This is a genomic window from Thalassospira tepidiphila MCCC 1A03514, from assembly GCF_001662875.1.
GTDB lineage: Bacteria > Pseudomonadota > Alphaproteobacteria > Rhodospirillales > Thalassospiraceae > Thalassospira > Thalassospira tepidiphila.
The window spans coordinates 173,015-229,625 of sequence record NZ_JPVZ01000005.1 but is presented as its reverse complement, the minus strand read 5'-3'; the positions used below and the strand labels follow the sequence as shown (position 1 = coordinate 229,625).

The 56,611-nt window shown below is 54.2% G+C and carries 59 protein-coding genes and 1 tRNA gene (2 of these 60 cut by a window edge); 44 read left to right on the top strand and 16 right to left on the bottom strand.

The genetic code is table 11. The features are described 5' to 3' along the window. From era to TH4_RS13165, 7 genes are all read left to right on the top strand, one after another. Positions 1-601, top strand: the 3' portion of a protein-coding gene (era, locus tag TH4_RS13190) for a GTPase Era (RefSeq protein WP_008891143.1). 338 nt of this gene lie to the left of the window's left edge; 601 of the gene's 939 nt are visible here — the last part of the coding sequence; the start codon falls outside the window, past its left edge; the stop codon is at positions 599-601. A 49-nt stretch (positions 602-650) separates the two neighbouring features. Continuing rightward, positions 651-881, top strand: coding sequence for a hypothetical protein (locus tag TH4_RS13185; protein ID WP_008891142.1), 231 nt, complete (start codon positions 651-653; stop codon positions 879-881). Next, positions 881-1,048: a hypothetical protein gene (locus TH4_RS20665; RefSeq protein ID WP_156518943.1), complete on the top strand. Its 168-nt coding sequence runs from the start codon at positions 881-883 to the stop codon at positions 1,046-1,048. The genes TH4_RS13185 and TH4_RS20665 overlap by 1 nt, the downstream gene beginning before the upstream one ends. Before the next feature lie 9 nt (positions 1,049-1,057). Continuing rightward, a complete protein-coding gene (recO, locus tag TH4_RS13180; RefSeq protein WP_064781456.1) occupies positions 1,058-1,813 on the top strand; it encodes a DNA repair protein RecO in 756 nt (251 codons plus the stop codon). A 130-nt stretch (positions 1,814-1,943) separates the two neighbouring features. Beyond that, entirely contained in the window at positions 1,944-4,187 is a 2,244-nt protein-coding gene (gene parC, locus TH4_RS13175; protein ID WP_008891140.1) for a DNA topoisomerase IV subunit A, read from the top strand. Between the two features lie 237 nt (positions 4,188-4,424). Continuing rightward, complete coding sequence (locus TH4_RS13170) at positions 4,425-4,970, top strand: TRAP transporter small permease subunit (protein WP_064781455.1); 546 nt, start codon at positions 4,425-4,427, stop codon at positions 4,968-4,970. Next, positions 4,970-6,343: a TRAP transporter large permease gene (locus TH4_RS13165; protein WP_008891138.1), complete on the top strand. Its 1,374-nt coding sequence runs from the start codon at positions 4,970-4,972 to the stop codon at positions 6,341-6,343. The genes TH4_RS13170 and TH4_RS13165 overlap by 1 nt, the downstream gene beginning before the upstream one ends. 150 nt (positions 6,344-6,493) lie before the next feature. Here the strand turns inward: TH4_RS13165 and TH4_RS13160 are convergent, their stop codons facing one another. The 4 genes from TH4_RS13160 to motA form a co-directional block, all read right to left on the bottom strand. Beyond that, the gene (locus TH4_RS13160) at positions 6,494-7,588 is read right to left on the bottom strand and encodes a TRAP transporter substrate-binding protein (RefSeq protein WP_008891137.1); all 1,095 of its coding nucleotides are present in this window, start codon (positions 7,586-7,588) and stop codon (positions 6,494-6,496) included. Between the two features lie 184 nt (positions 7,589-7,772). Then, positions 7,773-8,513 (bottom strand): arginyltransferase, encoded by a 741-nt coding sequence (locus tag TH4_RS13155; protein ID WP_064781454.1) that lies wholly within the window; start codon positions 8,511-8,513, stop codon positions 7,773-7,775. A 119-nt stretch (positions 8,514-8,632) separates the two neighbouring features. Further along, positions 8,633-9,607, bottom strand: a complete 975-nt coding sequence (locus tag TH4_RS13150) for a flagellar motor protein MotB (protein ID WP_064781453.1) — start codon at positions 9,605-9,607, stop codon at positions 8,633-8,635. Between the two features lie 40 nt (positions 9,608-9,647). Then, positions 9,648-10,502, bottom strand: a complete 855-nt coding sequence (gene motA / locus TH4_RS13145; RefSeq protein WP_063089439.1) for a flagellar motor stator protein MotA — start codon at positions 10,500-10,502, stop codon at positions 9,648-9,650. Positions 10,503-10,758: 256 nt separating this feature from the next. Between motA and TH4_RS13140 the strand changes: the two genes are divergently transcribed. Next, complete coding sequence (locus tag TH4_RS13140; protein WP_064781452.1) at positions 10,759-11,241, top strand: flavin reductase family protein; 483 nt, start codon at positions 10,759-10,761, stop codon at positions 11,239-11,241. A gap of 91 nt (positions 11,242-11,332) precedes the next feature. On the opposite strand, the gene TH4_RS13135 is transcribed toward TH4_RS13140, so the two are convergent. Together TH4_RS13135 and TH4_RS13125 are read right to left on the bottom strand one after the other, a co-directional pair. Next, a complete protein-coding gene (locus TH4_RS13135; RefSeq protein WP_064781451.1) occupies positions 11,333-12,553 on the bottom strand; it encodes a threonine ammonia-lyase in 1,221 nt (406 codons plus the stop codon). Positions 12,554-12,907: 354 nt separating this feature from the next. Continuing rightward, entirely contained in the window at positions 12,908-14,395 is a 1,488-nt protein-coding gene (locus TH4_RS13125) for an aldehyde dehydrogenase family protein (RefSeq protein ID WP_064781449.1), read from the bottom strand. 250 nt (positions 14,396-14,645) lie between these two features. Between TH4_RS13125 and TH4_RS13120 the strand changes: the two genes are divergently transcribed. Further along, the gene (locus TH4_RS13120; RefSeq protein WP_063090104.1) at positions 14,646-15,818 is read left to right on the top strand and encodes a type III PLP-dependent enzyme; all 1,173 of its coding nucleotides are present in this window, start codon (positions 14,646-14,648) and stop codon (positions 15,816-15,818) included. Positions 15,819-15,976: 158 nt separating this feature from the next. After that, positions 15,977-17,494, top strand: coding sequence for a malonate--CoA ligase (locus TH4_RS13115; RefSeq protein ID WP_064781527.1), 1,518 nt, complete (start codon positions 15,977-15,979; stop codon positions 17,492-17,494). Between the two features lie 109 nt (positions 17,495-17,603). On the opposite strand, the gene TH4_RS20485 is transcribed toward TH4_RS13115, so the two are convergent. Next, entirely contained in the window at positions 17,604-17,762 is a 159-nt protein-coding gene (locus tag TH4_RS20485) for a DUF1127 domain-containing protein (RefSeq protein WP_082923501.1), read from the bottom strand. Between the two features lie 479 nt (positions 17,763-18,241). Between TH4_RS20485 and TH4_RS13105 the strand changes: the two genes are divergently transcribed. Beyond that, positions 18,242-19,213 (top strand): HAD-IIA family hydrolase, encoded by a 972-nt coding sequence (locus TH4_RS13105; RefSeq protein ID WP_064781447.1) that lies wholly within the window; start codon positions 18,242-18,244, stop codon positions 19,211-19,213. 75 nt (positions 19,214-19,288) lie between these two features. On the opposite strand, the gene hemB is transcribed toward TH4_RS13105, so the two are convergent. The 4 genes from hemB to TH4_RS13085 form a co-directional block, all read right to left on the bottom strand. After that, positions 19,289-20,296, bottom strand: coding sequence for a porphobilinogen synthase (hemB, locus tag TH4_RS13100; protein WP_064781446.1), 1,008 nt, complete (start codon positions 20,294-20,296; stop codon positions 19,289-19,291). A 56-nt stretch (positions 20,297-20,352) separates the two neighbouring features. Continuing rightward, entirely contained in the window at positions 20,353-21,546 is a 1,194-nt protein-coding gene (locus TH4_RS13095; RefSeq protein ID WP_064781445.1) for an MFS transporter, read from the bottom strand. 34 nt (positions 21,547-21,580) lie between these two features. Continuing rightward, positions 21,581-22,342: a DeoR/GlpR family DNA-binding transcription regulator gene (locus tag TH4_RS13090; protein ID WP_064781444.1), complete on the bottom strand. Its 762-nt coding sequence runs from the start codon at positions 22,340-22,342 to the stop codon at positions 21,581-21,583. Positions 22,343-22,474: 132 nt separating this feature from the next. Further along, positions 22,475-23,761, bottom strand: a complete 1,287-nt coding sequence (locus TH4_RS13085) for an O-acetylhomoserine aminocarboxypropyltransferase/cysteine synthase family protein (protein ID WP_064781443.1) — start codon at positions 23,759-23,761, stop codon at positions 22,475-22,477. A gap of 227 nt (positions 23,762-23,988) precedes the next feature. Between TH4_RS13085 and TH4_RS13080 the strand changes: the two genes are divergently transcribed. From TH4_RS13080 to TH4_RS13035, 10 genes are all read left to right on the top strand, one after another. Continuing rightward, complete coding sequence (locus TH4_RS13080; protein ID WP_064781442.1) at positions 23,989-25,128, top strand: acyl-CoA dehydrogenase family protein; 1,140 nt, start codon at positions 23,989-23,991, stop codon at positions 25,126-25,128. Positions 25,129-25,131: 3 nt separating this feature from the next. Beyond that, entirely contained in the window at positions 25,132-26,223 is a 1,092-nt protein-coding gene (locus TH4_RS13075; RefSeq protein ID WP_064781441.1) for an enoyl-CoA hydratase/isomerase family protein, read from the top strand. 83 nt (positions 26,224-26,306) lie between these two features. Then, complete coding sequence (gene mmsB, locus TH4_RS13070) at positions 26,307-27,197, top strand: 3-hydroxyisobutyrate dehydrogenase (protein WP_064781440.1); 891 nt, start codon at positions 26,307-26,309, stop codon at positions 27,195-27,197. 123 nt (positions 27,198-27,320) lie between these two features. After that, on the top strand, positions 27,321-27,512 hold the full coding sequence (locus tag TH4_RS13065; protein ID WP_008891119.1) for a DUF6898 family protein: 192 nt from the start codon (positions 27,321-27,323) through the stop codon (positions 27,510-27,512). A 352-nt stretch (positions 27,513-27,864) separates the two neighbouring features. Continuing rightward, positions 27,865-28,788 carry an ABC transporter permease subunit gene (locus TH4_RS13060; RefSeq protein WP_008891118.1) on the top strand — a complete coding sequence of 308 codons (924 nt, stop codon included), beginning with the start codon at positions 27,865-27,867 and terminating at the stop codon, positions 28,786-28,788. Then, positions 28,788-30,308 (top strand): high-affinity branched-chain amino acid ABC transporter permease LivM, encoded by a 1,521-nt coding sequence (gene livM / locus TH4_RS13055; RefSeq protein ID WP_064781439.1) that lies wholly within the window; start codon positions 28,788-28,790, stop codon positions 30,306-30,308. Before TH4_RS13060 ends, livM begins: the two co-directional genes overlap by 1 nt. Next, positions 30,305-31,159, top strand: a complete 855-nt coding sequence (locus TH4_RS13050) for an ABC transporter ATP-binding protein (RefSeq protein ID WP_064781438.1) — start codon at positions 30,305-30,307, stop codon at positions 31,157-31,159. The genes livM and TH4_RS13050 overlap by 4 nt, the downstream gene beginning before the upstream one ends. A 20-nt stretch (positions 31,160-31,179) precedes the next feature. Beyond that, complete coding sequence (locus TH4_RS13045; protein ID WP_008891115.1) at positions 31,180-31,890, top strand: ABC transporter ATP-binding protein; 711 nt, start codon at positions 31,180-31,182, stop codon at positions 31,888-31,890. Between the two features lie 11 nt (positions 31,891-31,901). Continuing rightward, positions 31,902-32,258: a DUF6867 family protein gene (locus tag TH4_RS13040; RefSeq protein ID WP_008891114.1), complete on the top strand. Its 357-nt coding sequence runs from the start codon at positions 31,902-31,904 to the stop codon at positions 32,256-32,258. Between the two features lie 206 nt (positions 32,259-32,464). Beyond that, positions 32,465-33,580 carry a branched-chain amino acid ABC transporter substrate-binding protein gene (locus TH4_RS13035; protein WP_008891113.1) on the top strand — a complete coding sequence of 372 codons (1,116 nt, stop codon included), beginning with the start codon at positions 32,465-32,467 and terminating at the stop codon, positions 33,578-33,580. 122 nt (positions 33,581-33,702) lie between these two features. Here the strand turns inward: TH4_RS13035 and TH4_RS13030 are convergent, their stop codons facing one another. Next, complete coding sequence (locus TH4_RS13030; protein WP_064781437.1) at positions 33,703-34,122, bottom strand: Ros/MucR family transcriptional regulator; 420 nt, start codon at positions 34,120-34,122, stop codon at positions 33,703-33,705. 463 nt (positions 34,123-34,585) lie between these two features. Between TH4_RS13030 and rpiB the strand changes: the two genes are divergently transcribed. From rpiB to thiL, 9 genes are all read left to right on the top strand, one after another. Next, entirely contained in the window at positions 34,586-35,029 is a 444-nt protein-coding gene (gene rpiB, locus TH4_RS13025; protein ID WP_008891111.1) for a ribose 5-phosphate isomerase B, read from the top strand. Positions 35,030-35,115: 86 nt separating this feature from the next. Next, entirely contained in the window at positions 35,116-36,390 is a 1,275-nt protein-coding gene (gene glyA, locus TH4_RS13020) for a serine hydroxymethyltransferase (protein WP_064781436.1), read from the top strand. Between the two features lie 24 nt (positions 36,391-36,414). Next, on the top strand, positions 36,415-36,888 hold the full coding sequence (gene nrdR, locus TH4_RS13015; protein WP_008891109.1) for a transcriptional regulator NrdR: 474 nt from the start codon (positions 36,415-36,417) through the stop codon (positions 36,886-36,888). Then, a complete protein-coding gene (gene ribD / locus TH4_RS13010) occupies positions 36,888-38,009 on the top strand; it encodes a bifunctional diaminohydroxyphosphoribosylaminopyrimidine deaminase/5-amino-6-(5-phosphoribosylamino)uracil reductase RibD (protein ID WP_064781435.1) in 1,122 nt (373 codons plus the stop codon). The genes nrdR and ribD overlap by 1 nt, the downstream gene beginning before the upstream one ends. A 4-nt stretch (positions 38,010-38,013) precedes the next feature. After that, positions 38,014-38,601 (top strand): riboflavin synthase, encoded by a 588-nt coding sequence (locus tag TH4_RS13005; protein WP_064781434.1) that lies wholly within the window; start codon positions 38,014-38,016, stop codon positions 38,599-38,601. A gap of 6 nt (positions 38,602-38,607) precedes the next feature. Next, on the top strand, positions 38,608-39,762 hold the full coding sequence (gene ribB / locus TH4_RS13000; protein ID WP_064781433.1) for a 3,4-dihydroxy-2-butanone-4-phosphate synthase: 1,155 nt from the start codon (positions 38,608-38,610) through the stop codon (positions 39,760-39,762). A gap of 4 nt (positions 39,763-39,766) precedes the next feature. Next, positions 39,767-40,231 (top strand): 6,7-dimethyl-8-ribityllumazine synthase, encoded by a 465-nt coding sequence (gene ribH, locus TH4_RS12995; protein WP_008891105.1) that lies wholly within the window; start codon positions 39,767-39,769, stop codon positions 40,229-40,231. Further along, positions 40,231-40,728 (top strand): transcription antitermination factor NusB, encoded by a 498-nt coding sequence (gene nusB / locus TH4_RS12990; RefSeq protein WP_063089462.1) that lies wholly within the window; start codon positions 40,231-40,233, stop codon positions 40,726-40,728. The genes ribH and nusB overlap by 1 nt, the downstream gene beginning before the upstream one ends. A 1-nt stretch (position 40,729) precedes the next feature. Beyond that, positions 40,730-41,704, top strand: a complete 975-nt coding sequence (thiL, locus tag TH4_RS12985; RefSeq protein WP_064781432.1) for a thiamine-phosphate kinase — start codon at positions 40,730-40,732, stop codon at positions 41,702-41,704. Positions 41,705-41,733: 29 nt separating this feature from the next. Here thiL and TH4_RS12980 read toward each other — a convergent pair whose 3' ends face one another. After that, complete coding sequence (locus TH4_RS12980; RefSeq protein WP_008891102.1) at positions 41,734-42,183, bottom strand: outer membrane protein assembly factor BamE; 450 nt, start codon at positions 42,181-42,183, stop codon at positions 41,734-41,736. A 165-nt stretch (positions 42,184-42,348) separates the two neighbouring features. Between TH4_RS12980 and TH4_RS12975 the strand changes: the two genes are divergently transcribed. The 7 genes from TH4_RS12975 (at position 42,349) to TH4_RS12945 (ending at position 46,926) form a co-directional block, all read left to right on the top strand. Further along, on the top strand, positions 42,349-42,921 hold the full coding sequence (locus TH4_RS12975; RefSeq protein ID WP_008891101.1) for a ubiquinol-cytochrome C chaperone family protein: 573 nt from the start codon (positions 42,349-42,351) through the stop codon (positions 42,919-42,921). Further along, positions 42,914-43,492 carry a YceD family protein gene (locus tag TH4_RS12970; RefSeq protein WP_064781431.1) on the top strand — a complete coding sequence of 193 codons (579 nt, stop codon included), beginning with the start codon at positions 42,914-42,916 and terminating at the stop codon, positions 43,490-43,492. Before TH4_RS12975 ends, TH4_RS12970 begins: the two co-directional genes overlap by 8 nt. Before the next feature lie 255 nt (positions 43,493-43,747). Further along, positions 43,748-44,827, top strand: coding sequence for a phosphate acyltransferase PlsX (plsX, locus tag TH4_RS12965; protein ID WP_063089467.1), 1,080 nt, complete (start codon positions 43,748-43,750; stop codon positions 44,825-44,827). Between the two features lie 41 nt (positions 44,828-44,868). Beyond that, positions 44,869-45,840, top strand: a complete 972-nt coding sequence (locus TH4_RS12960; RefSeq protein WP_064781429.1) for a beta-ketoacyl-ACP synthase III — start codon at positions 44,869-44,871, stop codon at positions 45,838-45,840. Positions 45,841-45,995: 155 nt separating this feature from the next. Next, the gene (locus TH4_RS12955; RefSeq protein ID WP_008891097.1) at positions 45,996-46,286 is read left to right on the top strand and encodes an integration host factor subunit alpha; all 291 of its coding nucleotides are present in this window, start codon (positions 45,996-45,998) and stop codon (positions 46,284-46,286) included. A gap of 24 nt (positions 46,287-46,310) precedes the next feature. Continuing rightward, the gene (locus TH4_RS12950; protein ID WP_425329900.1) at positions 46,311-46,781 is read left to right on the top strand and encodes a MerR family transcriptional regulator; all 471 of its coding nucleotides are present in this window, start codon (positions 46,311-46,313) and stop codon (positions 46,779-46,781) included. A gap of 68 nt (positions 46,782-46,849) precedes the next feature. Continuing rightward, positions 46,850-46,926: transfer RNA gene (locus TH4_RS12945), tRNA-Pro, on the top strand. Positions 46,927-46,972: 46 nt separating this feature from the next. Here TH4_RS12945 and TH4_RS12940 read toward each other — a convergent pair. Both TH4_RS12940 and TH4_RS12935 read right to left on the bottom strand, forming a co-directional pair. Further along, positions 46,973-47,551 carry a histidine phosphatase family protein gene (locus tag TH4_RS12940; protein WP_209272183.1) on the bottom strand — a complete coding sequence of 193 codons (579 nt, stop codon included), beginning with the start codon at positions 47,549-47,551 and terminating at the stop codon, positions 46,973-46,975. A gap of 119 nt (positions 47,552-47,670) precedes the next feature. After that, positions 47,671-47,916, bottom strand: coding sequence for a hypothetical protein (locus tag TH4_RS12935; RefSeq protein ID WP_064781426.1), 246 nt, complete (start codon positions 47,914-47,916; stop codon positions 47,671-47,673). A 103-nt stretch (positions 47,917-48,019) separates the two neighbouring features. Here TH4_RS12935 and cutA point away from each other — a divergent pair, with 103 nt between their 5' ends. Both cutA and TH4_RS12925 read left to right on the top strand, forming a co-directional pair. Beyond that, positions 48,020-48,376 (top strand): divalent-cation tolerance protein CutA, encoded by a 357-nt coding sequence (gene cutA, locus TH4_RS12930; protein ID WP_008891093.1) that lies wholly within the window; start codon positions 48,020-48,022, stop codon positions 48,374-48,376. Positions 48,377-48,439: 63 nt separating this feature from the next. Further along, complete coding sequence (locus TH4_RS12925; protein WP_064781425.1) at positions 48,440-49,003, top strand: septation protein A; 564 nt, start codon at positions 48,440-48,442, stop codon at positions 49,001-49,003. A gap of 83 nt (positions 49,004-49,086) precedes the next feature. Here TH4_RS12925 and TH4_RS12920 read toward each other — a convergent pair whose 3' ends face one another. After that, positions 49,087-50,292, bottom strand: a complete 1,206-nt coding sequence (locus tag TH4_RS12920; protein WP_083997101.1) for a bifunctional 2-C-methyl-D-erythritol 4-phosphate cytidylyltransferase/2-C-methyl-D-erythritol 2,4-cyclodiphosphate synthase — start codon at positions 50,290-50,292, stop codon at positions 49,087-49,089. 116 nt (positions 50,293-50,408) lie between these two features. On the opposite strand from TH4_RS12920, the gene ccsA reads away from it, so the two are divergent. From ccsA to TH4_RS12895, 5 genes are all read left to right on the top strand, one after another. Then, positions 50,409-51,215, top strand: coding sequence for a cytochrome c biogenesis protein CcsA (gene ccsA, locus TH4_RS12915; RefSeq protein WP_063089477.1), 807 nt, complete (start codon positions 50,409-50,411; stop codon positions 51,213-51,215). 275 nt (positions 51,216-51,490) lie between these two features. After that, positions 51,491-52,501: a tRNA dihydrouridine synthase DusB gene (gene dusB / locus TH4_RS12910; protein WP_064781423.1), complete on the top strand. Its 1,011-nt coding sequence runs from the start codon at positions 51,491-51,493 to the stop codon at positions 52,499-52,501. Positions 52,502-52,557: 56 nt separating this feature from the next. After that, the gene (locus TH4_RS12905; RefSeq protein WP_008891088.1) at positions 52,558-53,703 is read left to right on the top strand and encodes a two-component system sensor histidine kinase NtrB; all 1,146 of its coding nucleotides are present in this window, start codon (positions 52,558-52,560) and stop codon (positions 53,701-53,703) included. Continuing rightward, complete coding sequence (gene ntrC, locus TH4_RS12900; RefSeq protein WP_008891087.1) at positions 53,700-55,148, top strand: nitrogen regulation protein NR(I); 1,449 nt, start codon at positions 53,700-53,702, stop codon at positions 55,146-55,148. Before TH4_RS12905 ends, ntrC begins: the two co-directional genes overlap by 4 nt. Further along, positions 55,145-56,611 carry the 5' portion of a sensor histidine kinase NtrY-like gene (locus TH4_RS12895; protein WP_064781422.1) on the top strand. It continues 810 nt past the right edge of the window, so only the first 1,467 of its 2,277 coding nucleotides appear in the window; its start codon is at positions 55,145-55,147; its stop codon lies off the right edge, out of view. The genes ntrC and TH4_RS12895 overlap by 4 nt, the downstream gene beginning before the upstream one ends.

Below are 56,611 nucleotides of genomic sequence, written 5' to 3'. Positions count from 1 at the left end.
GGACGAAGACCTGGCCATCATCAAGACGCTTAAGGAACAGAACCGCAAGGCGATCCTGGCGTTGAACAAGGTCGACAAGGTATCGGACAAGGAAAAGCTTCTGCGTCTGTCGCAGGACCTGTTTGCCCACGAAGTCTTTACCGACGTCTTCATGATTTCGGCCAAAAAGGGTGCGGGTACGCAGGATCTGGTGAATTTCCTTGCCGCCAAGATGCCCGATGGCCCTTGGATGTTCCCGGAAGACGATGTTTCGGATATGCCGCTGCGACTGCTTGCGGCTGAAATTACTCGTGAAAAGCTTTATTACCAGCTTCAGCAGGAACTTCCTTATTCGGCAACGGTCGAGACCGAGCTTTGGGAAGAGCGCAAGGATGGATCGGTCAAGCTTGAACAGACCATTTTTGTCGAGCGTGAAGGCCAGAAGGCGATCATCCTTGGCAAGGGTGGTAAACGTATCAAGGCGCTTGGCAGTGATGCCCGCAAGGAACTTGAAGCCATTTTCGAACGCCGGGTACATTTGTTCCTGTTTGTGAAGGTGCGTGAAAACTGGGGTGATGATCCCAACCGCTTTGCCATGTGGGGTCTTGATCACAACGCCTGATCGCGTTGCCTGGTCCCATGCCGAGTGACCACAAATAGCCGGGTAAGTAATGGAAATCGGATCCGTCTGGGGAATTGTCATGATCATTGTTGGCGCTGCCGCCGCAATGATTGTTGCGCGCGTCGCCAGACGTCCGTTCCGCAACCGCAATTCCAGTGCGTCTGTGCAACGTGAAAAATCGTTCCTGCACAAACCGCTTAACCTGATTGCACTTCTGATTGCGATCGCCGTCTTTGTGCTGGGCCTTTTCTGGCGCATGACGGGTGGAGGCCCGACCTAATGCGTAATGACTCATCTGATCCGCTGTCTGATGCCATCGAAGAAATCCCGAACCGCCCGATACTGCGCAAGGTTGTGTTCGGTTTGGCGTTGTTTAGTCTTGCGTCCTGCCTGCTCGGGTTCTTCTTCCTTGTCACCCGCCTCATTGTACCTAGTGGCTTTTTCTAAGGTACGCGGATGGATTGGCGGGATGACGGTATCGTTCTTTCGACACGCAAGCTGGGTGAAAATTCAGTCCGTCTTTCTGTCCTGACCCGTGATTATGGCCGCCATGCCGGTCTGGTGCGCGGCGCGACCAGCAAATCCATGCGTGGCACCCTTGAACCCGGCAATGAAATCAGGGTGGGGTGGTCTGCGCGGTTGGCCGAGCATCTTGGGCAATTTCGCTGTGAATTGACCGGCGCGCATGCCGCAGATCTTTTGTTGCATGCTGGCCCCTTGATGGCGATGAGTTCGGCCTGTGCGATGTTGGACGCGACGCTTCCGGAACGCGAAGCCCATCCGGATCTTTATCGCGGGACCGTCGCGTTGATTTCGGCACTCAAGTCCGAGCAATGGTTGCCTGCCTATATCCGTTGGGAAGTCGGGTTACTGGAAGAGCTCGGTTACGGCTTGGCACTGGATCGATGTGCCGCGACCAACGAGACTGAAAACCTTGCCTTTGTATCCCCCAAAAGCGGCCGCGCCGTTGGTGAGGCATCAGGGCAGGCGTATCGCGACCGCATGTTGCCATTGCCAGCCTTTCTTGCTTCTGGGCGGGCGTCTCAATCGCGCAAGGAAATGTCTTTATTGGAACAGTTGCGCGATGGTCTGAAACTGACCGGTTTCTTCATTCACCGCGATATTTTCGAGGCAAAAGGTATCAAACCTGTTGCTGCGCGCGACCGTCTTGTCAGCCATGTCTGGCGCACGGATATCGGAGCAGAAAAATAAATTAGGCAATTTGCGCGCCATATGTTGACCAAGACCATGCCCGGCGTAGTATGTTGCCAATAACGTAAGGTGTTCGGTTCCGAACGCACTTGCACATGTCCATTTTGACAAGCAACAAGAAAAATCGTTCATGAGCACCAAGACTTCCGATCCGGCCAGTGCCGGACAAATCCGGGAAACCCGGCTTGCAGACGCGCTGAGCGAACGATATCTCGCCTATGCGATGTCGACAATCATGTCGCGTTCCCTGCCTGATGTGCGTGATGGCCTTAAGCCAGTGCATCGTCGTCTTCTTTACGCCATGCGTCAGCTTAAACTGAACCCGGAACAGGGGTTCAAGAAATGTGCGCGTGTTGTCGGTGACGTGATCGGTAAATATCACCCGCATGGTGATCAGTCGGTCTATGACGCGCTGGTACGTCTGGCACAGGATTTTGCGGTTCGTTATCCGCTTGTTGATGGTCAGGGCAACTTCGGCAACATTGACGGCGATAATGCTGCGGCAATGCGTTACACCGAGGCCCGCATGACAGCGGTTGCCGCGGCGTTGATGGATGGCCTTGACGAAGATGCTGTTGATTTTCGCCCGACCTATGACGGCGAGGAAAAAGAACCGGTTGTGATGCCGGCTGCTTTCCCGAACCTTTTGGCCAACGGGGCCTCGGGCATTGCTGTGGGTATGGCGACCAACATTCCGCCGCACAATGCCGGTGAACTGTGCACGGCCCTGATCAAACTGATTGATGATCCGGAAACTTCGATTGCGCAGCTTGTGCGTTGTGTGCCGGGTCCGGATTTCCCGACCGGTGGTGTTCTGGTCGAGCCGCGTGAAAACATTCTGGAAGCCTATGCGACCGGGCGTGGATCATTCCGCCTGCGTGCGAAATGGGAAGTCGAAAAGCTTAGCCACGGTCTTTACCAGGTCGTGATTACCGAAATTCCCTATCAGGTTCAGAAAGCCAAGCTGGTTGAACGTATCGCCGATCTGATGGTGGCAAAGAAATTGCCGCTTTTGAACGATGTGCGTGATGAGTCGACTGATATCATTCGTCTGGTTCTGGAGCCGCGCACCCGCGCGGTTGAACCGGAACACCTGATGGAGATGCTGTTCAAGAATACCGAACTGGAAATCCGGTTTGGCTTGAACATGAACGTTCTGGATGGTGACAATACGCCACGTGTGATGAACCTGCGCGAAGTTCTGCGCGCATTCCTGGCGCATCGTCAGGACGTTCTGATCCGTCGTTCCAACCATCGCTTGGCCAAGATCAATCACCGTCTTGAGGTGTTGGAAGGCTATCTTGTTGCCTATCTGAACCTTGATGAAGTGATCCGGATCATCCGTTATGAGGATGAGCCGAAAAACGCGTTGATGAAGGCGTTTGACCTGACCGAAGTGCAGGCCGATGCGATCCTTAACATGCGTCTGCGGTCTTTGCGCAAGCTCGAAGAGATGGAAATCAAGAACGAGCATGCCAAACTGACCGAGGAAAAGCAGGGTCTTGAAGCGCTGCTGGCCAGCGAGAGCCTGCGTTGGGAGAAAATCCGCGACGAGATCGAGGTGATGCGTGAAAACTTTGGCAAGAAGACTGCCATTGGCAAACGCCGCACCGAGATTGGTGATGCACCGGAAGAAATCGAAGTTCCGCTGGAAGCATTGATCGAACGTGAACCGATTACGGTGATCTGTTCGAAAATGGGTTGGGTGCGTGCGCTTAAGGGCCATGTTGCTGATATCAGCGACCTGAAGTTCAAGGATGGTGACGAGCATCGCTTTGCGCTGAAGGCATTTACCACTGACAAGCTTCTGATCCTGTCGACGGCCGGGCGTTGTTACACCATGTCGTGTGACAAACTGCCGGGCGGGCGTGGTCATGGGGAGCCGATCCGTCTTTCCATCGATCTGCCGCAGGAACATGACATTGTTTCGATGGTGGTGCACAAGGAAGGCCGTAACCTTCTGGTGGCAAGTTCCGGTGGACGTGGCTTCCTGGTGGCCGAGAAAGAAGTGGTTGCGCAGACCAAAAACGGCAAACAGGTGCTTAACCTTGGAACTGGTGAAGTTGCCAAGATCTTCCTGCCGGTTGAGCAAGACCATGTTGCCGTTCTGGGCGATAACCGCAAATTGCTGATTTATCCGGTTTCGGAAATTCCGGAAATGACGCGTGGCCGCGGTGTGATCTTGCAGAAATATCGCCAAGGCGGGCTTTCCGACCTTATCCTGTTTAACCTTGAAGAAGGTCTCAGCTGGACCATGGGTGGCAGCGAAGGTCGTACCCGGACTGTGACCGAGCTGGCCGAATGGATTGGCAAACGGGCGGGGGCAGGGCGCCTGCCGCCAAATGGCTTCCCGCGGTCCAACAAGTTTGAATAATGGGTGTTAAAACGCCTTGATAAAAGCCGGATGGTGCCAAGCCATCCGGCTTTTTCTTTGCCTGAATGACGAAAATTGATGCACTGCATGTGATTTGTTGCATTTCCCGGCAGAAATGGCCGAAATTCGGTGCAAAAGATATAGCGTTTTCGGTGGTTAATCTGTAACTTCCCAACCTGTTTAACAGGAAGCCCGCAATTTTCCTGTGAGATTCAAAAAAGGGCTTGGGAGTGAAAAGTGAGATTTCTGGGAAATTTCGTCCGCGCCGTCGACAGTCTTAATGACTGGATCGGACGCGGAGTAGCCTGGCTGGTGATCCCCATGGTGGTGATCACGTTTTTGGTGGCAACGTTGCGTTATGGCTTTGCGGTCGGCTGGGTATCGATGCAGGAAAGCTATATGTGGCTTTACGGCATCATGTTCATGGTCGGCGCGGGTTACACGCTGCTGCATGGGGGGCATGTGCGTGTTGACGTTTTCTATCGTCCGGCATCGGCGCGCTACAAGGCATGGGTAGACCTTTTTGGTTCCCTGTTCCTGCTTGCGCCAGTGGTTATCATGATCCTGATGTACAGCTATCCTTACGTTGTCACGAGCTGGCACCGTCTGGAAGGATCGCATGAAACCGGCGGGCTTCCGGGACTGTTCCTGTATAAGTCTGTGATTTTGGTCTTTGGTGTCCTGATGCTGCTGCAGGGGCTGTCTTTGGCAGCGCGCAGTGTTCTGGTCCTGACCGGTCACAAAGAATTTGAAATCAAAGAAGAAGAGCACGAGGGCGTCTGATGACGGGGGAAATTCTTAGCCTGGTGATGTTCGCCGTAGCTTGCGGCGTGCTTCTTCTTGGTTTTCCGGTTGCTTTCTCACTTGCGGGCACCGGTCTTGCTTTTGCGCTTATTGGCAACGCCATGGGCACATTCGATATGCCGCTTCTGGGCTCTTTGCCGTCACGCTATTTCGGTGTGATGACCAACGAGCTTTATGTTGCGATCCCGTTGTTCGTGTTCATGGGCGTGATGCTTGAACGCGCACGGATCGCCGAGAAGCTTCTGACCACCATGGGCATGCTGTTTGGCACCATGCGTGGCGGTCTTGGTATTTCGGTCGTGATCGTCGGCATGTTGCTGGCGGCATCCACCGGTATTGTCGGTGCGACGGTTGTGACCATGGGCTTGCTCAGCCTGCCGGCGATGCAGAAGGCCGGTTATGACCCGAAACTGTCGACCGGTGTGATCTGTGCATCGGGTACGCTGGGTCAGATCATTCCGCCGTCGATCGTTCTGGTTCTGCTGGGTGATATCCTGCAGGGGGCCTATGCCGAAGCACAGCGTGCGCTGGGCAACTGGGCACCGGAACCGATTTCGGTGATGGATCTGTTTGCCGGTGCCTTCATTCCGGGAATTATGCTGGTTGGGCTTTATATCGGCTGGATCATCATCAAATCCCTGATTGATCCGGAATCAGCACCCGCACTTGTCGAAGGCAAACGCCCGGCAGGCCTTTGGGGTGAAGTGCTGCGCGCATTGCTGCCACCGGCATTGCTGATCGTGGCGGTTCTGGGCTCAATCCTGACCGGGATTGCAACGCCGACGGAATCCGCGGCATTCGGCTCGGTCGGTGCGACCATTCTGGCTGCGTTCTATCGCCGTCTTGATATGCCTGTGCTGCGCCATGTGGTGCGCCAGACGGTTCAGGTCAGCGCGATGGTGTTTGTCATCCTTCTGGGTGCGTCGGTGTTCTCGCTGGTGTTCCGTGGTCTGGGTGGTGATCATCTGGTCGAAGAACTGCTGCACAACCTTCCGGGTGGTGTGTTCAGTGCGATGCTGGTCGTGATGTTGCTGATGTTCGTCATGGGCTTCTTCCTTGACTTCATCGAGATCGTGTTTGTTGTGATCCCGATTGTCGGCCCGATTTTGCTTAAGCTTGACGTCGATCCGGTCTGGCTGGGTGTGATGATTGCAATCAACCTTCAGACCAGCTTCCTGACACCGCCATTCGGCTTTGCGCTGTTCTATCTGCGCGGTGTGGCCCCGGCGGCGATCAAGACGTGGGATATCTATCGCGGGATTGTACCGTTCGTGGTTATCCAGATGCTTGGTCTGTGCCTTGTGGCTGCCTTCCCGTGGTTGGCAACCTGGCTTCCGAGCGTTCTGTTCTAAGAACGACAGCGACATATCATCAAAGAAAAAGGCACCCGTTATGGGTGCCTTTTTTGTATCGGTGACCGGCTCTGATAAGTTTGGAGCAAGCCACCAAATAAAAAGGGCTGGCAAATGCCAGCCCTTTGTCGTTTTCCGAATGCGGAGAACTTAGTATTTGAACGGCAGGACACGTGCCTGTGCGAATGCCGCTTCCGAGAATTTCGACCATGCGATCGACTGGGTACGGAAGGCGATAAGGCTTTCGAACACTTCCTGTGACAGCGGGTTCGACGAAACCAGGTCACGCAGAACTTCGCCCGACAGTTTGCCAAGGCCGGTCAGAATGTCGTCAGAGAACGGACGAACATCAACGCCGTGCTTGTTACGCAGGGTGTCGAGTGCTTGAACGTTACGCGCGGTGAATTCGGACAGAACCATCTGGTTCACGGCGCGGTTTGCCTGCTCGACAATGGCTTTGAGATCATCCGGGAGTGCATTCCATGCATCCAGGTTGATGAAGTTGTCGAGAACGGTCGCCGGCTCGTGCCAGCCCGGATAGTAGTAGTATTTGGCCGACTTATAGAGACCAAAGGCCAGATCGTTGTACGGACCAACCCATTCGGTTGCGTCAATCGCACCCGACTGCAGAGCAGGCGGAATTTCGCCACCCGGAAGGTTCACAACGTTGGCACCAGCAGCTTTGACAACTTCGCCACCAAGGCCCGGAATACGCATTTTCAGACCTTTATAGTCGTCAATGGTGTTCATTTCCTTGTTGAACCAGCCGCCCATCTGCGTGCCGGTGTTGCCCGACGGGAAGAACTTACAGTTCAGTTCCGCATAGACCTTATCAGCCAGTTCCTGACCGCCCCCCCACTGGAACCACGCATTCTGTTCCTGTGCGTTCAGACCGAACGGCATTGCTGCGATATACTGGGTCGCGTCGACTTTGCCTTTCCAGTAGTAAGGCGCGCCGTGGCCCATTTCGACGGTGCCGTTGCCAACAGCGTCGATGGCTTCGAATGCCGGAACAATTTCACCTGCGCCAAAAACGGTAACTTTCAGGCGACCTTCGGATGCCTTGGTGATGTATTCAGCAAGAAGGTTTGCGCCGGTGCCAAGGCCCGGAAAGTTTTTCGGCCAGGTGGTGACCATCCGCCATTCGCGGACGTCCTGGGCAATTGCCGGTTTGGCGAAAGTTGACGCGGCAGCAGCAGTCGCACCTGCTACGGCAGCGCCGGAAAGAAATTGGCGACGTTTCATTGGTTACAACCTCCCAAAGATGCAAGCTCATGATTTATCTGTAAAAGCTGGATGATCAGCTTTGAGACGAAGCTTATATGCGTCTTTACGGGCAGGCAACCGAGGATCGAGTTGTTGTATGGTACTTTAGTCTAATTGGGGAAAGTGGTTCGCGCAATTGGTGCGGAACGCGAACTTTTACAGCTTAGTCCGCGTCGCTATCGGCGTCTTCCATCGAGACCCACTGACCATCGCGGAAGCCTTCAAGGGGCTGGAACCGCATCTTATAAGACATCTTGCGGCAATCGCTGATCCAGTAGCCAAGATAGACGTGCGGAAGAGTTAGCATTCTGGCTTCGTCGATCAGATCAAGCACGATGTAAGTACCCAGTCCGCGACGGTCTTCTTCCGGGTCAAAGAAGCTGTAAACAGCAGACAGTCCATCGGCCAGAATATCAACCAGCGCCACAGCAATCAGGCTGTCATCATCCCGGCGATACTCGAAGATCGAGGTTTCCACAGTGCTGTCTTCGATCATTGCGCGGTAATCACGGGCATCCATGCGCGCCATGTCACCATTGCCATGTCGGGCATCCTGATAGGTGCTAAACAGCTGATATTGTTCTTGGGTCGCGGACGGTGGCATTACCTTGCGGACAAGATCGTTGTTTCTGTTCTTGATGCGGCGGAAGGACCGGCTGGGTTCGAACCCGTCGCAGCGGACGCGAACCGGAACACAGGCATTGCAATCACTGCAGGCCGGCAGATAGGCGATGGAGTGGCTGCGGCGAAAGCCTGCACGCGACAAAAGATCATGGACGTTGTTGGCTTCGGGCCCGCGCAATTCCGTGACCAGTTTACGTTCGAACCGGCCGGGCAGGTATGGGCACGGCATCGGTGCAGTCATAAAATAGTGCTGGGTCAAGCGCCGCTGATTAACTGTCATTTGATCCGATCAGTCCCGGTCACATCAAAGAGAACTATTCTATGAGATTAGGTGTTGTTTATGACAGTTTAAAGGCCTGACGGTCAAAAGGGCACCGATTTCTGTTGCCAGATTTCAAATCACCGTTGTGACGGAACCGAGAAGGTCGGGCGGCGCTGGTTTTCACCCTGTGCCGGTTGTTGGGCAGGCGATGGTGCCGGGCCAGCGGGTGCTGCACCTGTCGGTGCAGTTTGTCCGTTTTGGCCAGCTTCGCCGGTGCCTTCAAGCGCGGAACGTTCGCCAGTACCACGCAGCAAGGTGATGCTGATGCGGCGGTTGCTTTCATTTTCCGGTGCCTCGGGCAGGAGCGGGTCGGTATCCGACAGACCGGCAACCTTGGCAAAGCGTCCGGTTTCAAGCCCCATGTCTTCAAGCGCACGACGGGTTGCCAGCGCACGATCGGCGGACAGTTCCCAGTTGGAATAGCCATCTGTCCGGTTGAACGGCACGGCATCGGTATGGCCTTCGATCGAGACATCCTGTGGCATGTTTTCAATCACGCCCGCGACCTGTTGCAGCAGAAGGCGGGTATGATCGGCCATGGCGGCACTGCCACTCGGGAACATGGCGGTGCCGTCTTCGTCAAGGATCTGGATGCGAAGCCCTTCATCGGTATTTTCGATACGGATGTTCTTTTCAAGGCCCTGAAGTTCCTCATTGGCTTCGATTGCCTTAAGGAGTTCTTCCTGGGCCTCGTTGAATTCCTGTTCTTCCATCTGGGCAACGCGGATGGCTTCGCGTTCTTCCGGCGTTTCGACCGGCGGGATTTCCATGCTGATGGAGGGTGATCCGAATTCTGAACGCAGCGCACCTTCTTCGGCCAGGCTGGTACCGCCCAGCAAACCACCAGAACCCGATTCATTTTGCGAGATGGTCTCGGGCGTGAAATACATCGACACGCCTTGCAGCTGTTCCTCGGTCGCGCTGGAAAGCAGCCACAGCAACAGGAAGAATGCCATCATCGCCGTCACAAAGTCGGCATAGGCAACTTTCCAGGCACCACCATGATGCCCGTGCCCACCTTTTTTGATCTTTTTTATGACGATATCGGGCATTTGCTGCGTTGTCCTCTAAACCAGATCTTTTATCGCAAAATCAAGCCGTGGGCGCGTCTTGCAGCGCTTCGTCAAGCTCTTTGAAGCTGGGTCGAAGATTATGCGGGAGGGTTTTACGTGCGAACTCCACCGAGACCTGCGGGGCATATCCCTGCATGTGACCAACCAGGGCGGCTTTGATGCAGCTATAATATTTGCCGTCTGCGTCCACTGTGTTTTTGATGATCGATGCGGTCGGGCCGACAAAGCCATAGGCACCCAAAATACCAAGGAAGGTACCGACAAGGGCCGCCGCAATCAGGCCACCAAGAATTTCGGGCGGTTCTGTCACCGAGCTCATGGTGACGATAACGCCAAGAACAGCGGCAACAATGCCAAGTGCCGGAAGGCCGTCACCAGCCGTTTGCACAGCAGACGCAACTGCGTGTTCTTCTTCGTGATGGGTTTCAAGTTCCTGATCCATCACGGCTTCAAGTTCATAGGCGTTGGTCGTGCCAAGGGTAAGCAGGCGCAGATAGTCACACATGAATTCCATCGCATGATGATCTTTCATCAGCATCGGGAAACTGGAAAACAGACTGGAGCTTTCCGGGTTTTCAACGTGGCTTTCAAGCGCAAGATCGCCTTTGGATTTCGCAAGGCGGAAAATCGCATAAAGGCAGATTAGAAGTTCCAGATAGGCGGCCTTTTTCTTTGGGCCTTTCATGGCGCGAATGGTGTAGGTGAAGGATTTCTTCACGATGCCAAGCGGGTTGGCAGTCAAATAGGCACCAAACGCAGCCCCGAAAATGATCAGAACTTCAAGCGGTTGCACAAGAATGCCAAAGTCGCCATGCGGCAGATAGCCACCCAAGACAGAGCCGACTACGACGATATAACCAATGATCAAGAACATTCTTTTTTCTTCTCCGCTACCCCAAGCCAGATACCTGAACGATCAACCCCGAGTTCATCGAAACATCTGCCTTCTGCGGCAGTGCAGAACGTGTTTCTGATATCTATATGCTCTTATTAAGTTTTAATCTTATTAACATCGCGTTTAAATTAGCTGCGAGTTAGGTTTGACAGCGCGGTGAATAGACGCCATTTTCCCCAAGCTCCATTCGGGACGCGTCACCCATCCATATTGGTATACGAGAGCTTCCTTCAATATGTCTTTCTCTGCGCGCGATTTTCGCGATTGCCTTGGTCAATTCACAACCGGCGTTGCCGTTGTAACCACCCGCGCCCAAGACGGTGCAAAAGCGGGCATTACCATCAACAGCTTTGCCTCGGTGTCGCTTGATCCAGCGCTGGTTTTGTTTTCGGTTGATCACCGTGCGGCGACTCACGCGCTGTTCACGGGGGATGCCAAACGATTTTGCATCAATATCCTGAGCCAAAGCCAAAAGCAGGTGTCCGAGCTGTTTTCAGCCCCCGGGCAGGATGGTTGGGACAAGGTTGCATATGAAGATGACAGCCTTGGCATGCCGCGCCTTAAAGGCAGTGTTGCGGCGCTGACCTGCGAACGTCACGCCCTTCATGAAGGCGGTGATCACAGCATCATCGTTGGTCATGTTCAGGAACTGGTGATGGGCGAAACCGGTGCGCCGTTGCTGTATTATGGTGGGCGGTATCGCACGCTGGGTGACTGATTTTGTTGTTTGCCATGTGATGTAGTTCACACAAGAAAAGGGCCGTGGTGAAATACCAACGGCCCTTTGTCGTTTTTAGATGCAGGGGTTCCTAGTCAAGCGACGTGTTGCCAAGCAGTCGACCACCGAATCCTTCCTTGATCAGGCGGTCGATCACCTGTTGCCCATGCTGGGTGTCGCGCACTTCAAGCACCATGTCGACATCGGTCTGTTTGGCCGGCACATCATAGAAGTGGCGCTGGTGATAGACTTCAATGATGTTGGCGTCTTCTTCGCCAATCAAGGCACTGATCGTTGAAAGTGCGCCCGGCACATCCGGAATTTCGATCCGGACACGAACAAGGCGGCCTTCACGGGCCATGCCACGCATCAGAACTTGGGCCAGCAGGCGGGTATCAATGTTGCCGCCGCTAATGATCAGGCAGACTTTCTTGCCCTTGAAGCGATCCGGGTGATCAAGCAGGGCGGCAAGCGGAGCGGCACCGGCACCTTCGACAACGCTTTTTTCGATCTCGATCATCATCTGGATGGAGCGTTCGATCGAGCTTTCTTCGACCAGAACGACGTCATCGAGCTTTTCCTTGCAGATTTCAAGCGTCAGGCCGCCGGGCTGTTTGACAGCAATGCCTTCGGCAATGGTGACGCCACCGCCGGTGAATTCCTTGCCGTGTATGCCTTCATACATGGACGGGTAAAGCTTGGTCTCAACCCCGATCACTTCGATGTCGGGGCGGCGCGATTTGATTGCGGTGACAACGCCCGATGCCAGACCACCACCGCCAATTGGCACGACAACCGTGTCGATGTCTTTGTTTTCATCAAGGATTTCGAGCCCGACCGTGCCCTGGCCTGCGATGATATGCGGATCATCAAACGGATGGACGAAGGTCAGACCGCGTTCTTGCTGGATGCGGCCGGCGGCCTCAAGGCTTTCGGCAAAGACGTTGCCGGTCAGAACAACTTCGGCACCATGAGAGCGCGTGTGGTGAACCTTGGTGTAGGGGGTGTTTTTGGGCATCACGATGGTGGCGGGAATACCAAGTCGTTTGGCGTTATACGCCACGCCTTGTGCGTGGTTGCCAGCCGATACGGCGATAACACCTTTTTCGCGTTCTTCCGGAGTCAGGCTTGCCAGTTTGACATAGGCGCCACGTTCCTTGAACGACGCGGTATATTGCTGATTTTCAAGTTTCAGATAAACATCCGCCTGGCAAATGTTTGAAAGCGTTAATGATTTTACCAGTGGTGTTTTCGCAACAATGCCTTCGAGCAAGCCCGAGGCGCGAACAATATCGTGATAGGAAACAGTCATGATTTCCGTACTCCTGCGGCCATCCGCAATCTGATGCGATGGCTATAGTAATATTTTATGGCGTGAATAGCGGTATTAAACCGGTCCTGTCATCCGCAGATGACAGGGATCACATTCGCAGGTCGGAAATACCCATAATCATGGCGATCACACCGGCACAAAGAGGCGGGCAAGAGTGTGATGCGAGGATGTCAGTAGCTGCAGACATAGCCATGTACTTTCCGGGTTTCGATGTGTTTGAGAAAGGCACCTTTGCGGATTGCGCGCGCAAGGTCAAGCATCGGAAAAGAAAAACCGGGTTGCGTCACGTGCAACCCGGTTTCTTGAAGTCAATCGTGTCAAGCGACAGACAGTTTATTCCATGTTCAGGATAATGGTCTTCTTGTAGGTGAAGTGTTCGAGCATGCTTTCAAGCGATGCTTCCTTGCCAAGACCGGAAAGCTTGATGCCGCCATAAGACAGGTTCGGCTGGACAACAAGGTTCTGATTGACCTGAACAAAACCGGCTTCGAGGCGCTTGGTGGCGACAAGAGCGGTTTTAAGGTCCGTCGTCCAGACGGTCGCCGCCAGGCCAAAGTCGCTGTCATTGGCAAGTTCAAGGGCCTCTTCAAAGGTTTTGAACTTGAACACGCAGGCAACAGGGCCAAAGATTTCCTCGCGGGCAATCCGCGCATTCGGATCGACATTGGTGAAGATCACCGGACGGACAAACAGGCCATCGGAAAGGGCGCTGTCAGTGGGAAGTGCGCTGAGTTCGTTTTTGGTCGCACCTTCTTTTTCACCGACTTCTATATAGCCACAAACCTTGTCGAACTGTTTGCGGTTGATGATCGTGCCGATGTCGGTTTCTTCATCCAGCGGATCACCCATTTTAAGGGTGTTGACCTTATCAATCAGGCGTTTGACGAATTCGTCATGCAGGCTTTCATGCACCAGCATGCGTGACGCCGCCGTGCAGCTTTGTCCCTGACGGGTGAAGCGCATGCCGCCAATCGCACCGGCAATCGCCTTATCAAGGTCGGCATCACCCATGACGATCATCGGGGATTTGCCACCCAGTTCAAGGGTAACCGGAATGAGTTTTTCGGCAGCAGCACGATACACCGTGCGGCCGGTTTCAACCGATCCGGTGAAGGAAACCTTTTTGACATCCTTGTGTTCGACCAGCGGGCCGCCACAAGACGGGCCAAAGCCCGACAGGATGTTAAAGACGCCAGCCGGGAGAACTTCCTGCATGATCTGACACACGCGCAGAACCGCAAGCGGGGTGTCTTCGGCGGATTTGACGACGACAGCGTTGCCGGCAACCAGTGCCGGGGCAACCTTGATCGCCATCAGCATCATCGGAACGTTCCACGGAATGATCGCACCGACAACGCCAACGGCCTCACGAGTGGTCAGGGTCATCATGTTCGGGTTGAACGGAACCGTTTCACCTTTCAGCTCGGACGCAAGTCCGCCGAAAAAGACGAACATATCGGCCAGAACCGATGCCTCAACCCGGCTTTCGGTGCGAAGGGCCTTGCCCGATTCAAGGGCGACCAGACGTCCCAATTCCTCTGCATGGGACATCAGGATACGACCGCATTCGGCCAACAGTTTGCCGCGTTCACGCGCCGGGCGTTCGGCCCAGTCCTTCTGGGCGGCCTTGGCGGCGGCGACTGCAATCGCGACATCGTCGGCGTCACCGTCGGCAGCCTGACCGATGACCTTGCCCGTGGCAGGATTAAGAACATCAAAGGTCTTGCCGTTTTTCGGGGCGACAAGTTTACCGTTGATCAGATGATAACCGGACAGCTCCTTGGCCAGAACGGATGGATCAAGGATCAGATCGATGGGCATTTCAGGCTCCCTGTGGGTTGGCGTGCATCTGCGGTAAACCGCGCGGGGCGCACGATATTGGTTATTTGGTATTGGTTTACCAAATTATCGACAGGGCGATGCAATATCAAGCGCAATTAGTACCCTAATCGGTGTGGTGCATATGCAAGTCGCATGACAGGCGACAAGAGGGCTGTTACCCTAACTCAAAGGCCAGCCCGGCGGCGGTACGTGTCTGGGCGCCTGATATTGGTAAACGATGGAGTATATTGTGCCACGTCATTTCGATACGACGTTCGATGTTGTTAAGGAACTCAAGCCTTCCTATCCGGTGTATTGCCTTAGACCCAATATTCTTCGAGAAACAGCGCAGCGCTTTGTCGAAATGTTCCCGGGAGACGTCCTGTATGCGGTGAAATGCAATCCGCATCCGGAGGTCATGCGATATCTTCACGAAGGCGGGGTGCGTCATTTTGACACGGCTTCGCCTGAGGAAATCTCGATCGTGCGGCGGCAATTCCCGGGGATGAAGGCCTATTTCATGCATCCGGTCAAAAGCCGCGATGCCATCCGCAATGCCTATCGGGTGTTCGGAATTGATCATTATGTGATTGATACCGCCGAAGAGCTTGAGAAAATCCGTGAGGAAACCGAGGGTGACACGAACCTGGTGATCCATGTGCGCCTTGCAACGCCGCCCGCCGGTGCGACCTATAACCTGTCAGCAAAGTTTGGTGCGCGTCCGATGGTGGCGGCCGAGCTTTTGAAGAAGGTCGATGAATACGGTTATCACGCAGGCTTGTGTTTCCATGTCGGGTCGCAATGCACGACACCGACCGGGTATCGGATCGCGGTCGAACTTATCCGTCAGGTCGTTGATTTTTCCGGTGTGAAGGTCAAGCATATCGACGTTGGTGGCGGTTTCCCCGGCCAGTATATGAACCAGCGCGGTGCCAGCCTTGAAGAGTTCATGGACGAGATCAAGGATTGTATCCGTTGGCTTGATATGCCCGATACGACCTATATGTGCGAACCGGGCAGGGCGCTGGTATCGAGCGGTATTTCCCTGATTACGCAGGTGCATCTGCGCAAGGAAGATACGCTATTCATCAATGACGGTGTTTACGGCAGCCTGTCGGAAACCGTGACCGGGCAATTGCGTTATCCGGTGCGTCCGCTGCGCATTGAAGGTGATTTCGATCCGGAAGAGACACTGGAATTCACCATCTATGGGCCGACCTGCGACAATATGGATGTCTTGCCAGCGACTGTGACTTTGCCTGCCGATATTCGTGAAGGCGACTGGATCGAGTTTGGTCACATCGGGGCATATAGCAATGCGTTGGCCACCCATTTCAACGGCTTCCACCCCGAGGTGCAGGTGACGGTTAGTGAAGCGTTCCCGTATATTGACGGGGAGTTCCCGTCGGTTGCGCTGGACTAGCGTCGCAAGGCCAACACAGTCTGATTGACAGACAAAATCGATCATTGCGGTAAAAAGGTACTTGTTTACCTATAATGGTTGGTTGCACTATGCTGCCCGCAGAAAAGACCGGCAGGGGAAACCTGCCGGTCAAAACGAATTCTCGGGGAAGCAGTACAGTGACCAACAGCCTTTTCATGCGCATCCGCGACCGGTTTCCGGCCGATCTGTCATCAGTTCTGATTGAGACGCCTGATGGCAAAACCTATAGCTATGGCGATGCGGACACAGCATCGGCACAGATTGCCGGTCTTCTGACGTCGCTTGGTGCGAAGAAAGGCGACAGGGTTGCCGTTCAGGTCGATAAATCCCCCGAAGCACTGTTTCTTTATCTTGGCTGCATCCGAGCGGGCCTTGTTTATTTGCCGCTGAATACCGCGTATCAGGCGGGCGAGCTTGCCTATTTCATGGGTAACGCATCTCCGGTGATTTTCGTCTGCCAACCCCATCGTGAAGATGAGGTCAAGGCCATCGCGGACGAGCAGGGCGTTGCGCATGTTCTGACACTGGGCATGAACGCCGAAGGCAGCCTGATGGATGGGGCGGCATCGCAACCCTCTGACTTTGCGCCGGTCGCGTGCAAAGACGATGAATTGGCGGCCATTCTTTATACGTCGGGCACAACGGGCAAACCCAAGGGCGCGATGATGACCCAGATGAACCTGTGGTCCAATGCATCAACGCTTGAAAAGCTTTGGGGTTTTAAGGGTGACGATACCCTGCTTCATGCCTTGCCGATCTTCCATACCCACGGGCTTTTCATTGCCTGTCATTGTGTGATGCTGTCGGGATCGAAGATGTTTTTCCTGCCGAAGTTTGATCGTGACCAGGTGATGGCGCTTTTGCCGCGCAGTACGGTGATGATGGGCGTTCCGACGTTTTATGTGCGTCTGTTGTCGGGCGACGATTTCACCAACGATGTCACCGCAAACATGCGTCTGTTTATTTCCGGATCCGCGCCGCTTCTGCCAGAGACCTTTACGGCCTTTAAGGAGCGGACAGGCAAGGCGCTTTTGGAGCGCTATGGCATGACGGAAATGGGCATGGCGACGTCCAATCCGCTGGATGGCGAACGCATCGTTCATACCGTTGGCCCGGCATTGCCAGATGTCGAAGTGCGCGTGTGTGATGAAGACGGCAATGTCCTGGGTACGGATGAGATTGGTGTGCTTGAAGCGCGCGGGCCGAACGTTTTTGCCGGTTACTGGCAGATGCCCGAAAAAACCGCCGAGGAATTCCGCAAAGACGGGTTCTTTATCACCGGTGATATCGCCAAGATCGATGCCAAGGGCTATGTCCATATTGTCGGGCGCGCCAAGGATCTGGTCATTTCCGGCGGGTTTAACGTTTATCCCAAGGAAATCGAAACCCTGATCGACAAGATGGAGGGCGTTGTTGAAAGTGCGGTGATCGGCGTTCAGCATCCCGATTTTGGAGAGGCGGTTGTGGCAGTGATCGTGCCGGAAGAAAAAGGCGGCTTAAGCGAAGAGGGCGTGATTGCGGCGATCAAGTCGGAGCTTGCCAACTTCAAGGTGCCCAAGCGTGTGTTCTTTGTCGATGAACTGCCGCGTAATGCGATGGGCAAGGTGCAGAAGAATGTCCTGCGTGAAGAGCACAAGGCCCTGTTTGCCAACTAAGACAAAGCAGGCAAAGCGGATCTTTTCGCGGCAATCCCAAAATCCGGACAAAGAAAAACCCCGACAGATACTCTGTCGGGGTCTTCCTCATGGACGCTACGGTCGTGGCTTAGCGACCGAAAGCAACACGGTGTGCTACATCGTCGATCATGTCGCGGTTCAGACCGATGTCTGCCAGTTCGCGCGTATCAAGCTTACGCAGCGCATTCTGGGTCTGGTACTGAACGCGCAGAGCGCGAAGGAAAGCAAAAATCTTGGTTACGATCATTTCATCACCTATTTCAAACCGGCCGATTATTCGGCGTCTGTTCAGTTAACCGGCATGTTCTCACCGAGATATTCCGCACAGGAATAGTTAGCTGGTTTGACGTGTCGGTTTGCATGGGATGTATCGAATGATCAACTGCTTGGTGGCGCATTCATCAGTCGATACGTCCTATTCATTTCGTGAGGGCAATCTAAGGGTGATTGCGGATATAATCCAATGCGTTTTTTGCATGTCTGCGGATTGAAAAGCGCAGAAATCCCTGAAATCTCTCGTTAACTGTTCTAAGCTGGATGGGTGACGCAGATTTGATACTTTTTATTGCTATGCGTATGGCGCATAGGTAATGAAGTTGCGTGATGTGTTCTGGTTGATTATCCGCGTTTGTGGTGTTGCGAATAATTTTGGGTGTAATTGGCGCGCTAATCGGTTTGAATACGCCGGAATTGTAATAACGTGCCGTTCGTGTGGGAGAAATGACGATGAGTGCCAATCGGTTGCAACTGGATTTTGCGCAGGCCCTGGATGCCTATTTGCGCTATGCACCGCGTCTGCCACAGGTCGCACCTGATGCCGTGCCCGCAGCAACCGATTATGTCGATAATCTTCTGGCGATTGCCGATCAGTTTGATCTGATCGTGTTTGATGCCTTTGGCGTGCTAAATAGCGGACAAAGCGCCATTCCCGGTGCGGTGAAGACGGTCGCGACCTTGCAGGAAATGGGCAAGAAAATTGCGGTTGTCACCAATGATGCCTCAAGCTCGGGCGAGGCCATTCTGGGCCGTCATCGCAAACGCGGCTTTGATTTCGACAATAACAGCCTGATCAGCAGCCAGCAGTTTGTCGCCCCGCTGATGGGCGAATATGCCGACATCTCCCATTGGGGGGCAATGGCGCCGACCGACTGGCCGTTTGACATTCTGCCCGGTTGGGTCGAGCCGCTTGGCAGTGATCCTGCGCTTTACGATGCGGTTGGCGGGTTCCTGTTGATTGACTCCGATAGTTGGACCGATACCCAGCAAGCCCTTCTGGAGCAGAGCCTTAAGGATAATCCGCGGCCGGTTCTGGTCGGTAATCCCGATATCTGTGCGCCGATGGGTGATTTCCTGTCGGTTGAGTCGGGGTATTTCGCGCATCTGGCGGGGGATGCATCCGGTGTCATGCCGCAATGCGTTGGCAAACCGTATCACCATGTGTTTGAGGAAGTCCTGAAACGCCATCCCGGTGTTGATCGCAGCCGTGTGTTGATGGTCGGCGATACGGTGCATACCGATGTGCTGGGTGGACTGGCGTCAGGCATCAAAACCCTTTTGGTCCATCAGGGCGGGTTCCTTGATGGACAGGATATTGAAGGCGTATTTGCCCGGTCCGGCCTGCGTCCGCATTTCTGCGCGCGGGCGATTGGCCATGGCATTGAAGATGATGCGGATGGCATTGCGGCAAAGTCCGCATGATTTGATGTTCGCATCCCAAAGCAAAAGGGCCTCGATTGAGGCCCTTTTTTATTGCTTGTCGTGGCAGCGGGGAGATCAGCCTTCCAGTGCCTCGGCGACTTCAATCGCGCTATATGTCAGAACACCCGATGCCCCGGCACGCTTGAAGCAGGACAAGGTTTCAATCGCACAGCCGATATAATCAAGCCAGCCATTCTGACCAGCCGCACGCATCATCGCGTATTCGCCAGATACTTGATAGGCAAAGACCGGCACGCCGAATTCCTGTTTGACGCGATAAAGCACATCAAGATAGGGCAGGCCCGGTTTGACGATGACCGAGTCTGCACCTTCATCAAGGTCATAGGCGACTTCGCGCATCGCCTCATCGCTGTTGGCGGGATCCAGCTGATAGGTTTTCTTGTCGGCCTTGCCAAGTGCACTGGCCGAACCAATCGCATCACGGAACGGACCATAGAAGGCTGATGCATATTTGGCCGAATAGGCCATGATCTGAACGTTTTTGAGGCTTGATTCTTCAAGGACCTTGCGGATCGCACCGATGCGGCCATCCATCATGTCCGATGGGGCAACCACATCACAGCCTGCCTGCGCCTGAACAAGGGCCTGACGGACAAGGGCCTCGGTCGTTTCGTCATTAAGGATCTGACCGTCGACAACAATGCCGTCCTGTCCGTCGGCGTTGAAGGGATCAAGTGCGACATCGGTGATGACACCCAGATTGGGGCAGGCATCCTTGATCGCCTTGACCGCGCGGCACACGACGTTGTCGGGGTTATAGGCTTCGCGGGCGTCCTTGGTTTTCAGGCTGGCATCGATATAGGGAAACAGGGCAAGGGCCGGTATGCCAAGCTTTTCGGCATGTTTGGCGGTTTCAACCAGAACATCAACCGACTGGCGTTCAACGCCGGGCATGGACGGGATCGGTGTGCGTTCATTTTTACCGTCAATGACAAAGACAGGCAGGATCAGATCATGGGAGGTCAACCGCGTTTCGGCGACCATGCGGCGCGACCAGTCGGTCATGCGGTTGCGGCGCTGCCGGGTGCTGGGGAAGGTGCCATAGGCGAATTTGTTGACCATGATCTGTTCTCTATACTGTGAGGCTGGGCAATTTATGGGACAGATTGCGCCGTTGATCAACCATTGGCCGCAATTTGCAACCGCCTGCGCATGGTTAACAGGTAAACCGGGATAATCATGGCAAGGAATGCCGATGTCAGGGCAAAGGCCGTGACCAGTCCGAGGGCTTCACCAATTGCACCGATCACCGGTGGCCCGGCCATGATGGCGGAATAGCCGGTTGCGGCAATGATTGAAACAACCGCACCACCACCTTTGCCCGTTGTCTGGGACGCCGCAGACAGCAACAGCGGCAGGATGACTGCAAGCCCCATGCCGGCAATTCCGCAGCCGATCCAAGCGATAACGATATTGGGTGACAAGGTCAAAACAAGGGTACCAAGGGATGCCAGTACCGAACTTGTCAGCAATACCGGCACGCGACCATACCGGGTGACCAGTGCATCACCAGACAAGCGGGTGGCGGCCATGGCAAAGGAATAGATGGCAAAGCCGACGGCGGCCAATGTCGGGCCGGATGACAGTTCGGAATTCATAAACACCGTTGCCCAGTCGGTCAGGACACCTTCCCCGAACTGACCGATGAAGGCACAGACCCCGAACGGCAACAGCATCAGGAACAGATTGCGATCCTTGGTCTTTGCTGTTGTGGTTTGGCTGGCATCCTTAGGGCCAGACAGATGTTCCGATGCTGCCTGATCCGACAAAAGCCCCGCTTGTGCGATGATGTGCGCGATCAGAAACAGCGAGAGAACGATTGGCAGATGGAATTCTTTGCCAATCGGCAGGGCGAACCAGGCGGCGGCAATCCCTGCGCCGACAAAACCGCCGAGACTCCAGAAACCATGTAACCCGGACATGATGCTGCGGCCCTTGACGCGTTCGACCTGCAGGCCACTGGCATTCATCGCGACATCCAGAAAGGCACCGGAAAAGCCAAGGGCAAACATCGCGATCGAAATGCTGAGATAGTCGGGCATGAAGGCAGGCACGCCAACGGCAATGAAATAAAATAGCCCCGAATAACGCACCACGCGTTCGCTGCCAAACCGGTCTGCCAGTCTTCCGGCGATCGGCATCACGGCAAGCACCCCGATGGCCGCCGCCAGCAATATGCCGCCAAGTTCGTCATGGCCAAGGCCAAGACGTTCCTGCACCAGCGGGATATGCGGCACCCAACTTGAAAAAGCGGCACCATGCAAAAAGAAGATGGCGCGCACCCGGTTATGGGCAGTGGCGTGGGTTTGCATTTAACGAGTTTCTCCGCAAGGCGAGGGAAGGCAATCAGGCCTGAATGACGTTCAAACCAAGACGGGTGTAATTGGCAAGATAGCCGTTTGACAGTTTGCGCCCGGTGACGAGATGGGAAATCGCATCAATGTCGCAGACCCGGTGTGGCAAGCTGGTTTCAAGTTTGTCGGCGGTGGTGATGGCAATGACCTCGGCCGATTGGGCGATCATGGCCGCCTTGGTGGCGCGTTCTTCGGTGCTGCTGGTCGAAAGCCCCGCCTCGGGGTGAAGCGCGCAGGTGCCAAGCAGTGCGATATCGGCATTAAAGTTTCTGAGTTGATCAAGGGTCGTCGGGCCGCACACCACCATATCTGTTTTGCGAAGCGTGCCGCCCAACATGATGACTTCGGCGTTCGGATGATTGGCAAGTTCGACCGCGATCATCGGATTGACGGTAATCACCGTGCCGCGAAAGGATGGTTTGAGGTTGCGTGCAACTTCACACACGGTGGTGCCGCTGTCGAAAAATGCCACGCAATCATCGGGGATCAGTTCACGTGCGGCCTTTTGGGCGATGGCAGTCCGTTCGGGTTGAAGTTCCTGCGCCCGTTCGACGTAGCTTTCCTGTGCCGAATTGGGCAGGACAGCACCCCCGTGAATGCGGCGCAAATAACCCTCGTCCTCCATCTGGCGCAGATCGCGGCGGATGGTATCAAGGGATGCGTGAAACAGGGCGGCCAGATCGTGGATATGAACCGTGCCCTGGCTGCGCAGAAGTTTGTGGATTTCTTCCTGACGGCTTGAAACGCTCGACATCTATATGCCTGTTTTGCATGTTGTGCATGTATTGCCGATATGGGTTAGCCCGGACATACAAAAGCGTCAATAGAAAAACCGGCCAGACGAGGATCTGACCGGTTTTGCGGAAAAGCAGTCTTTGGCGGTTTATTAGGCTTTATCAAGCGCCTGGGTCAAATCTGCCAGAATGTCGTCAATATGTTCGATGCCAATTGACAGGCGGACATAGCCATCAGTCACACCCGATGACAGGCGATCTTCCTCTGAGAGCTGGCTGTGAGTCGTGGTGGCCGGGTGAATGGCAAGGGATCGCGTGTCACCGATATTGGCCACGTGGTAGAACAGCTCCAGCGAGTTGATGAATTTTTCGCCGGCATCTTTGCCGCCGGCCAGCTCAAAGCCCATCAAAGAGCCCAGACCACCCTTAAGGTATTTGTCCGCGCGACGGCGGGCTTCGCCATCCTGTTTGCTGGGATGGATGACCTTGGTGACTTTCGGGTGGGATGCCAGGAAGTCGGCAACCTTGAGCGCGTTTTCGCAATGGCGTTCCATACGCAGCGGCAAGGTTTCCATGCCCTGAATGGTCTGGAAGGAATTGAACGGGGAGGCTGCCGCACCGACATCACGCAGCAGCGTGCAGCGCAGTTTGATCGCGTAAGCCACCGGGCCGATTGGTTTGACGGCCTCGGTCCAGACGGCCCCATGATAGCTGGGATCCGGTTCATTGAGAAGCGGGAAGCGCTTGGCGTGCTTTTCCCAATCAAACTTACCCGAATCAACCACGATGCCGCCAACCGAGGTGCCATGACCGGCAATGAATTTGGTGGTCGAGTACATCACGATGCTGGCACCGTGGTCGATCGGTTTGCAGATCACCGGAGCGGCGGTATTATCAACGATCAACGGAATGCCCAGATCATCACCGATATCGGCAACTTCGCGGATCGGGAAGACCTGCAGTTTCGGGTTGGGCAGGGTTTCGGCATAGAATGCACGCGTTTTGTCATCGGCAAGGCGACGGAAGTTTTCCGGATCGGCCGGATCGGCAAAGCGGACTTCGATGCCCATCTGTTTGAAGGTGTTGGCAAACAGGTTCCAGGTGCCACCATAAAGATCGGTGGAACTGACGATGTTGTCACCCGCCTGTGCGATGTTCAGCACCGCAAAGGTCGATGCCGCCTGGCCCGATGCCAGAGCAACCGCCGCAGCGCCGCCATCAAGGGCCGCCACGCGCTGTTCAAGTACATCATTGGTCGGGTTCATCAGGCGGGTATAGATGTTGCCCAGTTCCTTAAGCGCAAAAAGGTCTGCGGCATGCTGGGTGTCGCGGAACTGATAACTGGTGGTTTGATAGAGCGGGACGGCGACAGAACCGGTTGTCGGTTCGGCGCGATAGCCTGCATGAAGGACAATTGTTTCCGGCTTGGTCGAAGACATGATGACTGTTTCCCTGATTTATTGTGATTCCTGAGGCGAGGAGGGTATGCGCAGCAGCCCTGTATTCGCAAGGAAGATTTGGCGAAATGCCAGAGCAACATGCACGCCATAGGCGTTCAGGACGAGAATTGTGATAATTCGGTACGATTATACCGAATGAATTGACAAGCAGCAGATTTCACGTTTACGTAAAGGGAAAATAGAAAATCAAAAGAGGCGGCGATCCAATGGAATTCAACCTGTCTGAAGATCAGCAGGCATTTGCCCAAGCTGCGCGTGATTTCGCGCAGAATGAAATGGCGCCATATGCGGGCGACTGGGATGCCAATCACACATTTCCCGAAGAAACCCTGCGCAAGGCAGCCGAACTTGGTTTTGCCGCGATCTATACCGGCGAAGAACATGGTGGCACAGGGCTTGGACGCCTTGATGCTGCGGTCATTTTCGAAGAGCTTGCGGCAGCGTGCCCGTCAACGGCGGCTTATATTTCGATCCATAATATGGCCTGCTGGATGATTGATACGTTTGGCGATGATGCGCAACGTGCGAATTATCTGCCGAAGCTCGTCACCATGGACCATTTCGCAAGTTATTGCCTGACCGAGCCGGGGGCAGGATCGGATGCCGGGTCGCTTCGCACCCGGGCCGAGCGCGATGGCGATCATTATATCCTGAATGGCGAGAAGGCATTTATTTCCGGCGGGTCGCGCAGCGATATCTATGTCGTCATGGCGCGCACAGGCGATGACAGCCCGAAAGGCATTTCGACCTTTATCGTGCCAAAGGATGCCGAGGGGCTATCCTTTGGCAAGCTTGAAGAAAAAATGGGCTGGAACAGTCAGCCGACCGCCGCCGTTATCTTTAGTAATTGCAAGGTGCCGGTTGAAAACCGTCTGGGCGAAGAGGGCGAAGGGTTTAAGTTCGCCATGAAGGGCCTTGATGGTGGGCGGTTAAATATCGCGGCCTGTTCGATCGGTGGTGCGCGTGCGGCAATGGAACATGCCCGCGAACACATGAAAGTCCGCAAGCAGTTTGGCAAAAGCCTTGATCAGTTTCAGGCATTGCAGTTCAAATTTGCTGATATGGTGACCGAACTCGAAGCCGCCCGGCTGATGCTGCATAAAGGGGCATGGAAGCTGGATCACAAGACCGATGATGCCACGCAGTTCTGTGCCATGGCCAAACGGTTTGCCACAGATGTCGGCTTTAACGTCTGTAACGAAGCACTGCAGCTTCATGGGGGATATGGTTATATTCGCGAATACCCCATCGAGCGGCTTTTGCGTGACTTGCGCGTGCACCAGATCCTTGAAGGTACCAATGAAATCATGCGCCTGATCATCGCGCGTGCAGCCCTGAAAGACTAGGTTATGAGCACAGTTTCAAATTCGCCGACTGAGACCGCAGACGCACCGGTTCTGTTTTCCCAAGATGGTCCGGTTGGCCGTATCCTGTTGAACCGTCCCAAGGCGCTAAACGCGCTTGATCTGGTGATGGTCGATATGATGATGGCGCAACTGAAATCCTGGGAACAGGATCCATCGGTGAAGGTCGTCATTATTGAAGGGATGGGGGAGAAGGCATTCTGCGCCGGTGGTGATATCCGCGGCCTTTATGATGCCCGCAAGGTTGATGACGAAGAGATGCTTGATGCGTTCTATCGTCGGGAATATCACCTGAACCACTATATTGCGACCTATCCAAAGCCCTATATCGCACTGATGGATGGGATCACCATGGGCGGTGGTGTCGGGGTTTCAATCCATGGCCGGTTCCGGGTCGTGACCGAACGCACGCTGTTTGCCATGCCTGAAACCGGCATTGGATTTTTCCCGGATGTGGGCGGCGGCTATTTCCTGCCGCGGTGTCCTGGCAAAATCGGGATGTATCTTGGTTTGACCGGGGCGCGGATCAAGGCCGCAGATTGCCTTTATGCCGGACTTGCAACCCATGGGGCGGAAAGTGCGAAACTGGATGCCGTCAAGAATGCACTGGCAAGTGCGGCATGGGACGGTGATGGCTTTGCCATTGCCGAGGATATCCTCAATAAGCACGAAACGCCGTTCGGTTCAGCACCACTTTCAGAAATTCGTAGCGAGATCGATCATTGCTTTTCTGGCAACAGTGTCGCGGCGATCTTTGAAGCCTTGCGGAATGCGGCCAGTGCATTTGGCACGGAGACCCTTGAGACGTTGCTGGGCAAATCGCCGACATCCCTGTGCGTCAGTTTCGAGCAAATCCGTCAGGGTGGCGACATGTCGCTGGCAGAGGTCCTGAACATGGAATATCGCCTGTCACAGCGCATGGTGTGCAAGCCGGACCTGTTTGAAGGTGTGCGGGCGGTGATTGTCGATAAGGATCATGCGCCGAAATGGCAGCATGGCGATATCGGTCAGGTCGATCCACGCGAAGTGGCGGAATATTTCGAAAAACTGCCAAAAGACAAAGAACTTAATCTTTAGACTATTGGGCAGGGAACATCACCCTGCCAGATCAACATAAATCAGAACAAAACACCCAGATAGGGTGTCAGAGGAGACTTCAAATGGCGAATATCGGTTTTATCGGTCTGGGCAATATGGGCGGCCCGATGGCGTCCAACCTTGTGAAGGCCGGGCATGCGGTCAAGGTCTTTGATCTGTCGGCGGATGCGGTGGCAAAGGCCGTGGAGGCCGGTGCCTCAAAGGCGGCATCGGTCGGCGCAGCGGCCAGTGATGTCGAATTTGTTGTCACTGTTCTGCCCGCGGGCAAGCACGTGCTGGGCGTTTATGATGGACCGGACGGTGTCATTGCACATGCCAAGCCGGGCACGGTTCTGATCGACAGTTCGACAATTGATGTGGACTCGGCCCGCAAGGCAGCCGAGCTGGCCCGTGCGGCAGGTCTTGGTGTTGTTGATGCCCCGATCTCTGGCGGGACGGCCGGTGCGGCGGCAGGGACGCTGACATTCATGGTTGGTGGATCTGAGGCGGACTTTGCCAGTGCACAGCCTATTTTGGCGGGCATGGGCAGCAATATCATCCATGCCGGTGACAGCGGAGCCGGGCAGGCGGCAAAGATCTGCAACAACATGGTGCTTGGTGTCAGCATGATCGCGGTTTCCGAGGCCTTCATGCTGGCAAAGCGCCTTGGCCTGGATGCCCAGAAACTGTTTGAGGTGTCTTCAAAGGCATCAGGTCAGTGCTGGGCTTTGACAAGTTATTGCCCGGTCCCAGGGCCGGTTCCGACATCCCCGGCCAACCGCGATTATCAGCCGGGCTTTGCGGTGGATATGATGCTGAAAGATTTGAAGCTGGCCCAGCAGGCATCAGCGGCATCTGGTGCAACAACCCCGATGGGTGCATTGGCCGAAAGCCTGTATGCGCTTTATTCCAATGGCGGCAACGGTGGTATGGACTTTTCAGCCATCGTTAAAATGCTTGATGGCGAGAAATAGAAGTACCCAGAAGCGGTACCAAACGAGCGGGTCCGGATTTCCGGGCCCGTTTTGTTATATGTTGCGTTGTCTGAAAATGGGAGCACAATAGACAAGTCCATTTTTGATAACAGCAGTGCATCAATGACCTCACGCTATAACACCTCGAACGAGATTTATTTTGAGCTTCGGCAAGTCGGCACCTATCTGCGGTGTACGGCCATTGACGGCAAAACAGGCGTGGAAGTGACTGTTGCCGGACCTGTCAGCCGGAATCCGGAACAACTGAAGCGCGTTGCTGCACAAAAACTTGAATACGTTCTCAAAAAGGGATAATTTATACAATATAAAGCGTGGGTGACTTTCGAAGTCAGTGTTTTATGCCAATTTCAAATCCTGTTTTGGTGATTTTCACTAAAATGTCAAAGCGGCTTGCAGGGTTTGAAATCGTGTGTCTAATGTCCTCGCTCTAATCGCGCTCTTTATGTAATGGTCGCAAAAAGAATGACCGGCATAGAGGGTTAAAACCGGGGGTTACCCGATAACAATAAGACGGAGGCTTTGCGGGTTTGCCAGGGGGCTATGGGGAGACAGTGTCTCATCCAATCATTACATCTGTGTGTGAATTGATACCTTCTGCTGATCTGGCGAAGTCCTTGTATGTCTGTGCCAAATCTAAGGTTGTGCAATGGATTGGGCTTATTTCCTACAACAATTGATCAATGGTCTGACGCTGGGGGCCATTTATGGTCTGATCGCCATCGGTTACACGATGGTTTATGGCATTATTGGCATGATCAACTTTGCGCACGGTGAGATCTATATGATCGGTGCGTTCCATTCCCTGATTACCTTCCTGATCTGTCAGGCTGCCGGTATCAGCGGAATTCTACCTCTTACCCTTCTTTTGATGCTGTTCGTTTCAATGGTTCTGACCTCTGTCTATGGTTGGGGCGTGGAACGGGTTGCATATCGGCCGCTGCGCGGCTCATTCCGTCTGGCAGCTTTGATTTCTGCCATCGGTATGTCCATTTTCCTGCAGAACTTCGTTCAGATTTCGCAGGGTGCGCGCGTGAAACCGATGCAGCCGCTTGTTGAGGGCGGCATTACCCTGATGGAAAGCGCGAATTTCGACGTTCAGCTCAGCTATATGCAGATCGTGATTATCGTTCTGACATTCGTGCTGATGGTTGTCTTCTCGCTGCTGATTGCCAAAACGTCCCTGGGCCGCGCACAGCGTGCCTGTGAGCAGGACCGTACGATGGCAGGCCTTCTGGGTGTTAACGTTGACCGCACCATCTCGACCACGTTTGTCATGGGTGCTGCCCTGGCATCGGTCGCGGGGATGATGGTGACGTTGTATTACGGCGTGATCGACTTCTATATCGGCTTCCTTGCCGGTGTTAAGGCCTTCACCGCGGCCGTTCTTGGCGGTATCGGATCTTTGCCGGGCGCAATGCTTGGTGGTCTTCTGATCGGCCTGATCGAGGCTTTCTGGTCGGGTTATCTCACGATTGAATACAAGGATGTCGCAACGTTTGGCATTCTGGTTCTTGTGCTGATCTTCCGTCCGTGGGGTCTGCTCGGCAAGCCGGAGGTGGAGAAAGTCTGATGTCTGCTGCATTTGCTTCTTCTCGTACCAATGGCTCGGAAGTGGTCAAGGAACTTGCGTTCTTTGCCGTGATCGCGCTGTTGATGTCCGTCATGCTCCTTGGTGTCGAGACGGTTGACCGTCCGACCGGTCTGGAACTGGCCGTGCGTTGGGACCTTGTCCTGCTTGCAATCGGGGCGACTGTGATCGGTCGTCTTGGTCTGATTTTCCGCCGCGAGAACATTTCACGTCTCGGCCAGGCCGTTCTGATTACGCTTTCTGCCGTTGCCGTTTTTGAAATGTTCGTACGTTTCCGCGAACTTGATGACCGCTGGGTTTCGCCGGTCTTCCTCGACATGGTGTTTTCAAGTGTCGTCAGCACCATCATTGGTATCGCGTTTGTGGCGATCATTTTTGCCACGGCCTATTTCACGATGAAAGACAAGACCGCGGCTGATGTCGATGAAAGCGCCAAACTGTCGTCCAAAATCCAGTTGGCGTATCGTTCGAACACCAAGAAAATCGGTCTGATCGGGATTATCTTCTTTATCATTTTCCCGTTCATCTTTGGCGAAGACCGTTCCGCAATCGACCTTGCGACCCTTGTGATGATTTACATCATGCTGGGGTGGGGGTTGAATATCGTGGTTGGTCTGGCAGGTCTTCTTGACCTTGGATATGTCGCGTTCTACGCGGTTGGCGCATATTCTTATGCGCTGCTGTCGCAGAATTTCGATCTGAGCTTCTGGCTTTGCCTGCCATTGGCGGGTATCTTTGCGGCAAGCTTCGGGATTATCCTTGGCTTCCCGGTTCTGCGTCTGCGCGGTGACTATCTTGCAATCGTGACCCTTGGTTTCGGTGAGATTATCCGCGTTGTTCTGATCAACTGGTATGACCTTACCGGTGGTCCGGACGGGATTTCATCGATTGAACGTCCTAGCTTCTTTGGTATGGCTGATTTTTCGCGGCGTGTTCCGGACGGGGCGATTGGCTTTAACGAGCTGTTCGGTATGGAATACTCGTCCATGCATCGCCTGATCTTCCTGTACTACCTGATCCTTGTGCTGGCGCTGGTGACGAACTTCGTGACCCTGCGTCTGCGCAAACTGCCGATCGGGCGTGCCTGGGAAGCGCTTCGCGAGGATGAAATTGCCTGCCGTTCGCTCGGCATCAACCCGACCAACACCAAGCTGTCGGCATTTGCCATCGGCGCGATGTTTGGTGGCTTTGCCGGTGCGTTCTTCGCAACCCGTCAGGGCTTTATCAGCCCGGAAAGCTTCACCTTCCTTGAATCGGCTGTGATTCTTGCGATCGTGGTTCTGGGCGGTATGGGCAGCCAGATCGGCGTCGTGTTGGCGGCAATTGTGATGATCGGTTTCCCGGAAATGTTCCGTGAACTGGCCGAATATCGCATGCTGATCTTCGGGGCAGGTATTGTTGCCATCATGCTCTGGCGTCCGCGCGGTCTGTTGTCCTTCCGTGATCCGACCATTCTGCTCAATATGAGCCAGAAAGAAAAAGTTGCCGGAGAAATCAAATGACCGACAACAAACTGATTGAAGTCGAACATCTGACCATGCGTTTCGGCGGACTGGTCGCGATTGATGATCTGTCTTTCAATGCCAACAAGCGTGAAATCACAGCCATCATCGGCCCGAACGGGGCAGGGAAAACCACTGTGTTTAACTGCCTGACCGGGTTCTACGTTCCGACCGAGGGTCGCCTGACCCTTCATGCCGACGATGGCCCGCGGTTGCTGGAACGGACCGAAGGGTTCCGCATTCCACGCAACAAAGGTGTTGCGCGCACGTTCCAGAACATCCGCCTGTTTACCGGGATGACGGTTCTGGAAAACCTGATCGTTGCCCAGCATAACCGGTTGATGGAGGCCTCTGCGTTCTCTCTTGCCGGTTTGTTCAACCTTGGCAAATATGCCAAGGCGGAAAAGGAAGCGGTCGAAAAGGCTGAGTTCTGGCTGGAGAAGGTTGGTCTGTATGCGCAGGCTGACTGGAATGCCGGTAACCTGCCATATGGTTCCCAGCGTCGCCTGGAAATCGCACGTGCCATGTGCACCGACCCGTCACTGCTTTGTCTGGACGAACCGGCTGCGGGCCTTAACCCGCGTGAGTCGGCGGAACTGAACGTTCTGTTGCAGAGCATCCGTGATGATCAGGGCGTTGGCTGCCTTCTGATCGAGCATGATATGAGCGTTGTCATGCAGATTTCCGACCATGTGATCGTTCTTGATTACGGTAAAAAGATTGCCGATGGCAATCCAGAAGCCGTCAAGAATGATCCGGCTGTTATCCGCGCCTATCTTGGCGAAGAAGAGGATGACGAGCTTCCGCCGGAAGTTGCTGCCGACCTTCATCTTGATCCGAAAGCGCAGTGAGGGAGTCCATCGATATGTCCATGCTTAAAATCGAAGGTGTTCATACCTTCTATGGCAATATCGAAGCCCTCAAGGGCATTGATATGGAAGTCAATGAAGGTGAAATCGTCACCCTGATCGGTGCCAACGGTGCCGGCAAAACCACGTTGCTTATGACCTGTTGCGGTTCGCCGCAGGCCAGCAAGGGGCGCATTCTGTTTGAAGGCCAGGATATCAGTCGCATGCCAATGCATGAGATCTGCCAGCTTGGTATTCAGCAGTCCCCGGAAGGGCGTCGTATTTTCCCGCGCATGTCGGTTTATGAAAACCTTCAGATGGGCGCGATCACCCAGGATCCGAAGTATTTCAATTCGGATATCGAAATGGTGTTTGATCTGTTCCCGCGTCTGAAGGAACGCATCAACCAGCGTGCCGGTACGATGTCTGGTGGTGAACAGCAGATGTTGGCGATTGGCCGTGCCCTGATGGGCCGTCCGCGTCTTCTTCTGCTTGATGAGCCGTCACTTGGTCTGGCGCCACTGATCGTGAAGCAGATTTTCGAAACGGTTGAGAAGATCAACCGCGAGAAAAAGATGACGGTCTTCCTCGTTGAGCAGAACGCATTCCATGCGCTTAAACTGGCTCATCGTGGATATGTGATGGTCAATGGCAATATCACGCTCTCGGGGACGGGTGCGGAACTTCTGGCAAACCCGGAAGTCCGCGCAGCCTACCTCGAGGGTGGCCACTAGGGAGTTCTGAGATGGAAGCGATTACGGGTACCAGCATTGGTGTCACAATCGGAATGACCATCATCCTGATGGGGTTCTGCGGTTTCATGACCGGTCAGGCCATCGCAAACACCTGGCGTCCGGCCTGGCAGCTTGTGCCTTATGCACTGCTGCTTGGCTGCGTTGACCGCTTCATGGTTTTTGCCCTGTTTGAAGGTGAGCTTCTTTCACTTTCCGGCTACATTTTTGATACGGTAATCCTGTTTGCAATCACCTTCGCGGCGTTCCGCCTGACGCAGGTGAACAAGATGCTGTCGCAATATCCGTGGCTGTATGAACGGGTTGGTCCGTTTGCGTATCGCGCCCGCGAAGGTGCTGATGTTCGCTGATATTTGCGGGGACGTAACGCGTCCCCGCATGGTTGCCCGATAACGGGCAATCGTCTGGTTTGTACTTATGCGTCCCGAATACGGAGCGCTATGGTGCGAGGGAACTGAAACCGGTAATCGGCGATAAACACGGGCCGGTTTCAGATCCAAAAAGATGATTCTGTCATGGTGATGGAATCAACCTTTGGAACAGGGAGACTTCTCTTATGTCGAAAACCAAGCTCGGCCTTCTTGCCACTGCTTCCGCGCTTGTTCTTTCAATGGGTGTAGCAAAAGCTGACATCGTTGTCGCGACCGTTGGTCCGATGACCGGTCCGTACGCTGCATTTGGCGAACAGATGACCCAGGGTGCAGAGAAAGCAGTTGCTGACATCAACGCAGCTGGTGGTGTGAACGGCGAAATGCTCGTCCTCGAAATCGGCGATGACGCTTGCGATCCGAAACAGGCTGTTGCTGTTGCCAACCAGTTGGTTAGCAAAGACGTTGCACTTGTTGCTGGTCACTTCTGCTCTGGTTCCTCGATCCCGGCTTCGGAAGTTTACTTCGAAGAGGGCATCATCCAGATTTCCCCGGCTTCAACCAACCCGCAGCTGACCGAACGTGACATGGACAACGTGTTCCGTGTTTGCGGTCGTGACGATCAGCAGGGTGAAGTTGCTGGTAAATACCTGGCTGCAAACTATGGCGACAAGAAAATCGCCATCGTTCACGACAAGCAGGCTTATTCCAAAGGTCTGGCTGACGAAACCAAGAAAAACCTCAATGCGAACGGCGTAACCGAAGCCCTTTACGAAGCAATCACCCCGGCTGAGAAAGACTACTCGGCTCTGGTGACCAAGCTGAAATCCGAAGGCATCGAAGTTCTGTATTATGGTGGTTACCACACCGAACTCGGTCTGATCGTTCGTCAGATGCGCGCACAGGGCATGGACACCATGGTCATGTCTGGTGACGCGATCAACACCCTTGAATATTGGGCAATTACCGGTGATTCCGGCGAAGGCACCATCTTCACCGCATCGCCGGCAATTGAAACCGATCCGCGCAACGCTGACCTCGTCAAATACTTCGACGAAATCGGTTACAAGCCGGAAGGTTACACCCTGTTCACCTATGGTGCGATCCAGGCTTGGGCACAGGCTGCCAACAAAGCTGGCTCGACCGACTTCGAGCCGGTTGTAGATGCCCTGCATTCCGAGAAATTCGACACCGTTCTTGGCGAAATCTCGTTTGACGCCAAAGGCGACGTCGATGCTCCGGGTTACTGGATCTACACCTGGAAAGACGGTCAGTACACCGACGGTGCTATCCAGAATCCGTGATCAACTGCAAACGGTCAGTCCGGCCTAAAGCTGGACTGACCCGACTATTGCAGTCGGATACGAAAAACGCCGCCCTGAATGAGGGCGGCGTTTTTTCTTTCGGTATTTGACTGGGGAAGGCGTTATTTCGCCTTGCGACCCAAACCGATCTTCTTGGCAAACTGCGAACGCTGCTTGGCGTAATTCGGTGCGACCATCGGGTAATCTGCCGGCAGGCCCCATTTCGCACGGTATTCTTCCGGGGTGAGGTTATAGGTCGTGCGCAGGTGACGTTTGAGCATTTTCAGCTTTTTGCCGTCTTCGAGGCAGACAATATAATCATCGCCAATAGATTTTTTGATCGGAACAGCCGGTTTCAACGGTTCCTGTTCCGGTTCTTTTTCAACACCGTGTATATCATCAAGAGAAGCAAAGACAGTCGAAATCAGTTCCGGAATCTGTGCCGCGGCAAGCGCATTGTTGCTGACATAGGCAGATACAATGTCGACGGTCATCTGTAAAAGTTCGTCGCGATTAAGCACGCTGTTCTCGGTTTCAGCCATAATTGAAGTAATCCTTCATTTGATAAATCACATTAAACTTAATGCACTATTCAATCGGTATAGTCAAACCACAGAAAAACACAAGGTTATTTGTTTAATAGACCCTGTTTAGGTTTATAGGGATGTTATATTAAAGTTTATGCTTTGGCGGCGATGATTAAACCCTCTTAAATTTCAGGTCGCACAGGAAATACAACCAAACAGATTGCGCAATAATACTGTTTATATGGCTGGATCGTACTTTACGGCCATGGCGGCATTCTGATACCTGCATGGACCTTGTTGACGGCGTTAAAGCTGACATATGTGTTCAATATACGGAGCTTTTGAACCATAACGGTTTTACTGCGTCAGTTCTGTTTGGAAAACTTGCTGTTTTCATGAGCTGCGCGTTGGCAGCCCCGACGCTATATGCTACAAGGCGCTCAAATTTTAACTTTTGCTTTTGAATAAAGGCACGCCTATGACCGTCAAAACCCTTGCGATTGCCTCCGACCACGGTGGTGTGGAACTGAAATCAACCATTGCTGAAACCTTGAAAAAGCGCGGGATTGAAGTGCTTGATCTGGGCACAGATGGTTCGGCTTCGGTTGATTACCCGGATTATGCGCAGGCAGTGGCCAAGGCCCTTATCGATGGCAAGGCCGAGGCGGGTATTCTCGTCTGTGGATCTGGCATCGGTATGAGCATGGCAGCCAACCGTTATCCGCAAATCCGCGCAGCACTGGTTCATGACCGTCTTTCCACGGAACTTTGCCGTCAACATAACAACGCAAATGTTCTTTGCCTTGGTGCCCGCCTGATTGGTGAAGCCACGGCACTTGATTGCGTTGATACCTTCTTGTCGACCGAATTCGAAGGCGGTCGTCACGAAGGTCGCGTCGCAAAAATGTCCTGCTCCGTCTGATTTTCTCGCCATCTGGCATCAACCGGAACGGGCAGGCGGCCCCCAAGGGTCGCTCCCCGTCACATCGCATCGAAAGAGGCCCCCGCATGTCGTTCAAAGGCTTTTTCACCACCAGCTTGGCCGAAGCTGATCCGGAACTGTACAAATCTGTTACCGACGAGCTTGATCGTCAGCAGAACCAGATCGAGATGATTGCTTCGGAAAACATCGTTTCCAAAGCGGTTATCGAGGCACAGGGCACTGTCCTGACCAACAAATACGCCGAAGGTTATCCTTCGCGCCGTTATTATGGTGGTTGTGAATATGTTGACGTTGCCGAACAGCTGGCAATTGATCGCGCCAAGGAAATCTTCGGCTGTGAATTTGTCAACGTTCAGCCCCATTCCGGTGCGCAGGCAAACGGTGCGGTGATGCTGGCCCTTTGCAAGCCGGGCGATACCATTCTGGGTATGTCGCTTGATGCTGGTGGCCACCTGACGCACGGCGCACGTCCGGCACTGTCGGGCAAGTGGTTCAATGCGGTTCAGTATGGCGTTCGTGAAGATGACCTGACCCTTGATTACGATCAGGTTGAAGCCCTTGCGGTTGAACACAAACCGGCCCTGATCATTGCCGGTGGTTCGGCCATTCCGCGTCAGATCGATTTCAAACGTTTCCGTGAAATCGCGGACAAGGTTGGCGCTTTGCTGATGGTTGATATGGCGCACTTTGCAGGTCTCGTTGCCGGTGGCGTTCATCCGAGCCCGCTTCCTTATGCAGATGTTGTTACCACCACCACGCATAAAACCCTTCGAGGTCCGCGCGGCGGCATGATCCTGTCAAACAACCTCGAGATCGGCAAAAAGATCAATTCCGCCGTCTTCCCGGGTCTGCAGGGTGGTCCGCTGATGCATGTGATTGCGGCCAAGGCAGTTGCCTTTGGCGAAGCGCTGCGTCCGGAATTCAAGGCATATGCCCAGCAGGTTGTTGATAACGCCAAGGCACTGGCAGAAGTCCTTGTCAAACGTGGCTTTGACATCGTGACCGGCGGTACCGATACGCACCTTATGCTGGTAGATTTGCGTCCGAAGGGCCTGAAAGGCAACACGGCGGAAGTCGCACTGGAACGTGCAGGCATTACGTGCAACAAAAACGGTATTCCGTTTGACACCGAAAAGCCGACCATTACGTCTGGTGTGCGTCTTGGTACGCCGGCTGGTACCACGCGTGGTTTCGGTGTTGCCGAATTCCAGCAGATCGGTGAACTGATCGGTGACGTTCTGGATGCCATGGTCGACAACCCGGAAGGCAATGCCGAAGTCGAGGCTGCCGTCCGTGCGAAGGTCGAAGACCTCTGCAAGCGTTTCCCGATCTATTCCTGATCGATTTGAGGCTTAGATAAAAATATGCGTTGCCCGTTTTGCGGACATACCGATACCCAGGTTAAGGACTCCCGTCCGACCGAAGAGCATCATGCCATTCGCCGTCGCCGGTTCTGTCCTGCCTGCGGATCGCGCTTCACGACATTTGAACGTGTCCAGTTGCGTGAATTGATGGTTGTGAAGACAGACGGGCAACGCGAATTGTTCGACCGCGACAAGCTGGCGCGGTCGATCTTTCTTGCCTGTCGCAAACGCCCGATTGAAGACGAACGTGTTGAAAAGGCCCTTAATGGCATTCAACGCCGTCTTGAAAGCAGTGGCGAAAGCGATATTTCCACCGATACCATTGGCGAAATGGTGATGGAGGCGCTGAATGCCCTCGATCAGGTGGCTTATGTACGCTACGCTTCGGTGTACAAGAATTTCCGTGAAGCCCGCGATTTCGAACAATTCGTCGAAAAAATGCATGATGGGGAAGAAGAGGCGGACGCAGAGTAATGACAGCCCCCGCGTTTAGCGAAGACGACCGGCATTTCATGCGGGTCGCATTGAGCCTGTCAAAACGCGGTTTGGGAAATGTCTGGCCGAACCCGTCGGTTGGCTGTGTCCTTGTTTCTTCTGATGGCGCCATTGTTGGCCGTGGTCACACTCAACCCGGTGGCCGCCCGCATGCCGAACGTGTTGCCCTTGATCTGGCCGGTCCGCTGGCCCGTGGTGCAACCGCCTATGTCACCCTTGAACCTTGTAGTCATGTTGGCAAAGCGCCGCCCTGTGCAACCGGCCTGATTGAAGCCGGTGTGTCGCGCGTTGTCAGCGCGCTGACCGATCCGGATCCGCGCGTGTCGGGCAGGGGGCACAAAATGCTGCGTGATGCCGGCATTCAGGTTGATGTCGGGCTTTATGCCGATGAGGCCCGCCGCGTGAATGCGGGCTTCCTGTCCAAGGCCGAGCGTTCCCGTCCGTTTATCACCCTTAAACTGGCATCGACCCTTGATGCGCGATCTGCGACGGCCAGTGGCGAAAGCCAGTGGATTACGGGTGCTGGCGCACGCGAAGCCGGGCACATGTTGCGTGCCAACCATGACGCCATTCTGGTCGGTGCCAAGACGGTCATCGCCGATGATCCGAGTTTGACTTGTCGCCTTGCCGGGCGCGGCCATCAATCGCCGTTGCGCGTCATTCTGGATCGTGCAGGCGACGTTCCGGTTACTGCCAGGCTTGTCCAGACGGCCGACGACGTGCCGACATGGCTGGTAACCGCCAACAAGAATTTCGCCGAACTATCGGAAAAATTTCAAAAAACTGCGGTAAAAGTGATTTCCGCAGGATGCGCAGATGATCATTTGGACCTACATGATGTGCTGCGTAAGCTGGCAGATGAAGGTCTGACGCGTGTCCTTGTTGAAAGTGGCGGAAATCTTGCCGCTGGTTTGATCAGGGCGGGTGTGGTTGATCGTATCATTCATTTCGTCGCGCCATCGTTGATTGGTGGCGACGGCAAGGCAATGATTGCAGATCTTGGTTTGAAACAGCTTGCTGACGCACCGCATTTCAAACGTACTTCAGTTCGTGAAGTAGGTGCAGATATTGCGGTAACCTACGATAAAATAACGGAATAAATGAATGTTCACTGGCATCATCACCGATATCGCAACCGTGCGTGCAATCGAGAAAACCGGCGATACCCGGTTTGAGTTCACCACATCGTTTGATACCTCAAAGATCGTTCTGGGGGCGTCAATCGCGTGCAATGGTGCCTGCATGACCGTGATCGAAACCGGGGATGACTGGTTTGCCATCGAGGCATCGGCAGAAAGCCTTTCGCGGACAACGCTGGGTGATCTTGTTGTCGGATCCAAGGTCAATCTCGAGCAGGCGACGCGTGTCGGCGATGAGTTGGGTGGTCACATCGTATCTGGCCATGTCGATGGCGTTGCAACGCTGACCAAACGCGTGCCAGAGGGTGATTCATTGCGCCTGACATTCGAAGTGCCCGAAGCCTTTGCGAAATATATCGCATCCAAGGGATCGGTGACACTTGAAGGTGTGTCTTTGACTGTCAACGAGGTTGACGGAAACACATTTGGTATCAATCTGATACCACATACCCAAAACGAAACCACATTGGGTTCAAAGCAACCGGGCGACCGGATCAACTTTGAAATTGATATGCTGGCACGCTACGTCGCGCGCATGCTGGGCAAGGATTGATCAACAATGCCGCATAATTATCTTTCGCCAATAGAAGACGTCATCGAAGAGGCCCGCAATGGCCGGATGTTCATTCTTGTCGATGACGAGGACCGCGAAAACGAGGGCGATCTGGTTATTCCGGCCCAGATGGCAACACCCGATGCCATCAATTTCATGGCAACCCATGGCCGCGGCCTGATTTGTCTGACGCTTGAATCTGAGCGGTGCGACGAGCTTGGCCTGACCATGATGAGTGCGCATAACGGCACACGCCACGAAACAGCCTTCACCGTATCGATCGAGGCCAAGACTGGCGTTACCACCGGTATTTCCGCACCTGACCGTGCGCGGACTGTGGCCGTCGCAATTGATCCCAATGCCGGTCGCCACGACATCGTGACACCGGGCCATGTATTCCCGCTTCGTGCCCGTCCGGGTGGGGTTTTGGTGCGTGCCGGTCACACAGAGGCGTCTGTTGATATCGCACGCCTTGCGGGCCTGAACCCGTCGGGTGTCATTTGTGAAATCATGAGTGATTCGGGTGAAATGGCGCGACTGCCAGAACTGGTAGAGTTTGCCAAGAAACATGATCTCAAGATCGCGCAGATTGCCGATCTGATCCGCTATCGCCGCAAACATGAAAAAGTCGTTCAGCGCAAAGCCACCACCAAGATCAAAAGTGTGAATGGCGGCGAGTTTGACATGCATCTTTATGTCAACAATGTCACCTATGCCGAACATATTGCACTGGTCAAAGGCGATATTTCTGATGATGCGCCGGTTCTGACCCGTGTGCATGCCCTAAATGTGATAGAAGATATCTTGGGCGATACCCAAACGGGCCATCATGGTCAACTTTCAGCCGCCATGCGCCAGATCGGCGAGGAGGGGCGTGGTGTGGTTGTCCTGATCCGTGAACCGCGTCCGAACACGCTTTCTGCATCGATTGCCAAACTGATCGAGATGAATGGCGGGGATGGTGATGCCCTGCGTCAGGAACTGGCGAATGAAAACGGTGATGGCGATTTGCGCGACTATGGTGTCGGTGCGCAAATCTTGCATGATCTTGGCATTCGCGACATGATTCTGCTTTCAAATACCAAACGCCACATTGTAGGACTTGACGGCTTCGGTCTAAATCTGGTTGATCAGCGTCCGCTTGTCGTCTCGGAGGAATAAAATCATGAGCAACGCCCCCCACATTCTGATTGTGGATGCGCCGTATTACACGCATATCGTCGAAGACCTTGTCAAAGGGGCCGCTTCGACGCTGCAAGCTGGTGGCGCGACATGGGACCGTATTTCGGTCGCGGGTGCGTTTGAAGTGCCAATTACCATCCGTTATGCTGTGCAGTCGATGGAAGAACTGGCCACCGGTCCGCGCTATGACGGTTATCTTGCGCTGGGGTGTGTTATCCGTGGCGAAACCACGCATTACGACCACATTTGCGAAGAAGCCAACCGTGCGCTGATGCAGCTTTGCCTTGACTACAACCTGGCAATCGGCAATGGCATCCTGACTGTCGAGAACGAGGCGCAGGCACTTGCACGGGCCAAGGCTGACGAAAAGAACAAGGGCGGCGAAGCTGCCAAAGCTGTTCTGCGTCAGATTGAAGTTCAAAACCACTTTGGAATACATCACAAGTAATGACCGAGAAATCAAAGGCATCAGCCGCACAACGGCGCAGTGCGGCGCGTTTTGCCGCTATTCAGGCGCTTTACCAGGCAGAGCTTTCGCAGCTGCCTGCCGCTGATATCGTGCGCGAATATTCCGACTTCCGCCTTGATGGTACGGGTGGTCGCGATCTTGATGTGCCAAACGAAGACCTGATCGATCCGGATCGCGGCTTTTTCGCCGATCTGGTTCAGGGTGTTGCCGCGCGCATGGTCGATCTTGATGCGCTGATCAATGGTGCGCTTGAAAAGGGCTGGACCACGCAGCGTCTTGAGACGGTCCTTCGCAGTATCCTGCGTGCGGGCACGTATGAACTGATCGCGCGTGAAGACGTGCCGATGCGGGTCGTTATCACGGAATATGTCGACGCAGCGCATTCGTTCTTTGACGAGAACGAACCGAAGCTGGTCAATGCCGTGCTGGACCGTATCGGGAAAACCTTGCGTCCCGGTGAAGCCGGACAGAATTGATATGGCAGCGCGATCCGGCGAATTTGAACTGATCGCGCGCCATTTTGCGCCCATTGCGCAAAGTGATCCGGCCGCATTGTCTTTGAAGGATGATGCGGCCGTATTTTCACCACCCGCCGGGCACGAGGTTGTTGTAACCACCGATGCGCTGGTGGCTGATGTCCATTTCCGAAGCATTGATGAACCCGAACTGATCGCAAAGAAAGTTCTGCGCGTGAACCTGTCGGACTTGGCGGCCATGGGCGCCCGACCGGGCGGCGTCGTATTGAGTTCGGGTTATAATCGCGATCTGTCGGATGACTGGGTTGCGCGATTTGCCAAGGGTTTTGGCGAAGATTGTGCGGCTTATGATGTGTCGCTTTGGGGCGGAGATACGGTTGCAACGCCGGGCCCGACATTTTTTAGTCTGACGGCATTTGGCTATGTTCCAACAGGCAGGGCCCTTCGACGTGATCTGGCACAGCCGGGCGATGTTTTGGCCGTCACCGGAACGTTGGGTGATGCGGCCTTGGGGCTGGCGCTACTGAACGGCGAATTTCCCGATCTTGCACCGGATTTGGCCGAGTTCCTGAAAGACCGTTATTGGTTGCCGCAGCCGCGGATGACGGAAAGTGCGGCCTGTATCGCATCGAAACGACGTTTGGCTGCCATGGATATTTCCGACGGGCTTGCAGGGGATTGCCGCAAGATTTGTTCTGCTTCGGGTGTCGGTCTTGTGATCAACCGCGATGCTGTTCCGCTATCCAAGGCGGCACGGGCTGCGTTGGATGGTGATGAAGACCAGTGGTCGCGCATTCTTGCGGGCGGTGATGATTACGAACTTCTGATTGCGGGTGCACCCGATGATGTTGCTGCCTTGGGTGATGCCTTCACCGTCATCGGTGGGGTGACGGATGAAGTCGGTGTTGTATCACTGATCGGTGCGGATGGAAAAATGGCCGAACTCGCAGATGGCGGGTTCGACCATTTCAAATAACGACAGATCTCTAGATCGGCTCAGGCGGCTTATTTCTGCTCGCTGAAGCGACCCAGGTTGCCAAAGAGCTGCTGCAGGATCGTGATTTCACGACCGGCAGTCGGTGTAACGCGGTCCGTCGGAATAACCGGCTTGCCGTCTTCGAGGTCATATTCACTCAGGATTTCGACGCGATTGGCCGCATCGAAGCTGATCAGAATGACTTTCTGCTGGACGGTTTCGGGTTCGAAGAACGCAACGGTCTCGGTCACACTGGAAATATAAAGCCAGACATTTTCGTCAAAGGCGGCAACCGATGATGGCGATCCCAGAATATTGGTGACATCACCCTTGGTCGATTCTCCGACAGAGATCTGTTCAAGCTGTTCTGGGTCCGGCGCGTGGCCGCGGGTCGCAATTCTGGGGCTGCAGGCAGCGACAAAGGCAATAGCGAGCCCTGCCAGCATGATCAGGGGAATGCGGGTAGTTTTGTTATCCATGAAGCTCACCTGAGCGACCCTCTTCTTGAAGCGAAACCGGAATTGCCTTGAGTTTCTGCGCGAGGCGCATGATATTGCCGGGCAATGCATGGGGCAGACATGCCCCAATGAGATTTACGGCATTCTGCGTGCCACGACAGGAATGTCAACGAAGGAGTGTTACTGTTGTTTGGATGGCTTAAGAAAAAAGACCGCAAGCAAACTGCTGCGTTCGAGCTTTACACGGCAATGGTAACCCAGGCGCGCCAACCGGACTTCTACGCAAAGCTTGGCGTTCCCGATAAGATGGAAGGGCGCTTTGACCTTATTCTCGTTCATGCATTCATCCTGTTTCGCCGTTTGAAGGCCGATGATGGTGACCGTGATCTTGCACAGCGCATCTTTGATGTGATGTTTTCTGATCTTGATCAGAACATGCGTGAAATGGGGATCGGCGATGTCGGTATCCTGAAGCGGATCCGCAAGATGTCTGAATCCTACCATGGGCGCATTGTTGCCTATGAAGAAGGTGTTCAGTCTGGCGCAGCCGAGCTTGCCGCCGCACTGGACCGTAATCTTTACGCTGACTGTAATGTCAGCAATGAACAACTTATGGCGATGGTCGGCTATATCCACGACGCGCTGACCAGCCTTGAAAATCAAACCATTTTGCAAATGCAGAACGGCGCGGTTCATTTTCCCGATGTCCCGGCTGTTGCTGTATCTGACTCGCACGAGAAAGAACGACCTGATGCCTGATAATTTTACCCCCGAGTTTTCCCGTATTGTCAAAACCGATGAAATGGTCAGTGGCAAAGAGAAACTTGTTATTGAAGCCAACGAAAAGGAACGTGCCGAACTGGCCAAACGGTTCGAGCTGGTTTCAATTGATAGCTTGCGCGCCGAGCTCGAAGTTAAAACCGCGTCAAACGGCGAAGTTACCGTGCGTGGCCCGATGAGTGCCGAAATCGTTCAGCGCTGCGTCGCCACACTGGAACCCGTGCCGGAAACCGTTGAAGATACGGTCGAGGTACTTTTCTCGCCGCATGTTTCCGAAGAAGACATGCCGTCAAACCCGGACGATCTTGAAAATCTGTCGGAAGCCGAATTGATGGCGCTGCTTGAACAGCCCGAACCGCTTGTTGATGGCATGATTGATCTGGGCGAGGTTGTTGCACAGTTCCTGGCCGTTGCGATGGACCCGTATCCACGCAAGGATGATGCGGAGCTGCCGGACTCGATCCAGACCGAAGAAGACGCCGACGCCGACAAACCCAACCCGTTTGCGCAGCTTGCAGGCCTTAAAGAACAGCTTGAAAAGAAAAAATAGTGGTCATCCGGGCGGGAACGTCTGATGATTAGGCTTGTTGAATATGCCGGTATTTACCGGCATTTCACGTTTTGACTGCACTATGATTGCGTTCGCGCTGTTATGGTGTGGGCAGCCGGAATGTGCTTTACCTTGTATCTGGTGGAGAATTCCGGTAATTACGGGCGTTCCGGCCCATTGATGACAAGCTTTGCCTATTGGCTTGCCTGCCGGATACCCGGTTCAGAGATTTTAGAACAACCATAAGAGAATACGTTGCCTGAACAGGTTTGCATATCACTTGACGCGATGGGAGGAGACCACGCGCCTGAGATGGTTTTGGCTGGTGCCGAAATTGCGCTCAAGCGTTTGCCCCATCTCAAGTTTCTGATGTTTGGTGATGAAGCGAAACTCAAACCGCTTTTGGCCAAATATCCAACACTGGAAGCTGTCAGCGATATCCGCCACGCTTCGCAGGAAGTCATGATGGAAGACAAACCTTCCGTCGCGCTTCGCCAGCGCCGTGATTCCAGCATGCGACTTGCTATCAACGCCGTCAAAGAGGGCGACGCACAAGGTGTCGTGTCTGCCGGGAATACCGGTGCGCTGATGGCGATGGCCAAGTTCGTTTTGAAAACTGTCCGCGGCATCGATCGCCCGGCAATCGCCACCTATATGCCGACACAGCGCGGCGAGACGGTGATGCTTGACCTTGGCGCAAACATCGAATGTGACGAACACAACCTTGTGCAGTTTGCCCTGATGGGGGAAGTGTTCACACGGATCCTGTTTGGTCTTGAAAAACCGTCTGTCGGTTTGCTCAACGTTGGTATCGAAGAACTCAAGGGGAATGAGTCGGTCAAGAAAGCCGCGGCGATTTTGCGCGACATTGATCTGCCGATCCGTTTTGAGGGCTTTGTCGAAGGGGATGACCTGGCCAAGGGTACGGTCGATGTGATCGTGACTGACGGGTTTACCGGCAACGTCGCGCTGAAAACCGCAGAAGGTACTGCGCGTCTGCTGGTACATTTCCTGCGCGAGACGTTCAAAAGTTCGTTCTTTGCCAAGATCGGTTATCTTCTTGCCCGTCGTTCGCTTCAGCGTTTCCGTGATCGCATGGACCCGCGCCGTTACAACGGGGCCATGTTGCTTGGCCTGAATGGCATTGCGGTCAAAAGCCATGGCGGAACTGACGCGCTTGGTTTTTCCAACGCCATCGGGGTTTGCCACGATCTGATTGTGAACAACCTCAATGACAGCATCAAGCACGAGCTTGCACTGTTTGAAGAGGCCATGAGCGGCCTTGAAAATGCGGAGCAAGAAGACGTTGCCGTTCCTGTTGGTCAAGCCAACTGATTAACCCACCAGAAAAACAGAAAACCGGCGGTCCCCAAATCATGACAACTCGTTCTCGCATTATTGGTTGCGGTTCATATTTGCCTGCAAACGTTGTAACCAATGATGATCTGGCCAAGCGCGTTGACACGTCAGATGAATGGATTGTTGCCCGCACGGGCATTCGTCAGCGCCACATCGCAGCCGAAGGTGAAACCACCAGTGATCTTGCCTTTGCTGCTGCCAAAAGCGCGATGGAACATGCCGGTGTCACATCTGATGACATTGATCTGATCATTGTTGCGACCGCGACCCCGGACAACACATTTCCGGCGACAGCCACCAAGGTGCAAAATCGCCTTGGGGTCAAAGGGTTTGCCTTCGATGTGCAGGCGGTCTGTTCTGGCTTTATCTATGCGCTGACGACGGCGGATATGTATATTCGTAACGGTCAGGCCAAAACCGCGCTTGTTATCGGGGCGGAGACTTTTTCGCGTATCCTTGATTGGGAAGATCGCCGGACCTGCGTATTGTTTGGCGATGGTGCGGGGGCTGTCGTCGTGCAGGCCGTTGAAGGCCAGGGCACGATTGAAGACGTTGGTATTCTTGCCAACCGCCTGCATTCTGATGGCAGCAAGTATGAACTTCTTTATGTTGATGGCGGGCCATCTGCGACCCAGACCGTTGGGCATTTGCGTATGGAAGGTCAGGAAGTCTTCCGCCACGCTGTGACAAACCTTGCCAGCGTTATCCGCGAAGTTTTGGCCGATACCGGCCTTGAGCCCGGCGATATCGACTGGCTGGTGCCGCATCAGGCCAACCAGCGCATTCTCGATAGTACGGCGCGCAAGTTTGGTATTTCCAAGGATAAGGTGGTTGTGACGGTTGATCGTCACGCCAACACGTCTGCGGCGTCAATCCCATTGGCACTGGCCGAGGCCGTCCATGACGGACGTGTCAAACGCGGTGATATTGTCGTGCTCGAAGCCATGGGCGGCGGTTTTACCTGGGGCGCATCGCTAATGCGTTGGTAAAGCCGGACCATTTGTGCGGAATGACACAAATTCACGTGAAATTCTTAATTTTCACAACATTCCGTCAAAAAGCATTGTATCCTGTTGATATTGAGTGATTTCGCTACCAGATATAGCCTTGTAAATTAAGTCCCGTAATTAGGAGGCGGCCTGTCATGTCGGAAACAACGATTACCCGTGCGGATCTCGCGGAAGCCGTTTATCAGGAAGTTGGTCTGTCGCGGAATGAATCCGCCCAGCTGCTTGAAACTGTTCTCGATGAAATTTCATCGGCACTGATCAAGGACGAAGTTGTAAAAATTTCCTCTTTCGGAAGTTTCTCTGTTCGTCAAAAAGGTCAGCGTATCGGACGAAACCCGAAAACGGGTGAAGAAGTACCGATCCTTCCGCGTAAGGTGCTTGTCTTCCGGCCTTCACAGGTCCTGAAAGCCCGAATTAACGCTTAAGAAAAAGAAGTCATGAAAACGAACTTGGGGGCTGCGGCGGGAACTTCCCGCCGGACAGCAAAGTCTGACTCTGCTTTTCGCACAATTAGCGAGGCTGCAAAGGAGCTTGGTCTTCAGCAGCACGTCCTGCGGTTCTGGGAATCCAAGTTTCCCCAGATCCAGCCGATGAAACGGGCAGGGGGCAGACGTTATTATCGTCCAGAAGACATTGATTTCCTTGCCCATATTCGCACGCTGCTGCACGATCAGGGCTTTACGATCAAGGGGGTGCAAAAACTCCTTGATCAGAACAAGGGTAAGTTGCCATCGGAAATCGCTGTAACCGGCCAGGACGCAGAGACGGGCGCATCGGATATGGCGCCTGGTTCCACTGTGTCAGGAATGACCAGTGTCTCCGGTCCGGACAAAACAGCGCTGAAAGCTGTTTTGGGCGAACTCGAAGAACTTCAGGCGATCCTGCGCACAGGCCTGCAGGACGTTAAAAAAAATCCATAAAAACCATTTGCGTCTTTGGCGTGGCGCCGCTATTTATCGAGCCGCGCCAAACGGCGCAACTCTACGGTCGGAGCGTGGCGCAGCCTGGTAGCGCACCTGCATGGGGTGCAGGGGGTCGGAGGTTCGAATCCTCTCGCTCCGACCAATTATCTCCCCTTTGATATTATTGCGAAATTTCGCGTCTTGGGATGTTACGGCATCAGGCGCGCAAGCACGTCCAGTTCCGTGCCATCATCAGACATCCTGAACAGAATGATTTCACCCGACCGCGGGAAAATGTCGGTCAGCGCGGTGATGTTCACCTGATGGGTGACCAGTAACAGCTTTTCATCACCGGAAAGGCTGGCAAGCTTTGCTTTGATTTCGGCGGTCTGTGCCGCTTCTGTGCTGCGATTGCGGAAAAAGGAATTTAGTGCTGGCTCCTCGGTCACCAGACCAAGATCAAGTAACCGCGCGGTATCAACACAGCGGCACCACTGGCTTGTCAGGATTGAGGTTAATTCAATCCCCATTGCGCGGATGCGATCGCCGGTTTGACGTGCTTGTTGGCGGCCGGTGTCGTCCAGATTACGCTGTGTCGTGCAATCGCCAAGGGTGAAGTTCGCCGGATCGCCGGTGCCCGGCGCAATGGCATGACGCATCAGGGCATGAACACCGTCAGACTGCCAGATTTGCCATGCTTCGTCGGAGGCGGCGGCCGCCTGCGGAAGGCATAACAAAGCACCCAGAACGGTAAGCACCCGGCACATATTTCGCAGCAATATCGGCATGATCTTTACCCATCTGTTGCCATCAGCAAGATGAGTCTGATACCCGCAATCATCAGGATCGGATCAGATCAGTCAGGATTTTGCGGATTTGGCAGGCCAAGCGTATGGGGAGAGAGCATTTAATTGCCTGCACTGGCGACCCGACGCCCTTCGTCGGTCAGCTTGCAGATCAGCCAATCGGGTTTGACAGGGTTGTCAAACCACGGTGCCGCCCAGCCATGATCAATACAGCTTCGAACCGTTTTTTCGCTGATCTGTTTGCCATTGCCGTCAAAAAGCGGCAATTTGCCACCGGGCTGGCTGAGACCACGGCGCAGCCATTCAAGCTGCACATCGGTCGGTTTCGAATGTTTTTTCCCCGTCATCGGTACTCCTCGCACCGTTATGATATGATTGGTGATACAAACATCGGATGTTAGGTCCTGACCCTGATCAGTGTGACGGATTATCAACCATGGAGCAATCGCAATGACGCCAGAAGAGTTCCAACCAAGTGAGATGTCATTTTTGTATGTTACGGTGCCTGACATGGATATGGCGCGTGTGATTGCGGGTGGTGCTATTCGCGAAAAACTGGCGGCCTGCGCCAATGTCTTGCCGCATATGACGGCGATCTATGAATGGGATGGCGATGTCGAGGAAGAAACCGAGGTGGTGGTTATCCTTAAAACGTCAAAGACCAAGGCGCTTGAATTGGCGCAATGGGTCGAAGATCACCATCCTTATGAGGTCCCCTGTATTCTTGAGCTCCCGTTGGGGCGCGGCAATCACGATTATGTTTCATGGTTGCAAACCCAATTGGGATCCGGATCACGGCTGATGTGATTGCATCTGGTGGGCATGCCCCCTAGGATGGCGCAAATTTATTCCATGGGATGATACGAGTTAATGAACCAGCTTACCAAAATGGCCCTCGAAATGGGGCCGTTGGTCCTGTTTTTTGCGGTGAATGCAACGACCAACCTGATGACAGCAACGGCAGTGTTTGTCGCCGCCACCGTCGTCGCGCTTGCGACGTCATATGCGCTGGCGCGAACCATCCCGGTGATGCCGCTGATCGGTGGGGTGTTTGTCATCGTGTTTGGTGGCCTGACGCTGTATCTCGATGATGAATTGTTCATCAAGATCAAGCCGACGATTGTGAACTTGCTGTTTGCCAGCATCCTGTTTGGCGGACTGGCAGCAAGAAAACTGTTCCTAAAGCTGGTTCTGGAAAGCGCGTTTAAGGCAACCGATGAAGGTTGGCGCATTCTGACCTGGCGTTGGGCGTTCTTCTTTGTGTTTCTTGCCGTGGTCAACGAAATCGTCTGGCGCAATTTCTCCACCGATACCTGGGTGGCCTTCAAGGTTTGGGGCATCATGCCGATCACCATGGTGTTTGGCATGGCGCAGGTACCGGTGCTGATGAAACACCAGTTGCCAGAAGAACAAGGTGACAAGGCCGCGTCCTAATCTGCTGATGCGCGCGCATATCCTTGAAATGCAAAAGGGCAGGATTTTGATCCTGCCCTTTGTTTGTTGGTCAGCGCGGTTGATCAGTTGATCGGAAGGGCAACACTGACGACCGCCTGTGCGGCAATGCCTTCTTCGCGCCCGGTAAAGCCAAGTCGCTCGGTCGTGGTGGCCTTAACGTTGACGCGGTCCACATCAATCCCGAGAATTTCCGCGACTTTTTGACGCATTGCCGGGGTATGTGGCCCGATTTTCGGACGTTCACAGATGAGCGTCACGTCAACATTCACAATCCGCCCACCACGCTTGCGCACAAGGTCGGCTGCGTGTCTGAGAAAGATGTCAGACGCAGCCCCTTTCCATTGCATATCGCTTGGCGGGAAGTGTTGGCCAATGTCGCCTGCACCAATCGCGCCCAAAATGGCATCGGTCAGGGTGTGCAGGCCGACATCGGCATCGGAATGGCCTTCAAGGCGCGCGCTGTGCGGGACTTTTACCCCGCAAAGGATGCAATGATCCCCCGGCGCGAAGCGGTGAACATCAAATCCGGTGCCAGCCCGATATTCTTCTTGCGACATGTGCGCTGTTTCCTTGTCTGTCGTATTTGCCCAGTTTTGTGCCCGGCCAAAATCATCCCGATGGGTGATCTTGTCATTGTTGGTGGTGCCGGCAACGCAGATCACATCAAGCCCGATGGCCTCAAGCAGGGCTGCATCGTCGGTAAACTCCTGACCTTCGAATTTCTGATGCGCATCTAGAACCGTTTTGAAATCAAACCCCTGTGGGGTCTGCGCACGTTGTAGGGTTTCGCGTGCAATCGTTTTGGTGATGACGCCATCCCGATCTGTCTGCTTGATGGTATCCGCCACCGGCAGGGTGGGTATCGCCCCCGGATGGGTCTGAAGTGCTGTCATAACCCGATCAATCACGTCATCGGATATCCCCGGGCGTGCTGCGTCGTGGATCAGAACGATATCCGGACCCTTGGCCTCAAGGGCGCGCAATCCGTTCAGAACCGATTGCTGCCGGGTGTCACCACCTGTCACTGGTGCTGGGAGCAATCCGGTTTTATCCAAGGTCGCCGTTGCGCTTTCATACCAGTCCTGATGGGCGGGATTATAGACCACCTGAATAAGGCCGGGATCGGTATGTCGTGCAAAGCATTCGATGCAATGTGCAAGAATGCTTTTGCCGCCAAGCATGTGATATTGTTTTGGTATCGGGTCGCCAAATCTGCTACCGCTGCCGGCAGCGACGATGACAACGCCTGTTTTTTGGGTCATAAACATAAAGCCATGGCTTGTCGTGAGTGCGCCGCAGGCTATCTTTCTGCGGAGGTTTTGCCAAGTCGGCAAATGCAATATCGGGGTCGCGATTGATCCCGGAGACTGAAACGGGTTTCAAGATGCTTGCAGCATATATCCATATCCTTGCCCTGTTGCCCCTGACCGGACAGATCATGCGCCCTGAACCACGGCGTGATATCTGGCTTTATGCATCCATTTGTCTGGCGGCTGTCGGCACGATGGTGTTGCTGGGAGTTACCGGCGAGGAAGTTCAGTCCCGTGGCTTTGCCGCAGCCCTGCATTGGTCGGAACTGACTGTGATCCTGATCTTTGGTGGTCTGGTGATTTGCAAGGGCCCGCATCAGGTCTGGCGATTGGCCGGGTATATTGGCGGATATCTGCTTCTTTTCGCGGTTTTGGCGGCGGTCTTCCGGGTATTTGGCAACAACGTTGCTGAAACCGTGGATGGGCCGGCACTTTATTCCGGTTGGCTCTGGGCGCATATCGGCAGCTCACTGATCACCTATGCGCTTGTGACTTTGGCAGCGATTGCGGCAATGGCTTATGTCGTTCAGGAATATGCCCTGAAAAAACGCAAGCCGACCCGCTGGAGCCGACGTCTGCCGCCGCTGCGCGACAGTGAATACATGTTGGTCGGGTTTTTGAAATGGTCCGCCTGGATCCTGATCATCGGGATCATTTCGGGCTTTGCGCTTCGATATGTTGAAGGCCAGAGCCTTTGGGAAATCGACCACAAGATGCTGCTGACCTTGCTGGGTTTTGCGACCATTTGTGTGCTGATCTTTATCCATGAACGCTCCACCTTGCGTGGGCGCATGGCCGTACGCTTTGTTCTTGGGGCCTGGCTGCTTCTGACCCTGGCGTTTCCGGGCGTTCGGTTGGTAACCGGCTATATTATCGGCTAGCCCGAAAGCAGGGTGACCAGATAGGGTAGCCAGGTTGGGTCTTGCTCAATTTTTACGATCATCCTTTTGATGTATGCATAATTGCTAGTCATTATTCAGACATGGGCACACATTCCTGATCGGATGGTTAGTCCCGCCAATGTTGAACTTTCGTCGGATTTTCCTAGAATTTTCAGGTTTGAAACAACGATAATTGCATCAACGGGCTGAGAGTTGTTGCATGTCGTGGCCAGTTTTATTAATCTGCCCAAGTTTTAGGCAATTGGAATTCCTTCATGTCATTGCAGATCGGTTCTGTACATGTGCCAGAGAATGTTGTGCTGGCACCGATGTCAGGTGTGACTGACCTTCCGTTTCGGCAACAGGTCCGCCAGTTTGGCGGACATCTTGTTGTGTCCGAAATGATTGCGTCGGATGCCATGACCCGCATCCAGCGGCATGAAAAAGAAGTCCGTAAAATGCATGGCGATTGTGCTGCTGAAAGCCCGCTTTCGGTTCAGCTTGCCGGCACGGAACCCGAAGAAATGGCCGAAGCGGCCAAGATGAACGAAGCCCGCGGGGCCATGATCATCGATATCAATATGGGGTGCCCGGCCAAGAAGGTGACCAAGGGCTATGCCGGCTCGGCACTCATGCGTGATGAAAAGCTGGCCGCCGATATTATCAAGGCGACGGTGGATGCGGTGTCGGTTCCGGTGACGTTGAAAATGCGTCTTGGCTGGGATGATGATAACCGTAATGCCCCGAAGCTTGCCCGCATTGCTGAGGATCTGGGGATTGCGATGCTGACCATTCATGGGCGCACGCGCTGCCAGTTCTATAAGGGCGATGCCGACTGGGATGCGATTGCATTGGTCAAAGACGCAGTTTCAATTCCGGTTCTTGGCAACGGCGATGTAAACAGCGAAGAAGACGCTAAGGAACTGCTTGAACGATCCGGTGCCGACGGGGTCATGATCGGTCGTGGGGCACAGGGGCGTCCGTGGTTCCTTGCACAGGTTTCGCACTATCTTGCGACGGGGAAAAAGCTTCCGGCGCCAACACTTGAAATTCAGCTCCAGACCATCCTGCGTCACTATGATGCGATGATTGATCATCATGGCCGTCAGGGTGTGCGCATCGCCCGCAAACATCTGGCGTGGTATTGCAATAGCCTGCGCAACGCGACGGAACTTCGTCGTGTTATCAATGTGTTGGATGACCCAGCCGAAGTCAAAAATCAAATCCGGTCATTCTATGAACCGTTGATCGAAAACGAAATCAAACTGGATCAGGCAGCCGCCTGATTACCTCATAACAATAATATGGCGACGGTCAAAAACTGTTGTCGGGGAAGATATGCATGAGACTGGGATTTGGAAAAGGCAATGGGGTCGACCCGACCGGCGTTCTGAACGCGATTGCGAGTGCTGTTGTCGTGGCCAACCGGGATGGCAAAATCAAGTTCGTCAATCAGGCCACCGAGCAACTGTTTAACACAAGTGCCGCCGTGCTGTGCCGCAGTGACCTGACGGATTTCATCCCACAGGACAGCCCTGTTTTTTCCCTGATCAGACAGGCCGTTGATGAGGCAACCCTGGTGGCCGATCATAATCTTCTGATCGAAAGCCCCAAAATCGGCAAGCACACGGTAAACCTTACCGTCGGGTCCATGCCTGATGACAGCGATTGTGCGGTTCTGACTTTTGAGCCGCGTTCGATCGCGCAAAAGATCGACAACCAGTTGCTGAGCCGAAATTCAGCGCGATCTGTCAGTGCCATGGCGGCCATTCTGGCGCATGAAATCAAGAACCCGCTTTCGGGTATTCGTGGTGCCGCGCAGTTGCTTGAGCAAACCAGCAACGAAGATGATCGCGTGCTGACGCGCCTGATTTGTGATGAGGCTGACCGCATTGTCGAACTTGTTGACCGGATGGAGATTTTCTCTGACAAGCCGCTGGAGCGCGGGGCTGTCAATATCCATACGGTTCTCGAGCATGTGCGTCGTCTGGCCGAAAACGGCTTTGCCAAGAACCTGACTTTCGAAGAAATCTACGATCCGTCCTTGCCGCCGGTTTTTGGCAATCGTGATCAGCTTGTTCAGGTGTTCTTGAACCTGATCAAGAATGCCGGTGAGGCGGTCGATCCGAAGGACGGTGTTATTACCATTTCGACCCGCTATCAGCATGGTATCCGCCTTGCCGTGGCTGGCGGTGACGCACGTGTTCACCTGCCGCTGGTGGTGTCGGTGCGTGACAATGGACCGGGTATTCCACAAGACATGCGTGAAAGCCTGTTTGACCCGTTTGTGACGACAAAACCGACCGGATCGGGACTTGGCCTTGCGCTGGTTGCGAAAATTATCAATGACCATGGCGGTGTGATTGAAGTGAAAGATGTACCCGGGGGAGGTGCAGAGTTTCAAATCATGCTGCCAATTTACAATCGGGCATTGGCCGAGGGGGCCGCTGATCCGATCATAATCAATAACAGGGAAGAAACCGCATGAGTACGAGCCCTGCGAGAATTCTGGTTGCCGACGATGATCGGGCCATTCGCACTGTTCTGACGCAGGCATTGTCGCGTCAGGGACACGAAGTCCGCAGTACTGGCCATGGCCGCACACTTTGGGACTGGATCGCCGATGGGGATGGCGATCTGGTGATTACCGATGTGATGATGCCTGACGAGAACGGGTTGGATATGGTGCCGCGCATTCGCAAGCTGCGCCCGGACCTTCGCGTTATTGTCATGAGTGCTCAGAATACGCTGATGACGGCGGTGAAGGCCGCCCAGCGCGGTGCGTTTGAATATCTTCCAAAACCATTTGATCTTAATGAGTTGATGGGGATTGTTGATCGCGCACTTGAGACGCCGCAGGCAAATGAAACCGGCAAGTCCGAGGATGAGGAGGGCGATGATCGCCTGCCACTGATCGGCCGTTCGCCGGCGATGCAGGAAATTTATCGTGCGCTGGCGCGTTTGATGAATACCGACCTGACCGTGATGGTGACGGGCGAAAGCGGTACTGGCAAGGAGCTGGTTGCACGCGCATTGCATGAATATGGCGGACGCCGTCATGGTCCGTTTGTTGCCATCAACATGGCCGCCATCCCGCGCGAATTGATCGAAAGCGAGCTGTTCGGCCACGAAAAAGGCGCCTTTACCGGTGCAAATGAACGCAAGGTCGGCCGGTTTGAACAGGCCGAAGGCGGCACGCTGTTTCTTGATGAAATCGGCGACATGCCGCTTGAAGCCCAGACCCGCTTGCTGCGCGTATTGCAGGAAGGTGAGTACACCCGCGTTGGCGGACGCACGCCCATTCGGGTCAATGTGCGCATTGTTGCGGCCACGCACCGTGATTTGCGCAAGCTGATCCGTGAAGGCACGTTCCGTGAAGATTTGTTCTATCGCCTGAATGTCGTGCCGATCCGTCTGCCGTCGCTGCGTGAACGGCTGGAAGATATTCCGGAACTGGTCAACCACTTCCTGATGCAGGCCAGCGAAGAAGGTCTTCCGCGCAAAACGCTGTCGTCCGAGGCGATGGCGCGCCTAAAAGCGCACCGCTGGCCGGGCAACATCCGCGAACTTGAAAACATGGTGCGTCGCCTGACGGCACTTTATTCGCATGATGTTATCGGTGTCGATGTCATCGAGACCGAGTTTTCCGAGAACAATATCAGCGAAGCCGCGCCGACTGCGGAACCGCAGTCGCTTTCAGAATCCATCGAACGCCATGTTCGCGAATATTTTGATGCCCATGATGACGATCTGCCTGCGAACGGTCTTTATGATCGCATTTTACGGGAAATGGAGCGTCCACTTTTGAATGTGACGCTGGAAGCAACGCGGGGCAATCAGGTCAAGGCCGCAGAGGTTCTTGGCCTTAACCGCAATACGCTGCGCAAGAAGATCCGTGATCTTGGACTGGAAGTCGTCAGGGGCACGAAATGAATAATACCGACCGTTCGATCTCCAACCGGTTCTTGCGGTCGGGCTTTGTACGGTTTCTGGGGCGGCTGGGACAGTCACGGCGTTTTGCGTTCGGATTGGTAACGGCTGCCCTTGTTTCGGTAACGGCGACCTATCTGGCGATGACGGGGACGGCGCCATTCCGGCCTGATCCGCGCCTTATTTTGTTGCTATTGAACATCGACCTTGTGTTGGTGTTGCTTTTGGCGACGCTTGTGGCGCGCAAGCTTGTCCAGATCTGGGTGGAACGCCGGCGCGGCGTTGCCGGGGCCAAGCTTCATACCCGTATGGTTCTGATGTTTTCGCTGGTGGCAGTGACGCCAGCGATTGTGGTTGCAATATTCTCGGCACTTTTCCTGCATTTCGGTATTCAGGGTTGGTTTAGTGACCGCATCAGAACCGCCGTTGAAGAAAGTATGGTGATTGCCGATGCCTATTTGCGCGAACATCAGGAACTGATCCGCGCGGATGCCTTGGCAACCACCAGTGACTTGCAGCGTTTCGGTGTCAATTTTTCGACCAGTCCGGATCGCATTTCGAACTTTCTGACCGATCAGGCGCTGGCGCGCGGGTTGCCGGAAGTGATGATGGTCGACGGATCTGGTCAGATTATTGCCCAATCCGAATACAGTTTTTCCTACGATACCAATCAGGTTTCGGTACCACCGGAGGTCTTTGACGAAGCACGGCAGAAAGACGTCGTGCTGATGATCGGATCAAGCGATAACCGCATCCGCGCAATCGCCAAAATCCCAAGCTTTATTGACGCTTTCTTGCTGGTTGGCCGTTTTGTTGATCCCAATGTTCTGGATCGCATCGACAAGGCACGACGTGCGGTTGATGCCTATGAAAGTCTTGAAGGTGAACGTTCGGGGATTGTGATTACCTTTGTCATGATCTTCGTTCTGATCTCTGTCGTGCTGCTTTTGGCGGCTGTGACGTTGGGTCTTATGGTGGCAACCCGTTTGGTGCAGCCTGTGTCGCAGTTGATTACCGGCGCGGAGCGTGTGCGCGACGGGGATTTGTCTTTCCGTGTGCCGCTTGACGGGCAGGGGGATGAACTTGAAGCGCTTAGTCGTGCGTTTAACCGCATGACAGCCCAGCTTGAAACCCAGCGCAATGAACTGATTGCAGCCAACCGGCTGAACGATGAACGGCGTCGCTTTACCGAGGCCATCCTTGGCGGGGTTACCGCCGGGGTGATTGGCCTTGATCCGGCACGCAAGATTGATCTTCCAAATCGCAGTGCATCGGATCTTCTTGGTGTTGATCTTGAGGATTATCTGGCACAGGAACTGACCGACGTTATTCCGGAGTTTCAGCCACTGTTTGACGATTTTTCCCGCGAGGGGGATCGCAGCAAGCCACGCCAGATCGAAATCCGGCGTGATGGTGTCAACCTGACACTGATGGCGCGTGTAACGGCGGAATGGGCCGATGATGGC

Bases quoted from the DNA above. Each gene is read 5' to 3' on its own strand.
- TH4_RS13185 (WP_008891142.1), top strand. From the start codon at position 651: ATGGAAATCGGATCCGTCTGGGGAATTGTCATGATCATTGTTGGCGCT.
- TH4_RS20665 (WP_156518943.1), top strand. From the start codon at position 881: ATGCGTAATGACTCATCTGATCCGCTGTCTGATGCCATCGAAGAAATC.
- recO (WP_064781456.1), top strand. From the start codon at position 1,058: ATGGATTGGCGGGATGACGGTATCGTTCTTTCGACACGCAAGCTGGGT.
- parC (WP_008891140.1), top strand. From the start codon at position 1,944: ATGAGCACCAAGACTTCCGATCCGGCCAGTGCCGGACAAATCCGGGAA.
- TH4_RS13165 (WP_008891138.1), top strand. From the start codon at position 4,970: ATGACGGGGGAAATTCTTAGCCTGGTGATGTTCGCCGTAGCTTGCGGC.
- TH4_RS13160 (WP_008891137.1), bottom strand. From the start codon at position 7,588: ATGAAACGTCGCCAATTTCTTTCCGGCGCTGCCGTAGCAGGTGCGACT.
- TH4_RS13155 (WP_064781454.1), bottom strand. From the start codon at position 8,513: ATGACAGTTAATCAGCGGCGCTTGACCCAGCACTATTTTATGACTGCA.
- TH4_RS13150 (WP_064781453.1), bottom strand. From the start codon at position 9,607: ATGCCCGATATCGTCATAAAAAAGATCAAAAAAGGTGGGCACGGGCAT.
- motA (WP_063089439.1), bottom strand. From the start codon at position 10,502: ATGTTCTTGATCATTGGTTATATCGTCGTAGTCGGCTCTGTCTTGGGT.
- TH4_RS13140 (WP_064781452.1), top strand. From the start codon at position 10,759: ATGTCTTTCTCTGCGCGCGATTTTCGCGATTGCCTTGGTCAATTCACA.
- TH4_RS13135 (WP_064781451.1), bottom strand. From the start codon at position 12,553: ATGACTGTTTCCTATCACGATATTGTTCGCGCCTCGGGCTTGCTCGAA.
- TH4_RS13125 (WP_064781449.1), bottom strand. From the start codon at position 14,395: ATGCCCATCGATCTGATCCTTGATCCATCCGTTCTGGCCAAGGAGCTG.
- TH4_RS20485 (WP_082923501.1), bottom strand. From the start codon at position 17,762: ATGATCGTAACCAAGATTTTTGCTTTCCTTCGCGCTCTGCGCGTTCAG.
- TH4_RS13105 (WP_064781447.1), top strand. From the start codon at position 18,242: ATGAGTGCCAATCGGTTGCAACTGGATTTTGCGCAGGCCCTGGATGCC.
- hemB (WP_064781446.1), bottom strand. From the start codon at position 20,296: ATGGTCAACAAATTCGCCTATGGCACCTTCCCCAGCACCCGGCAGCGC.
- TH4_RS13095 (WP_064781445.1), bottom strand. From the start codon at position 21,546: ATGCAAACCCACGCCACTGCCCATAACCGGGTGCGCGCCATCTTCTTT.
- TH4_RS13090 (WP_064781444.1), bottom strand. From the start codon at position 22,342: ATGTCGAGCGTTTCAAGCCGTCAGGAAGAAATCCACAAACTTCTGCGC.
- TH4_RS13085 (WP_064781443.1), bottom strand. From the start codon at position 23,761: ATGTCTTCGACCAAGCCGGAAACAATTGTCCTTCATGCAGGCTATCGC.
- TH4_RS13080 (WP_064781442.1), top strand. From the start codon at position 23,989: ATGGAATTCAACCTGTCTGAAGATCAGCAGGCATTTGCCCAAGCTGCG.
- TH4_RS13075 (WP_064781441.1), top strand. From the start codon at position 25,132: ATGAGCACAGTTTCAAATTCGCCGACTGAGACCGCAGACGCACCGGTT.
- mmsB (WP_064781440.1), top strand. From the start codon at position 26,307: ATGGCGAATATCGGTTTTATCGGTCTGGGCAATATGGGCGGCCCGATG.
- TH4_RS13065 (WP_008891119.1), top strand. From the start codon at position 27,321: ATGACCTCACGCTATAACACCTCGAACGAGATTTATTTTGAGCTTCGG.
- TH4_RS13060 (WP_008891118.1), top strand. From the start codon at position 27,865: ATGGATTGGGCTTATTTCCTACAACAATTGATCAATGGTCTGACGCTG.
- livM (WP_064781439.1), top strand. From the start codon at position 28,788: ATGTCTGCTGCATTTGCTTCTTCTCGTACCAATGGCTCGGAAGTGGTC.
- TH4_RS13050 (WP_064781438.1), top strand. From the start codon at position 30,305: ATGACCGACAACAAACTGATTGAAGTCGAACATCTGACCATGCGTTTC.
- TH4_RS13045 (WP_008891115.1), top strand. From the start codon at position 31,180: ATGCTTAAAATCGAAGGTGTTCATACCTTCTATGGCAATATCGAAGCC.
- TH4_RS13040 (WP_008891114.1), top strand. From the start codon at position 31,902: ATGGAAGCGATTACGGGTACCAGCATTGGTGTCACAATCGGAATGACC.
- TH4_RS13035 (WP_008891113.1), top strand. From the start codon at position 32,465: ATGTCGAAAACCAAGCTCGGCCTTCTTGCCACTGCTTCCGCGCTTGTT.
- TH4_RS13030 (WP_064781437.1), bottom strand. From the start codon at position 34,122: ATGGCTGAAACCGAGAACAGCGTGCTTAATCGCGACGAACTTTTACAG.
- rpiB (WP_008891111.1), top strand. From the start codon at position 34,586: ATGACCGTCAAAACCCTTGCGATTGCCTCCGACCACGGTGGTGTGGAA.
- glyA (WP_064781436.1), top strand. From the start codon at position 35,116: ATGTCGTTCAAAGGCTTTTTCACCACCAGCTTGGCCGAAGCTGATCCG.
- nrdR (WP_008891109.1), top strand. From the start codon at position 36,415: ATGCGTTGCCCGTTTTGCGGACATACCGATACCCAGGTTAAGGACTCC.
- ribD (WP_064781435.1), top strand. From the start codon at position 36,888: ATGACAGCCCCCGCGTTTAGCGAAGACGACCGGCATTTCATGCGGGTC.
- TH4_RS13005 (WP_064781434.1), top strand. From the start codon at position 38,014: ATGTTCACTGGCATCATCACCGATATCGCAACCGTGCGTGCAATCGAG.
- ribB (WP_064781433.1), top strand. From the start codon at position 38,608: ATGCCGCATAATTATCTTTCGCCAATAGAAGACGTCATCGAAGAGGCC.
- ribH (WP_008891105.1), top strand. From the start codon at position 39,767: ATGAGCAACGCCCCCCACATTCTGATTGTGGATGCGCCGTATTACACG.
- nusB (WP_063089462.1), top strand. From the start codon at position 40,231: ATGACCGAGAAATCAAAGGCATCAGCCGCACAACGGCGCAGTGCGGCG.
- thiL (WP_064781432.1), top strand. From the start codon at position 40,730: ATGGCAGCGCGATCCGGCGAATTTGAACTGATCGCGCGCCATTTTGCG.
- TH4_RS12980 (WP_008891102.1), bottom strand. From the start codon at position 42,183: ATGGATAACAAAACTACCCGCATTCCCCTGATCATGCTGGCAGGGCTC.
- TH4_RS12970 (WP_064781431.1), top strand. From the start codon at position 42,914: ATGCCTGATAATTTTACCCCCGAGTTTTCCCGTATTGTCAAAACCGAT.
- TH4_RS12960 (WP_064781429.1), top strand. From the start codon at position 44,869: ATGACAACTCGTTCTCGCATTATTGGTTGCGGTTCATATTTGCCTGCA.
- TH4_RS12955 (WP_008891097.1), top strand. From the start codon at position 45,996: ATGTCGGAAACAACGATTACCCGTGCGGATCTCGCGGAAGCCGTTTAT.
- TH4_RS12940 (WP_209272183.1), bottom strand. From the start codon at position 47,551: ATGCCGATATTGCTGCGAAATATGTGCCGGGTGCTTACCGTTCTGGGT.
- TH4_RS12935 (WP_064781426.1), bottom strand. From the start codon at position 47,916: ATGACGGGGAAAAAACATTCGAAACCGACCGATGTGCAGCTTGAATGG.
- cutA (WP_008891093.1), top strand. From the start codon at position 48,020: ATGACGCCAGAAGAGTTCCAACCAAGTGAGATGTCATTTTTGTATGTT.
- TH4_RS12925 (WP_064781425.1), top strand. From the start codon at position 48,440: ATGAACCAGCTTACCAAAATGGCCCTCGAAATGGGGCCGTTGGTCCTG.
- TH4_RS12920 (WP_083997101.1), bottom strand. From the start codon at position 50,292: ATGTTTATGACCCAAAAAACAGGCGTTGTCATCGTCGCTGCCGGCAGC.
- ccsA (WP_063089477.1), top strand. From the start codon at position 50,409: ATGCTTGCAGCATATATCCATATCCTTGCCCTGTTGCCCCTGACCGGA.
- dusB (WP_064781423.1), top strand. From the start codon at position 51,491: ATGTCATTGCAGATCGGTTCTGTACATGTGCCAGAGAATGTTGTGCTG.
- TH4_RS12905 (WP_008891088.1), top strand. From the start codon at position 52,558: ATGAGACTGGGATTTGGAAAAGGCAATGGGGTCGACCCGACCGGCGTT.
- ntrC (WP_008891087.1), top strand. From the start codon at position 53,700: ATGAGTACGAGCCCTGCGAGAATTCTGGTTGCCGACGATGATCGGGCC.